Below are 57,671 nucleotides of genomic sequence, written 5' to 3'. Positions count from 1 at the left end.
TCGTAGGGGTTGGCGGCGCGCAGCTCGTCGATGGTGCCGACGTCGTGTTGCTGGAGCAGCCAGGTGCGGTGCATGGTCTGCGCTTCGACGTTCCGCAGGGCCTCGTCCAGGTCGGCGGTGACGGTCAGCTGCGGCGTACGGGGCAGGTTGGCTGTGCCGAGCAGCGTCGCCGCGGTCGCCGATGGCACGACCACCTCGGTGCGGGCGTCAGGATGTTCGGCGCCGCCGGCGGCGAGGGCGGCGGTGAGGAGTCCGCGGGCGGCGGCGTAGGCGCCGGGCCCGGTGAGGGCCAATCCGGCCGAACGCCGCGGCGGCGACAGCAGGGTGTGCAGTGTCGGCACGACCGGCCTCGGGCCTTTGTCTTCAGCCTGGTCAACGGCAGGGTGCGCGTCGTCGCGGTCCGATGTCCGGTCGTGCCGTTCACCGCTGGCGGTGTGTCGGTCCGGGTAAGGGTTGTCGGCGCGCTGGTGTGCCGGGTCGCCCAGCTCTGAGTAGCGGGCGGCGCGACGCAGCCCGCGACGGATCTGGGCGACCACCGGCGGCATGGGGGTAAGGGTGGGGTCGTCGAGGCGGGGCCGGGTCGAGGGTGTGCGGGGGACGTAGCGGCGTCGGCGGTGGGCCCAGACCAGCGCGGCGGCGGCGACGATGGCGCCGGCCAGGCCGAGGTCGACCCAGCTGCCGGTCGGAAGCGACACGCCTGGGGAAGCCTTCTCGGCCGGGCGACTGGTGTCTGCCCTTGGACTGATCGCGTTGCCTGTTGAGCTGGGTTGGGCGGCGTTTCCGTGGGGGTTCGTGGTGGCGGCGGGTTGCGGGGCGGCCGGGTGTTCGGTGTGCGCTGGCGCCGGACGTGACGGTCGCGGGTCGGAGTCCCGCGCCGCATGCTCGTCGGGATTGCCGCCCTTCGGTGGTGCTGTGTTAGCAGGCGGGCGTGCCGTGGGGGGTGGGTCGGCGTCGGCGGGCAGGTCGAGGGTCCAGCCGGGGTAGATGACGTTCGGGTCGCGCAGCGTGCCGCCGACGTGGGGGAAGTGGGTGCCGCGGTTGAGGGCGAAGATTTCCGGCCAGCGGTCGGCGTCGCCGAGGGTGCGTGCGGCGATGCGGCAGAGGCTGTCTCCGCGCCGCACGGTGTAGGTGGGTGTCTGCGCGGCTGGTCGCGGATCTGGGCTGGCGTGGTGGTGGGACGTGGACGTGGTGGTGGTCGGTTCGGCGGCGGGCGTTGCGCTGTTGCTCGTGTCGGTGGCGGGGTTGGCGTGTGCGGTGGCGCCTGTGGCGGTGGTGACGGCGGTGGCGCCGAGCAGCGCCGCGGTGAGGCCCTGGAGCGGGCCGGGAAGGCGGAGGGTCGTCGTCCAGCGCAGCCGGCGTGCCAGCGCGGTGTAGGCGTGGGTGAGGATGGCGGTGGCCAGGACCAGCCACAGCGCCACTGCTGCGGCTTCGGCGAGGACGATGACGAAGCCGGTGCTCATCGGTTGGGCGATCCACTGCCGAGCGGTGGCCGGTGAAGGTAGCTGCGGGGTCCATGTGCCGGTGACGGCAAGGATCACCGGCACGGCTGTTGTGGACAGGACGACGGTGGTGGTGGCTGCTGCGCGTGCTGTTCGGAACGTCACCTGGCCTCCCCTCGTGGCCCGCGCTGGCAGGTGGGGGTGCTGCCAGTGCGCGGGGTTGGACGGTGCCGTGACGCTATGGCCGCCGTGGCGGTGATGGGCGGTGATGACGGCTGACAGAACCTGACACGACCTCACACGACCTCACACCCGCAGGTCAGCGCCGCCCCGCAACAGCTCCTGACACCTGACTGCACGGGCAGATCAATGCTGCTGATGGGGTTAGCGGCTGGGTCAGCGCGAGGTGGGCGCGCGTTGGTCGCTGGCGGCAATGCCAGCGAGTTGCAGCCGCCTCTGGTAGCCGTCCAAGAGCCGGGCAGCGGCGTCGGCGTCGCCCAGCGCGTTCAGCTGGTCGGCGGCGAGTTGGTGCAGCGTCTGGTTGTAGGGGTCGACACGGATGGCGTCCTGCAGGAGCCGAAGCCGGTGGTGTGGATCGGTTTGGGCCGCTGCGGCGCTCGCGTAGGCGTCGAGGACGAGCCGGCGGATGGCCTCCCGCGGCGGGTCGATCCAGGCCCAGGTGTGACCGGCGGCGAGGTCACCGGTGTAGGTGTCGATCACCGTTTGCCAGGCGGGTGCGGGGTCGGTGAGGGCGGTGGCGGCGTGGTGGGCGGCGGCGTGCAGCCGCCACAGGTCGACGTCGACTCGGTCGGGGTTCAGGTGGTAGCGGTCGTCGGTGTGTCGGAGGACGGTGGCGGCGCGGATGGCGGCCCGGAGGTCGCTGAGAGTGGTGTAGAGACGGCCGCTGACCGTGTGGGCGGGCAACCCGGGCCAGATCGCCTGAACCAGGTCTGTGGTCGTGGCTCCCTCGGGATGCACGGCGAGGAACACCAGCACTTGCAGGGCGGCGCTGCGGCGGATCGTTACGGGCTCCCCGCCGGCGAGGAGAGCGGGCCGGCCGAGCACCCGCACCTGAAGACGGGGGCTCGTGACCGCTGGAATGTCCGGCACTGCCGCCCGACGGCCACTGCCTGCTTGGCGGGGAATCCGCGCGTGGCCGGTCTCGGCTGGCCGCCGCCGCGGCGGAGCCGGTTCGCCGACGGAGTCCTCCCGTTCGCGAGCGGGGTGGGCGATGACGGCGAGCAGGTCCGTCGCGGCGGTGCGGTTGAGGACGCAGAGCCGGGGTCCTGTCCGCCCGGTGTGCTCGTCGCGGCTGTGGCCGTCGCGGTCGATGCTCCAGGTGGTCACGGGCGGTCCGGCGCCGAGCATTACGACGGTCGCGCCCGCGTGTTGCAGGGTCGCGAGTTGGGCGGTCGTCGGATCGTTCGGCGGGTCGGTGAGCAGCAGCAGGTTCGGGGGGCCCGCTCCCCCACCGGGCGCGGGAGGTGCGTTGATGAGGGAGGCAAGCAGCGCGGCCGCCTGGTCGACGGTGCCGCCGAGGCGCAGGCCGGGGATCTCTGTGTCCGTGGAGATGTCGGGCAGGAGGGTGGTGAGGGCGGCATGTGTGATGAGCAGGCGGGTCGTGTCTTGTGGGTCTCGCATTGCGGCGAGCAGTCGGGTGAGCAGGATGCCGCGGGCGGCGTCAGCGGCGCCGTCTCCGGTGAGGGCGACGCAGGGCGTCGGCAGGGCTGGCAGTGCCGCGGTTGCGGGTGTGGCGGGCGGCTGCTGGGTGGCTGCGTCGGTGAGGGCTGTGCGGACGGCGGTGACGGTGGCCGGTAGCGGCACCAGGTCTGAGGCATCGGTTGAGGGTTGCCCGGGTTGGTAGGCGCGGCGGCGGCGCAGCCACACCAGGGCTGCCGCGGCGGCGACCTGTTGGGCGGTGGTGTCGGGTAGCCAGCCCCCGGGCACCGTGATGCCATCGCCGGTCTGCGTGTCCGCTGCGCCGTCGTTCGGGTGAAGGGTGCCGGTGGAGGCCGAAATCGGCGGGATCGGTGTGTCCACGGTGGGGATGTGGGCGGTGTTGAGGGCGGCGGCGCCAGCCACAGTTGTGGCCGCGGCCTGCCAGGGTGTGGGTAGCGGTAGGCGGCGCAGCCATCGGGCGCGGGCGCGTGCCCGGCGGGCGGCGGTGGCCGCGACGGTGCAGGCCAGGCCCAGCCACACCAGCCAGGCCAAGGCGGTGAGCCCCGCGGTGAGCGTGTGTTGGTTCAGCGGGGCGGCGATCCAACTCCGCAGCTGCGCCCCGGTGGGCCAGGCGGGCAGCGGCGGCCCGGCGAGTGTGGTCAACAGCCACGGTGGTACGACCAGCATGGTCAAGGCGAAGGCGGCTGACACGACCCGCCGAGGCCACCTCATCCCCCGCGCTCCCACCCGGTGGCCTGGTCGCCGGTTGCGGCTCGTCGGCTCATCGGACCGGCCGACGAGGTGGTGCGGCTTGGGGGCGCAGGAGGCGGGTCCACAGCTGGCGCAGCCACCACCCGGCCACGGCGATGGCGTAGATCACGCCGAGGATTCCCGAGGCGGGCCAGCTGACCAGCGCGGCGGTGATGACGGCCAGTGGCGCGCCCAGGATCAGCCGCAGGATGGGCTGGGATACGACCGCCATGACCGCGCCGATGCCGAGGAGCAGGCCGCCGACGCGTCCGGCAAGGTCGATCCACAAAACCATGTTCGGCCACCGGTCGGCGGTCAGCGAGTACTGGATCAGCGCCATGCCGAGCCCGGCGGTGATCACCGATCCGGTGGGGAACGCGAGCAGTTTCGACCAGCCGCCGGGTGGGGTGCGCCATTGTCGTGCGGCGACGAGAGCCATCACCGCCGCAGCGGCGACGATCGGGGCGATCGGCATCAACGTCCAGCGGAGGAACCCGCCGACGGGATCGCCGATGTAGAGGCTGCCGAGGACGGCGTACATGCCGGCGACGGCGACGCCGAGGGATGCCGACGCCAGGATTCCGGTACCCGTCTGCGAGCCAGGGTTCGCGGGTGCGCCGGGCGTAAGGCTCGTGCGGGCGGCGATTGCGGAGGCGAGGACCGTGCCAGCGCCGAGGCTGGCGATCACGGCGAAGACGGCTGCCACGGCGAGTTCACCCCAGTTGAGCAGCGCCCACTTGTACATGAGGCTGCCGTTCCACTCGGGGGTGAGCAGGAACTGGGAGATCAGCGCGAGCGAGGCGAAGCCGGGCACGGCGATCGCGACGGCCCGCCGCACCGGCGGTACCGGCTCCTCCCCCACCGGCTGCCCGGCGGTGGCGTCGGCGGCGCCGGCGTCCGCTGCCCCACGGGCCGCCGCCAGCTTAGGATCGGCGAGCACGACGGGGGTTATCCCGGCGGTTTCGGTGAGCGCCTTTTCCAGCAGCGGCATCCGGGCGACGCCGCCGACGCAGTAGACGCCTGCGAGGTCTTGGGCCTTGAGCTCCGCGGCTGCGATCGCCTCGGTGGTCAGTTGGGCGGCGCGGTGCAGGATCGGTTGGGCGGCTTGTTCCAGCAGGCTCGTGTTCAGCACGATGGCTGATCCCTGCGGCTGAGGGATCGTGACCGCGACATGGTCGGCCAAGGCGTGCTTGCCAGTTCGGACGCTGGCCATCAGCGCCCACCGTTCACCGTCACCTTGGGCAGGGCTGGTATCAGCGAGCAGTGCGGCGAGGGCATCGTCGATCGCTGTGCCGCCGGCGGCCGGGTCGGCCAGGGTGGCGAGGACCTCGAACCCGGCCGGCCCTCGTCGCAGGACGCTGACCTCCGCCCCTGCGCCGACGTCGCAGACCGCGATGAACGATCCGACCGGCAGCTGCACCCCTGCGGCAAGGAGGTGCCCGGCGACCGCCACCGGCGCCTCGATCAGCGTGGGTTGGGGCAGGCCTGCCCGGTGTGCGGCGTGGCGCATCCACGTCCGGCGCCGTGGACCCCACCCTGCTGGCACAACCAGCCGCACATCTCCGGTGTCGGGTCCGGCGACCTGCAGCGCCTCGTGCGCGACCCGGCGCATGGTCGCCGCGACCAGGTCGAGCGGATCGACGTCCGCGCCGGCGACGCTCAACCGCTGGCCGGGAGGCTGGCGCGGGGTCGGAATGAACCGGTCGGGAGTCGTGGCTGCGACCTGCCACGCCTGGTGGCCGGTCACCGTGGCCCCCTGCGGGGACAGCAGGACAGCGCTGGGCAGCTCGGGTTCCCCGTCGAACATCAGGGGCGCCCATGTGCCGTCCGGCCACGCCAGCACGGCGGTGGTGCTGGCGCTTCCGCAGTCGATCGCTAGTCGCGCCTGCCCCGCTCGCATAGATCCCAGTCAAACATGAGGATCACGTTCACGTCACCCTTGAACTACTCATAGCCACGAACCAGGGTGCGCAGATTCGGCGGCGACGGACCACCTCGATATTGACGGATCCCACGCTGTCACGACTTAACCCGACCCAGCCGCCGCACCCGGCTACAAGATCCTCGATGACTGAGGTGGACGGGAAACTCGCTGGTTGGTGTCCGAGGTTGTCCGGGGAATTGCCATAGCTGTTTTGAGCAGGGCGTACGAGACCGACGATGGACGGGGGCCTGCCGGCTTCCCGGCCGGCCGATCGTCCGGTCGCCGTTAAATCAGGAGCAGGTGACTCATGCCCAGACAACATCGCTCGTCCATCCGCACGTCCCATGAGCCCGTGAGACACCCGGGAACTCTCGCCCGAATGCGGCCCTCATCAACTTCATGATCGTCTCACTGCTCGCCGGTGCGATGTACTAAGTGGATGGCGAACTCGAGATTCCGGCCTCACCAGGGGCTTACGACCTGCGCTTCCCGCCGCAGGACGACTCTGGGCTGCCGGCCTATCTGGCCGCGGTCGTCGGTGCCGCCAGCACCGCGCCCCTACGCTTCATCCTCAAGCCGATCACCGTCATCCATTTCGAGGGTGTGGTACGGGTCGAACAACACCCCTGCGGCCGTACGTCGTTGACGTTCACCCCGACCGCCAGCGAGCCGCCACCTACACCACTGCCGCCGACATAGGCCACTACTCGGTCGACGCACTTGGAACCGTACTCCGGCACCCGATTAACTGTTGACTTGACAGCCTATCATTTCTCGATCAGATGGAACACTATTCTGATCCACCCTCGGGAGGTGTCATCTGGAATGGGCATCGACACTGCATCTACTGGCGGGAATCATCGCCAAGTTCGACAGCCCGGAAACGGCTTTGAATGGTGGTATCTACAGGCCACCTCCCGAGACTTTTACCTCACGCTGGTGTGCCATCTGACGAGCATCCCCGGCAATCGCGCCGACGAACCCTACGTATCAGGCACCCTGCTGACGCAGGCCAACGGAGTTGAACACGTTAGGGCACCGGCGTGGTTCAACAGTGATGGGAGAGGCTACCTCAAAGCCTCAGAATACGTTGAGGAGACGGCGGCCGGATGGTCGGTCCAGCTCAGCTTCCCGAAGACCTATGTAGAGATAGTCGTTGAACGGCTCAGCGATCCGTGGCGCACTGGCAACCGATCGCTCATTGTCAAATGCGGTGATGACGAAACGCACTGGAGCGTACCGATGCCCTATGCCCGTTTTCGCGGCCGGGCCCATCAGATGGGGAGGGCGAGTCGAGTCAGCGGCTGGGCGTACCAGGACCACAATTGGGGTACGGCACCCCTACTGAACTTCTTCGACTGCTGGGACTGGGCTGCTGCATCTGGCCCATCAGGCACATGGGTCTCGGCATCCGCCAGCATCGCTGGCCAACCGCAGGCGATGGGCGTACACGTCGGCGCAGATGGCCGCATGAAGGAGACCGGACCGGCGCCATGGAACGGACCGCGGCGAGGTGACGTGTCACGCATCGCCCAACTGCCGATGAAGCGGACGACGTACCGGGTTAACGCCGCGACTCGGATAAAGTACGACCGCGACGCGTTCGAGATACACAGTCGAACCGGCAAGTTCTTCGGGATACAGGAATCACTTCGACAGGTGTCTGAAGGCTTGGCCGATCTGAGGAGCACTGAGTGATTGCGGGTCCCGTAGAACGCACGCGGCGTACCAGATACGTTTTGATTTCGCTCTTCGCTGCGCTCGTCGGGTTGACCATATGGCTATCGTCGGTGTTCGGCATTTCAAGGATGCCGGCTGCAGTCACGGCGATCCTACTGGCTATCCCCACTCTCTACCTGTCCTGGCGCACGTTCTACGAGGCGCGAGTCGAGGCCCTCAACACACTGACGGTCACCAGAATCGCGCAACAACTGGCACAAGCAGTCGGAGGGAAGATATCCACCGAGATTCGGGACCGCCGCATCAATGACCCACATCCGCTTCCGGTCTCCTGGGTACCCGCCGACCCCGTCCTAGTGGAAGACTGGCAGTACTTGGTGACGACCGCCGTGAGCTGGGGCGCGAGTACACCGACACACCGGAAGGGGTGGGCTCGCGGAGTGAGCAGAATAGCCGGTACGGGAAATCAGCTTGCCGGCGTCCTGCGCCGGATTCCAACCCGACGGCTGGTGGTCTTGGGCGAGCCCGGGGCTGGCAAGAGCGTGTTGCTGCTGCGGCTGGTTGCTGACATCCTGGCCAACTACCAAGAGGGCGATGCAGTGCCAGTCCTGCTTCCCGTGACCTCCTGGGATCCACAAGCCGAAGACCTACACCGTTGGCTGGTGCGGCAGCTCGTCGAGCGCTATCCCGCGACGGCCGCTCGGCTGAGGACGGACGCCGGCTTCGTAACCGGGGCGCAAGCTCTGACGGACGCGGGACTAGTGCTTCCGGTCCTCGATGGCCTGGACGAGATGAAGCCCTACCGAAGGCTACGATCCCTCGACTGCATAAACGCCGCCCTCCGCCCCGCCGAAGGGATAGTCGTTTCCTGTCGCACTGACAATTACCGGGAGATAGTCGACGGCGGCGGCGACATCGTTGTGAAGCTGCGGGGAGCCACGGGCATCCAGCTGGCCAACCTTGAGGGGACAGATGTTGAGGCCTACCTCCGCAGAGCCTCGAACCTCGCCGATCCGAAGCGGTGGGCGTGCGTCTTCAAGAAGCTAGGGACAGACACGCCGGTAGGAAGAGTTTTGCGAAGCCCCTTGACAGTCTCGCTCGCCCGTTCAATCTACGTCCCGCGCCCCGGAGACACCGACTCCACCGTGCCGGACCCGTCGGAGATATGCGATGAAGACCGCTTTCGCGATGATGATCAGCTCAAGCTTCATCTATTTGAGAGGTACCTGCCGGCGGTCTACCGCACTGAGGTTGGCCGAGTACCTAGGTGGGGTGTGGAGCGGGCCACCCATACGCTACGGAGGATAGCTGCGACCGGTGCACGCCGTGAAGACGAGGCCGCATTCACTTGGTGGAGTCTGACGCTCTTCACACCCACTCTCTTCATGTCGTCGGTGCTGGCCATCGCCGATTTCTTTGCCGTTGGGCTTGGTCTCTGGCCGCTTTCTGGCCCCCGGTTCGGGCTTGCTGCGGCCGTGGTCAACAGCACCGGAGTCCTCCTGTACTCCGAGACCTCGCACCGAATCTTCCCGAGGTACGGCCGACGGGTGGTTGCCGTCAGTTTCTCCCTCGTGCTGGCGGTCGTCGTCACGGCCGTCGGTTGGGTCATCCACAACATGTACTTCGGGCTGGCCGTCGGTACTGTCAACGGGCTGCTTGCATACCTCGGCGCTCGCGTCCTCGAGAATCAACGCCTAACCCCGTCCAAGGATTTCCAACTGCACCGAGGCGATGTATTGGTCGGGTCCGCCTTCGGGCTTACGCTTGGCGTAGTCGTGTCCGTGGTCGCGGCTAGCGGCACCGGCAGTGTCTCCTTCGCCATGCTGACCGGCGCATTGGTGGCGGTAGTCGCCGGTCTCGCGGCGTCGGTTGGACTTGGGCTGAACACTTCCGGCGCGGACCTGGAGGAGATCGACGAGCCGTTCTCTGCGGTGGCTCGCGAACGACGCCTTTTCCTCATGTTCACCTTCGGCTCGGGCCTGCTGATGGGCTCAACGGTGTCACTACTCGGCATGCTCAACATGTCGGGATTCGCGGCGCATCTGATCGTGCCGACGCGACAGGGCGAGGTAACGGTGATGACCTGTGGCGCGCTCGGTGGCTTGGCCGCCGGGCTGCTGGGCGGCTTGATGAAGACTCCCTGGGGCAACTACTTCGCCAGCAAGTGCTACCTGGCCGCCCGACATGGTTTTCCGCTCAACCTGCTGACATTTCTCGACGACGCGTGCCGAGAGAGGGGAGTACTAAGGTACTCCGGTGGCGCCTACCAGTTTCGGCACGTGGAGCTACAGCGCCACCTAGCTGCGCAGTTCCGCAGTCTGAAGCGGAGGAGCTAGACGTGGCGAGAGTCGGCCGGGCGGTCGTGATCGGTGCCGGGTTCGTAGGTCTGCTGGCCGCACAGGTACTCGCTCGACACGTCGAGCGAGTACTCCTCGTCGACCAGGATCAGCTTCCGGCCGGCCCAACGCCTCGCCGTGGAACTCCCCAGGCTCGCCACTCCCACCTGCTGTGGTCCGGTGGCGCACGCGCAGTCGAACGAATCGTTCCCGGTGCGCTGACACGCCTCCAGACCAGAGGGGCCAACAGAATAGCCCTACCCGCCCAACTCCTGTCTATGTCCTCCGCAGGCTGGATGCGCCGATTCGCCGGGGAGCAATATCTGCTTGCCTGCAGCCGGGACCTGCTCGACTGGACCCTACGGGAAGAGATTCTGCTGGACGGCGCCATCGAGGTTTCGTGGGGCTGCCAAGCCACGAGTCTCGTCGGTGATCAGCACCAGGTGAGAGGTATACGCCTTTATGAAGCGCAGCACCGGCGCGAGATCGAGGTGAGCTGCGATCTACTCGTCATAGCCACTGGCCGCGCTTCAAGGGCAGAGGACTGGCTGGTAGGTCTCGGCCTGCCGGCGCCGCCAACGAAAATAATCCATCCGGGAGTGTTCTACGTAACCCACGCATTCCAAGCGCCACGGTCGATGCGGGACGGCTTCCCACTGGTCAGCATCCACCCCTCACCTAACCAGCCAACCCTCGTGCGGGCTGGGTCGCTGGTTCCGATCGAAGAGGGCCTCTGGCATGTGACCCTGTCCGTGATCCGGGGAACCAGACCGCCAGCCCGGAGCCAAGACTTTATCGCTCTGGCTCGACAGGCACGGACGCCCTTCCTCGCCGACTTAATATCACTGGCTCAACCAATCGGTTCCGTTCGAGTCACCCGAGCCACGAGCAACTACCGAAAGTATGTCGAACTCCTTCCTGCCTGGCCGCAAGGCTTGCTCCTCATCGGTGACGCCCTAACCGCGTACAACCCCTTCTACGGACATGGCATGTCAGCGGGTGCTCGTGGCGTGCTGGAGCTCGACGGGGCACTGAGCGACGGTGGCCACGAGTTTAACAGCCGGGCCGTGCAGCGGTCAGTCGTGGAGACCACGCGGGTGCCGTGGGCTATCGCGAGCCGACAAGATCGGGAGTTCGCCGAGCACAGTAGCCGACCGTCCCTTACACACCGGACTACCATGTCTTTCCTACGCCGGTTGTTGGCGACCGCGAACGAGGATCCTATGGTTGCAGAGGCAATGTTGGACGTCTACACGCTGTCGAAGTCGCACCTACGGCTACTTTCTCCGCAGATCATCGCCAGGATCCTTATCGGATCCCGAGTGCCGCCACTCGACCATCCCCCGCTTACGCAAGCGTTCTATTGCTAATTCCTCTCCGCCCACGACTAATCGCTTCAAGGACCACACGGGCGACCGGCGCTGCCACCGGGAGACGTTGGAGGCCCGGCCCGGACTACGGATGACGTCGAATTGCTTCAACTGCTGCTTTCCGACGCGGTCAGTTAGGAGCAGGGGTGGCGCCAGCCATGACGGATACCCCACGGCCTTGCAGCAGGGGGAAGTCCAGTACCACCCTGCGATGCAATGTCAGGCGAGCCTGACCGCCGCCTACTTGACGATCGCGATCTGCGTGCCCAACGCGCGGTGCTCTTTCGACAGGTGGGTAGCCTGGTCGGAACCCGACGGTGGGGCGTCCTCCTCCGCGGATCCCTCCTCGGAGGAGGCCCTGTCCCCGGCCAGAGTTCCGCGACGAGTGCCGGAGGCGTTGGGACAGGCATACGTGGCCGGTGATCCGCTTCGCCCGTATGCACCGCGCTGCTTTCTACGGCAGCGGTAGCCCTGCCACCCGCCGAATCAGGTAATCGGCTGCCCGGTCATTGACCGCGGCGGTGCATTGACCCGGGAACCACCAGCGCGCCCGTCTTTGCACGCACCAGGTTCGGTCGCTGCGTCAGACTACCCACGAGCCGGATGTAGCCGAGCTGCAGCTCGCGCTTTCCAACGTCGGCCCGGAGTGCTGGTCCTCGGCGGGCTGGTCGAGCCCCAGCCGGACGACTTGGCGGCCAGCGAGCAGAGCTGACTGTGCTGACCTGATCCGGCGGGGATCGGCAGTCCGGCCAGGCGACGCCACGCCGCCACCAGGTGCGCGCCCTTAATACTCCACGACGTCAGCGCGGAGCCAGCGCAGCGGCGCCGATCATGGGTTGTGCCGTCATGTCGACCGCGGTCACGGTACAGCCCGCGTTGGCCCGCGCCCGCCTCAGGGCTCCCGTTGCGGCCGCAGACCGCGAAGGCCAGCCGCGTATCACCGCGCCGCCTGCGCGGCCACCGGCCCGGCCGTCGCCCGGTCGAGGAGTCGGCCCGGCAGTTCCGCCAACCAGTCCCGCACCGGACCGGGCGGCAGCGCACCGGCGCTGCGCTCGGCCGTCATAGCGTACCGTCGCGCGTACCGGACGGCTTCGGCAAGGACGTCCGCGTGGATGGCCATCTCGCGAGCCGCGGCGAGCCCGGCCGGACCCCGGCCGAGCTGCTCGTTGAAGGCACGACCATGCCGGCGGGCGGCGAGCAACACCGGCAATGTATAGACGCCGTTGGCGAGATCCTGACCAACTGGCTTGCCGGCTTGCGCGGGGGTGGCGCACAGGTCGAGCAGGTCGTCCACGACCTGGTAAAGAAGACCGAGGGCGAGCCCGAACCGGCTGGCCCGGGCGACTCGGGCAGGATCCAGACCCGCCAGCCGCGCACCGATCGTGCACGCGACGCGAATTAGCGCTCCAGTCTTGCCGGCGATGACGCCGAGGTGTTCGTCCACCTCGAGGAGCCGGTACCGGCTCGCGGTCTCCAGCGCCTGACCGCGGCACATGTCGATATACGCCCGCAGCCCCGCCGTCGCGTGGCGTCCATCCACCGACGCCAGCGCTTCCACCCCAGCGGCGACTAGAAAGTCGCCCGCAACCACGGCCATCGCGGACCCGTGCACGGCGTGCACTGTGGGTGTTTCGCCGCGCAGCGATGCCCGATCCATCAGGTCGTCGTGGATGAGCGAGCTCTGGTGCAGCAGTTCCACCCCGGCGGCGCACTTGATCGCCGCTGGGCCCGCCCGGTCGCCGGCGAGCGCCAGCAGCAGCCCGGGCCGCATCCGCTTGCCGCGCCGCTGCAACACAGGGGTCAACACCGCTGTCAGCGCCGGCCCAGACTTCCGGGCGATCTCACCAAGGCAGCTCTCCAGCGCTTCGGAGAGCCGGGCATCAACAAAGTCCATGCCAGATTCCTCTCAGGACGGTATGAGAGTGCGGTAAAGCTCCATGTCCATAGAGAATCGGGTCAGGGGTTGCAGTCGCCAGAGGGATTCGGTTGCCCGTACAAGTTCGTACACTCGCCGACACGCTGGGTAATCACACGGACGGAGGCGGCATGCTGGTCGATCCCCTGCTTCCGCGGGCACTAGAAGCGATCAACACCAAGGAAGAGTTCGCCGCCGCGCTGACCGCGCTGCGCGAGCGCAGCGGGCGCACCGTCCGGGACGTCGCCAAGCTCAGCAAGCTGCCCGTCAGCACGGTCGGCGGCTATTTCGGCGGTCGGCATCTGCCGCCACTCAAGCCGGCGGACGTGATGCCCCGACTGCTCAGCGCGTGCGGAGTGACCGACCCCGACGAGGTGACGGCGTGGGTGGCAACGCTGAACCGGATCCGCCGGGCGCCGGGACCACGGCCCGCCACCACCCCCGTGCCCTACCAAGGGCTGGCGAGCTTTCAGCCGGAGGACGCCGACCGGTTCTTCGGCCGGGAAGATCTCACCGCGTCCGTGCTTCAGTGCCTGCGGCAGCCCGACGGTCCGTCGCCGCTGATCGTGGTCGGCGCGTCTGGAGCGGGAAAGAGCTCGCTGCTGCGGGCCGGCGTGGTGGCCGGCATGCAGAGAGACGGCGAGGCGGTCCGGTTGCTCGCGCCCGGCCCGCACCCGATGCAAGGACTCGTCCTACCGGAGGCCGGAGTCCTGATCGTTGACCAGTTCGAGGAGGTCTTCACGCTCTGCACCGACCCCCAGGAGCGGGCGGCGTTCATCGGCGCGCTCTGCAAAATCCGCGGCGTGCGGGTGGTGCTCGGGTTGCGCGCCGACTTCTACACTGCGGCGCTGCGCGTACCCATGCTCGCGGACGCGCTAGACAAGGCGCAGGTGATCGTCCCGCCGATGACGGCGAACGGCCTGCGCCGGGCAATCGTCGAGCCGGCGCGCGCCAGCCGGATCGACGTCGAGGACGGCCTCGTCGAGCTGCTGCTTCGCGACCTCGCGCCGGCCAGCGGCGAGGGCGTGCACGAGGTCGGCTCGCTGCCACTGCTATCCCACGTCCTGCTGGCCACCTACGAGCTGGGCCACGGCCGCCGGTTAACCGTAGCGGATTATCGGGCCGCCGGCGGCCTCCACGGCGCAGTCTCGCGTACCGCTGACAACCTCTACGACGAACTCGACCCGGACGAGCAGGAGGTCGCCCGGCGCCTCTTCCTCAGCCTGGTACAGGTATCCGACAATGGGCCGGACACCCGCCGCCGGGCGCCCACCGGCGAGCTGGAAAGGGTCGGCACACCGCAGGCAGCGGTGCTGGACAAATTCATCGAACGCCGGCTGATCACCGTTGAGCACGACACGATCGGCCTCAGCCACGAGGCGCTGCTGCACGCCTGGCCTCGCCTGCGCGAATGGATCGAGGCAGACCGGGCCAGCCTCGTGATGGCCCGCCGGCTCGCGGAAGCCGCCGAAATCTGGAAACGCGAACAACGCGATCCGGCTGCGCTCTACCAGGGCACCCGCCTGGCTGCCGCACGGGACTGGTTGGCCTCCGGAAATACGGCCGGCCCGTTGGTCACCGAGTTCGTGCAGGCCGGGGCCCGCCGGGAACGCAAGCGAACGGTCCGCCTCTACCAGGTGCTCGTCACGCTGGTCGCTCTGCTGGTCGTTGCAGTGGCGGCCGGCATCGTGGCGGTGCAGCAGCGGCACACGGCAGAGACCCAGCGCAATCTTGCAATCTCCCGCCTGGTGGCGACCCGGGCCGATCGGGTACGCGAGACCGACGTGGCGCTGGCCGCGCAGCTAAGCCTGGTCGCGAAACGGATCGGCGACACCCCCGAGGCGCGAGCGAGCCTGATCGACGCATCCGCTACTGTCGCTGCCACCCGAATGCTCGGCGGTCGCGGCGTGATGCAGTCGGTGAGCTACAACCCGGGCCGCAAGCTGGTGGCAGCCGGAAACGCCGACACAACCGTCCGGTTGTGGGATTTGTCCGACCAGGGCAAACCCCGGCCGATCGGCGCTCCCCTGGCCGGACCCACCGACGTCGTCTACAGTACGGCGTTTAGCCCCGACGGCAAGCTGCTCGCGGCCGGAAGCGGCGACAAGCTGATCCGGGTGTGGGACATCACCGATCCGGCCACTCCGCACCCCGTGGCCACCCTGGATGGCCCGTCCGCCCTGGTCTATTCGGTGGCATTCAGCCCGGACGGCCGGCTGCTCGCGGCTGGCGACGGCGGCAACAGCCTGCACCTCTACGACGTAGGCAGCTTCCGCACGGTCGCCACGGTGACCGGCCTCGGCGGCTTCGTCCAAGCGGTCGCGTTTCGCCCGGGCGGCGGTGAGATCGCGGCAGGGCTGGCGGACGGGTCGGTACGACTTTGGGACATCAGCAATCCGGCCCGGCCCACCCCCCGACGTGCCACGCTAACCGGGCCGACCGGCAAGGTGTTCGCCGTGGCGTACAGCCCGGACGGCAACACCCTCGCCGCCGGAAGCGCCGACAAGCGGGTCTACCTTTGGCGGCGCACCGGAGCCGGTCCGCTGTTCCCCGCTGGCGCTCCTTTGACCAGCGTGGACAGTTGGATCAACGGGGTGGCCTTCTCCACCGACTCCCGCCAGCTCGCGGTGGCCAGCTCAGACGGCACCGCCCAGGTCTGGGACCTGAGCCGGCGGGTGGTGGTCGCCCGGCTCACCCACCCCGGGCCGGTGACCGCCGTCACGTTTACCGGAGAGCGGGTCCTTACGAGCGCGGCCGACGGCGTGGTGCGGCTGTGGCGGCTCCCCGGCCGGGTTCTTCGGGGCCTGCCCGACGTCATCAACGGCGTGGCTTTCAGGCCGGACGGCGCGGTCCTCGCGGTGGCCGGCGGCGACGTGACCTTCTTCGACCCGCGTACTTACGAGCGGCTGGGTGCTCCGCTGCCGGCGCGCGGTGCCGCTGGGGCCCTGGGGTACAGCCCCGATGGCCGCGTGCTGGCGGTCGGCCACCGAGACGGGACCGTCCAGTTGTATGACGTCGGCGACCCGCGACGGCCGAGACCGTACGGCACGCCCATACCGGCACACGGCCTGCTCATCGAGTCGCTGGCGTTCAGCCCGGACGGCCGGACTCTGGCCACCGGCAGCGACGACAACCTGGTCAAGCTGTGGAACGTGGCGGACCCGGCCCGGCCCGCCCTGCGGAACACGGCGGCGACCTTCAAGTCATACGTCTACGCCGTGCGGTTCAGTCCCGACGGGTCGGTCCTGGCCGCCGGCAGCGTCGACAAGACCGCCCAGTTGATCGACGTCCGCGACCCCGACCGCCCGGTGCCGCTCGGCTCGCCGCTGCGCGGCCCCGACCACTACGTGCTGGCGCTGGCGTTCAGCCCGGACGGCCACCTGCTGGCAATGGGCAGCGGCGACCACACCGCCCGCCTTTACGACGTGACGGACCCGGTCCATCCCCGTCGCGTCGGCCCGGTTCTCGAAGGACCGGCCAACTACGTGTACGCGCTGTCGTTCGCCCCCGACGGCCGTACCCTGGCCGGCGCCGTCACCGACGGCACGGTATGGCTCTGGAACACCAGCGACCCCTTCGATCCATCGGTGACCGCAACCCTGGTCGTTGCGGAGAAGGCGCTCTACACAATCGCCTTCGCCCGGGACGGCCACACTCTGGCCGCCGCGGGTCGGACAGCGACCGTATGGCTGTGGAACACCGACATGGCGGCCGGCTCGGACGAGGTGTGCAAGGTGACCGGTGATCGTCTCACTCCAAGCGAATGGGCTCGGTATGTGCCCTCGCTGCCGTACCAACCCCCGTGCTGAAAGGGTGCGCGGCGTCCTCACGACGCAATGGAGAACACCGAGGATTACCGATCTACAACACAACAAGCGCCACGCCTTGACCGTGACCATGACCGTGACCGACGAGTAAGTCGATGACTTCACCATCCACCGGCCACACAAAGGACGGCTCGCCAGGCCGCGATAAGGCGTCGAGGTGCTCGAGGCCGCAGGCCGGAGCGCGACATGCCCTCGTCATCACCTGAATCGATTGCTCGATTACGACACACTCGGTGACGCCATAGGCCTCAAGAATCCTGGGTAACAGGTCGCCAGACTTTGACCGGAGACACGTCGGACCCCGCGAAGTAACCACCCGCGCGTGGTGTTGAGGCACCCCAACGGCTGGCCACATCTCGAACCGTCCTGCCCGCACGTTCCCGGCACAAGTCTGAGTTCGCGTCGGAAGTCGGACCGGTTTTGAATGCTGCCGAGGCACTGTCACCACGGTGGTGGAAAGTTCACCATCCACGCCGTCAGCGTTGCAACTCCATCATCGGCCGCTCTATCGGTTCGCCGACTGACTGGTCTACCGGTCTGCGCAGCAAAGCTCGCGGGCACTGTCACTGGCCGTCGAGGAGGACCGCGCCCGCCGCGACCTGTCCGGCGTGCGGCCGATCCGAGGCCTTACGGTGGCGCAGCAGATCGAGCGCTCCGCCTTCGGGGTGGAGCTTGTCTATCAGCCATCCGACATCGCGCCCTCGTTGCTTCAGGTGTCGGCGAGGCGGAGTCTGACTATTCCGGTCGCTAGAAGGGATGGCAGCTTGGGCCAACGGGGAGCGGCAGGACCAGAGCCCCGAGACGCGGCAGGGGCATCCATTGGTCGAGCGGTAGCCCGTGACGCCTGGCGCCGTGGGCATCTGTTGATCGAGCAGCTGACCCTGCTCGGCTCAGCTCGCACGGCTGCCGAGCATCAGTCGACGGAGCTGTATCGCCGAGCGCATCGTGCCGCCGTGCTTGAGCGGCTGCGGAATATGCCCGTCCAAGAGTTGCGGTCGGTGCGCCAAGGCGTGCGCAGTATTCCAACTCTGGAGAGAGCGGGCTATCGCACAGTCCTGGATGTGCTGGGAGCATCGCACAACGATCTTGTACGGCTGCAAGGAGTGGGGAGTCACAGCGCGGCGGCGGTGGCGGAGGCGGCGCACACGATGCAGCGTCTTGTCGAGCAGGACGTGACTGTCCGCTTGACCGTCGACCGCAAAAATCCAGCTTTGGACCCCCTGCTACGCAGTCTTTGGTTGCTTCGCGAAATCGCACGGCTCCACGCCGACAGTGCCGCCCGCGTCGGCTCTCTCGCGGACGATCTCGCCGGTGCGCTGCATAAAGCGAAGCCAGCAACCCGCTGGGGGCGGCTGGCGTTCGCTCGGGCGACCAACAAGGCGGCGGCGTGGTCCGCAGTCGCGGATGTCCAGCGCCTACTGGGCAGTCGGCAGGCGAACGCCGCAGCGCTGCTTCTCGCCGAGTGGGAGCGCTGGACCGCACAGATACGTGCGAGCGGCCACGAGGAGTTATGGGCGGACTTCACCCGACACGCAGCGGTCTACACCACACTGCTGGAACGGGTCAGCGGAAGGACGGCAGACGGCGCGGCGGCCCACGGACACCTGCCACAGGCTTTACAGAACCGAGCCGGGCAGATCGGCCTGGACCTGGGAAAGCTGCGTGTGACGCTGCGCGGCTATCAGGCCTTCGGCGCGCGGTACGCGCTCCTGCAACGGCGGTGCATCCTCGGGGACGAGATGGGACTGGGCAAGACCATCGAGGCCATCGCCGTCTGTGCCCATCTCACCGCCGCCGGAGAACGCCACTTTCTCGTCGTCTGCCCGGCCAGCGTCGTCGTCAACTGGCTCGGGGAGGTAGCCCTCCGCAGCACGCTGACCGCTCACCGCCTCCATGGTCCGGAGCGCGACGAAGCGGTTCGGCAGTGGCACGCCAACGGAGGTGTGGCGGTCACGACCTTCGAGACACTGAGTCGGCTTTCCCTACCCGGTGACCTCCGGCCAGGACTCGTCATCGTCGACGAGGCTCAGCAGATCAAGAACCCGAAGGCTCAGCGGTCTCAGGCCGTCGCCGCTTATCTCGCTCAAGCTCCGCGAGCGGTCCTCCTGACCGGTACGCCAATGCTGAATCGGGTCGAGGAGTTCCGGAACTTGATCCGATATCTCAATCCAGCGGTGGCGGCCACGATCAGCGTCACCGATGGATTGGCCGGCGCCGACAACTTCCGCCGCAAGGTCGCCGATGTTTACCTCCGCCGCAACCAGAAGGACGTCCTCACCGAGCTTCCGGACCTGATCGAGGTCGAAGACTGGGTCGAGATGGGGCGAGCAGAAACGCGTGCCTACCGGCAGGCGGTCCAAGACCGAAAGTTCGCCAGCATGCGTCGTGCCGCCGTGGTGACGAACGAGTCAGCGGTGCCGGCGAAGGTGGAGCGGCTACGCGAAGTGGTGCAAGAGGCCGCGGACAACCGGTGGAAGGTCGTGGTCTTCTCCTACTTCCTGGAGGTACTGGACCGCGTACGCGCGAGTCTGCAGGATGCGCCGACTTTCTTGCTCACCGGTGCCGTTGCTCCCGCTGCCAGGCAACAGGTCGTTGACGAGTTCAGTGCGCTCGACGGCCATGCCGTTTTGATCAGCCAGATCACCGTTGGAGGGGTGGGCTTGAACCTCCCGGCGGCGTCGGTGGTCGTGCTCACCGAGCCGCAGCTCACTCCGGCGGCCGAAGAGCAGGCCATCCGACGGTGCTACCGGATGGGGCAGACCCGCGGGGTGCGGGTGCACCGCCTGCTCGCCAGGAACACCGTCGATCAGCGGCTGTTGGAGATTCTCGGACGTAAGACGGCGCTGATCCGCGCATACGCCCATGACAGCGTCGCGAAGAGAGCGGACCCGTCGGCGATTGACGGCCGCTACGTCGACCACGGCCTGCTCACCGATGAGGCGATACCGCTTGAGCAACGGATCATGATGGTCGAGCGGCAGCGGCTCGGGCTCGACAAGCGGCCAGTTAGCTGACGGCGCGATGGCGGCGTAGCACATGCTCCCAGAGCTGACGGTGGATCCCCTCAGCTGGCCTGGCGAGCAATTGGAGGTGATCGTGTCGGGGTGGCGCGAGGACGTCTGCTCGGTGGTCGACGTGTGGAGGTCGGTCGCGGGTGGTACGAGCAGGCCGACGTGGGGGCGAGTGGGACGCGCGCATCCCACGGCGGAGGCGGGTTGGTACCGCGTTGACCTTCGCGGGTCACGTGCCGACATGGACCAGCTTGATGCGCTGCGGGTGGCCGGCCCGACCCCGCCGAGGGGAGTTCAGGGAGGGTATCGGCCGATTGAGGTGATGCAGGAGGGGCAGCAGCTCCGGGTCAGGGTGGCCGAGTTCGTGGACCTCGCTGACGCCAATCTGTGGCAGCTGCGTCAGTCTCCCGCGTACCTGCTAGATCGGCTCCGCGAGGTCTTGGCCACCGTAGAGCCGGAGGGTCTGGCCGGAGACCTCGCCGCCGGCCGTCTCTCGGCCGCGCCTCAGCCGCTGGAGCGTGTCGCCGGCTTCACCGTGGCGCAGTGCGAGGCGTACACATCCTGTCTGCGTCCGGGTGTGCGCCTGGTGTGGGGGCCTCCGGGCACAGGTAAGACGAGGGTGCTCAGCGAGGCGATCAGCTCCCTGATCGCTAGCGGGAAACGTGTCTTACTGGTGTCGGCTACCAACATCGCCGTCGACAACGCCCTCGCCGGAGTGATTAGGCATCGCCGGCACCGTCCCGGACAACTGATCCGCGTCGGGCCGCCTCATCTGCGCGAGATCGCCACCGACCCCGACGTGTCGCTCGCCCATCTCGTCAAGGCCGCGCTGGCCGAGGCCGAGCAACGGCGGCTGGAGGTGCAGAACCAACTGCTGGCGCTCAAGCAGACGGTCAACGAGCTACGCGTTGTTGAAAAGCTCGTCGCCGACTACAACCCGGATGAGCATGCAAGCGCCCAGGCGGCGATTGACGGGGACCGAAACGTCCCTCGATTGGCGCAACAGCTGGCGGATGTCGGGAAGAACGTCGTCGCATGTCGCCACGCGCTGGCGCGCGCCGAGACCGCAGTACGCGAGGCGCAAGCCGCGGTCGCGGAGGCCTCGGACTCACGAGCTGCTCTGGATGCTGTGGACGACATTCGGCGACAGGCCGCACTGGCTCAGCAGGAGGCTGACCAAGTTGCGATGCGGCTGCTCGTCGCTAGAGGCGAGCGCAAGCGCACCGAGGCGGAGCTGGCTGCTGTTCAGGGTGGCGGACTACTGGCGCGGACCCGAGGCAGGCGCCAGCTGCAGCGCCTCCGTGGGCTCCTTCACCAGCAGCAGGAGATGCTGACCGCGCTTGAGGAACAGGTGCAACACAACGAGTCTCTCCTCAACCGGTTCCACCGATCCAGCCAGCCTCAGGTGGCTGCGCTGCAGGTCAGAGCTCGGTATACCCGCGAGCAGATCGCCGCCCGTGACCACGCTCTGGCCGAGGCGCAAAGAGCTCGCGAAGCGTCGAGCGCTCACCTGTCTGCGGCGATCGCCGATCAGGAGACGGCTCAGCAGCGGTTGCTGGCGGCCGAGGCGGCACCGCGCGCTACACCAGCACAGGTGGCCCTTGTCGAGCAGGCCGATCGTCACCACCTGCCAGCCCAGTACGAGCGTCTGCAGTCGCTGCGCCGTCGCGTCGCTGCCGAAGCGTCCGCCCGGTCCCGCCTTGAGAAGGAGCACGCTAAGGCCCACGACGAATACGACCGTCTCCGCCGGAATGCGGAAGCCACCCTGATACGCCAGGCGCGTCTGATTGCTACCACCCTCGCGCGACTGCGTACCGCTGACGTCCTCCTCGACGGGCCCTACGATGTCGTACTCATCGACGAAGTCGGTGCCGCCACCATCCCGGAAACGCTGCTGGCGGTGTCCCGCGCCACAACCACCGCGGTGCTCCTCGGTGACTTCATGCAACTCGGCCCCGTCCTGCCGAAGCCCATCACCGACAGCAAACGTCCCGACGTGCAGCGGTGGCTGTGCGACGACGTGTTCGGCATGTGCGGCATCACCGTTGCCGCCGACGCCACCGCACACGCCGGCTGCACCGTGCTCGACGAGCAACACCGCTTCGGACACGACGTCATGCACGTGGCCAATGCCATCGCGTACGACGGCCTGCTGCGCGCCGCACCCGCCATCCCGAAACGGGACAGCGACGACCCGGAGATCGTCTTGATCGACACCGACAGGCTCGGAGACCTCGCCACCGTTCGCGCAACCGGCCCTACGAAAGGCTGGTGGCCGGCGGGCGCCCTCATCAGCAGGGCCCTGGCCGACTACCACCGCTCCCGCGGGGAGACCGTCGGCGTCATCACCCCATACAACCCACAAGCCGAGGCCACTCTTGAAGCGCTACGCGACTGGGAAGAGGCCAGCACCGAGCCCACCGAGGTCGGCACCGCTCACCGCTTCCAAGGACGAGAGTTCGACATCGTGGTGCTCGACCTAGTCGAGGACGACGGTAGGCCCCGATGGATTGCTCAAGCCAGTATTTCCCGCGGCGGCTTCGCCCGCGAAGGCCTCAAGTTGTTCAACGTCGCGGTCACCCGTACAAAGAACCGGCTCTACCTCATCGGCAGTCGCCACCGCATCGAGGAAGCACCACCAGACACCGCGCTCGCCCATCTCGCACTGCTGCTGGGTAACCAAATTCGCACAGTACCCGCAGAGCGGCTGATCACCGCACCATCGGTGGCAGAGCCCGACCGCCCGGCTCTCGGAGAGTTCGGGAGCGACCTGGCAGACATCCTGGCCCAACACGTCCGCGTTGCCGACATTCAGGACGAGAAGCAGTTCTACGAGAACCTCATCGAGCATCTCAACTCGGCACGCCACTCCATCTGGATGTGGGCCACCTGGACCACAAATCGCACCAAGTCCGTCGCACCAGTTCTCGCAGACGCCATCGCACGGGGCGTCCAGGTCATCATCTTCGTCCGAGACGCGCGAGACCACCTGCAGGGCACCGCCAACGCGCAGCAGAACCTTGCGACACTCCGCGCAGCCGGACCGATCATCGTCGAGATGTACAAGATGCACCAGAAGATCGTCGTCATCGACGAGCGAGTTGTGCTCCTCGGAAGCCTCAACGTACTCTCACAGCGCCAAAGTCGTGAGGTCATGCTCGTGATGGAAGGCACCCACTTCGCACGCAAGATGCTCGAGCACGAACATGCGGCTCAGTTCCGTCAGCCACCACCCGTTTGCGAGCGTTGCGGCAGTACCACCACGATCGCGTTGCACCGCCCAAAAGAAGGTTGGCGTTGGCGGTGCTACGCCCGTATCGCCAACCCCACCACCACACGGGCTGCTACCTGCGGCTGGAGTACAAGTCCGAGCGAGCCGATACGCGGCGGCACGGCGATCAGCCGGAGCTTGCGCTGACGGGAGACGAGTCCTGTAGACGGCCTCTTTCAGGGCCTGCATGCCGTCGCAGCGGCCCGCACCGCCACCACGCTCACCTCTGTGGCGACCTCCGCTGGCACATCGATGCCGATCCGTTGTCCTGCCCAGCTGACAAGGCTCAGTCTGCTCGCCCTGGTCGTCGACTTGGCCGGCCTCGCCGCCGGTATGGCGGTCAACCTGACCGCACTACCTCGCAGATCGGCGCGCTGGCGCAGATCGAACAGGTTGCGATCGCCCGCGCCGAGCAGGCTGATCAGGCCCAACTACCCGCCGATCGCGCCACCCGCGAGGCCGAGCAGCGCACCGCCCGCACCATGGCGTTGCGCGAGCAGGCTCTCGTCGACCGCGCGATCGAGAGCGCGAAGGCAGCCGTCGCCGACCGCAAGGGGGCCCGCCGCGAGGCCGACGCCGCCGTCACCCGGGCGCTCGCGGCCGAAAACGCCCGCAGCCACGCGCAGGCCGTCGCCGAGGAACGCGCTCGGGCCCTTGTCACCGAGGAGCAGCGCCGCGCGCCACTGCCGAGCTCGAGACCGCCCAATTGGGCGACCAGGTCACCGTCCTCACCGCGGAGCCGGCCGAGGCCGGCCGCGTCCAAGCCCGCCAGCACGCCGAGCACCACGAACACATGAGCACGGCGGCCGTCGACCTCGCCGACGCCCGGGCGGAGATCGGTCGCACCCAGACCGAGCTGCGCGCCGCCATCGCGGACCGCACCGCGCTGCAGACCCGGGCCGAGGTACTCGCCGGCGGCGTCGAGCAAGCCCAACGACGCGCCAACGCCCTCCAGGCCGACCTCGCCGCCGCACACGTAGAGGCCGAGCGCCAGCACGCCGACCTCACCCGCCGGGCCGAACTCGCCCAGCAGCGCTACCGCGACCTGGCTGCCACCGCCAGGCAGCAGCGGACTGCAGGGGACAACCGCTACCAGGAGTTGCTCGCCGCGCTGGCCGCCGGCGGGTTCGCCGTGCCGCCCGACGGCGCCGTAAGACGACGCGGCGGCACGCCATGATGGATTCCGGAGCCCTGCATCCGCGACGCACGGGACACACGACCGTCGACGCACGGACCGTGGCGCCGACCGCGACCAGGGCCCCCTGGGCTTCTAGTTCGGGAATCGCTGGAGCTGGAGCTTGATTCCAGTGTCCTTGGCCAGCTGGAAGGGCTCGCCGCTAAAGGCCTGAACGGCGTCGAACAGCTCGCGCTCGTTCCGGCCGGTGAGCTTGTGCCCGATGATCTGAAGGAGCTGGGCCCACTTCTGCTGGGAGAGCGGACGGTGCAGCTTGGCGACGACGTCGGGGTCCGTGAACGACCTCAGCGCCAGTGACGCCTGCTCGGGGGTGAACTTCTCGATCAGCTCCTGATAGATCGGGTCGGCGCTGACCGCAACGCCGTAGCCGTTGGTCAGGAAGACCTCGACGAGGTCGAGGACGTATTTCCGGTTCAGACTGGCCGGGATGGCGCTGTTCTGGCCGACGACCTCACGGAGCCGACGGGCGACCGGCGGCTCGTTGTAGAAGTTGTGCCAGGCGTAGTGCGTGTCGCGAAGCTCGTCGAGGGTGCTGTCGATCTCCCAGGACCGTTCCTCAACCGTCAGGTAGGCGGCGCCATCGGCGAGGTCGATCAGCTGCCGGGCGAGGGTCGCCTCGGCCTGGTCACCGTTGGCGCGGAACCGGCCGAGCCGGAACCCGAAGTTGTAGCGGATCTCGTCGGAGGTCCGGTTCCAGAGCGCAGGCCAGAGCCGCAGGATGTTGTCCAAAGTGTCCTGTGTGGTGGTCAGATCGGTGTAACGGCCGAAGAGACCGGAGGCGAGCGGGTCGGCCTGGGCGGCCGGGAGGTTCACGAAGAAGGCGGTGATCTCCCTGATCGTGCTGTCGTCCAGCCGCTGCTCCTTGACCTTGACCAGAAGCTTTTTCACCTGGGCGGTGACGTGGTCGTAGGGCAGCGTGATGACGTGCCGGATGCAGCCGCTCAGCCAGCTGGCCAACTGGAGGCCGTTCAACTCGGCCTGATTGGGGTGGGCCGCGCTGGCCCAGTTCCGCATGTAGCGGATGAGCTCCAACTCCTGGAAGCCGATCTCGCTGATCAGACCGATCTCACGGCAACCAGTGAGAAGCTTCTGGTCGTCGAGCTTGGGCAGGTCGTCCTCGGTCTTGAGCTCTTGGCGCCTCTTGTCGGACTTCTCGGCGACCTCGTAGAAGTACTGCAAGTCGAAGTTCACGACGCGCTTGCGAAGCTCCAGGACAGTTTCGTCCCAGAGGTAGTTCAGAGCCGCGTCGAACAGGCCGACGGACCCAGCAATGATCATCTTAGAGATGTAGCTGGACTGGCTCAGCTTCTCGGGAGTCAGGTCGGTGAGCGCGAAAGGGGCTGTCCGCATCAACACGTCCCGCTGGCCGAGATCGACCAGGATGCCTTCGGTCGGAAGGCCGGCCGCAGCGAGACGGTCGAGGATCATGGCCTCGAAGGACTGCAGCCCTGCAAGGGCAGTCTCGGGCGATCCGGTCGCGACAGTGCCGACCGGGCGGGGCTCCAGTGATCTGCTCATGACGGCGAGGCTAGTCCCCTCGACCGGGCCCGGGCGAAGCTGGCCATCGGAGGTCGTGGTGGGTCCGGTCCTGGCCCCGGTCACCGCCGATCGGGGGGCGGGACCGTTATCTGCGCCGGTTCAGGCTGGACATCAGCTCGCGGGTAATTTCGCGTGGATGTCGGCCGTGCCGGCCGAGCGGGCCCCAGCGCTGGTGCAGGCGTCGACGGCGGCGCTGGTTGTGGAGCAGCCCGGCGGCGTCTGACCGCCGGGCCGATAACGGGATGATCTCACCCATCGCGGGCATCGTCAGTGGTCTCGCCGAGGGCGGCGCCGAGGCCCGCCGCTGGGCAAGCCCGCGACCGGGTCGCTGACCACTTGGTCTGGGCCATGCTGAATGCATGGCTGTCACGTCCAGGGAACTGCGGCGACCCGCCAACCGCCTACCCTCGCTGGTGCGGGCGTCGGTGCCGGGGAGTGTCCATTATCATCTGAACCGCCACTGGGCTTCTTCGAGGAAGTCCGCGTGCTGGGCTTCCTCCCACTCCCGCATGCTCGGGTACCGGTCTCTGCAGTATCGCCGCTGCAGGTGATCGACGAACTCGGTCCGCTCGTCGTCGTTCGCCAGCCGCAGTCCACGGTCGTCGTTGCCCGCTTGCAACACGACACTACCGTCGGGCTCAACGGTCAGGGTGATCTCGTCGTCACGCGGATCAGGAGCTCGAGCGGCCAAGTAGGCGAAGTAGATGTAGCGGTAGTCGAACTCGTCATGACGGTCGTGCACCCAGTTAAGCCATTGATCTACCTGCGCCAAGGTCCACGGTTCCATACGTCCCTCCCCTAGATCCTCGCCGGGGCCCCGTCACTCCCCTGCATAGATCCAAGGCTATTGAACGGCCGCCACCCACCCCTGCGGACGGCGCCGCCACGTGGCCGCTATCGTCGTCGTAGCCGGCGGTGGCGACGGAAGAGGCGGTAAGCCTGTGGTTGAGCTTGCCGCCCGTTGACCACGTCACTGACATCCGGCCATATGCCTCCTCGCCTCGGAAGCCCGCCCTTGCTTTCCAGTCGCAGCTCACCCGAAGGCAACCTCGGGGACTCCACAACGTCAAGCCGTCCGCTGGCGAACTGTGGCGGCGCCGGCGAACCTCAACACGTCGGCGAGGTCACCCCTGAGGATGCTGGCCACGGCCCCGTGCAGGCGGAGCAGCCCCGGCAGCAGGCCGCCGACATCCGGGCCCCGCAGCGTGAAGGCTCACGCTGCGGGGACCCTCTGTTTCTTGAGCCGTCAGAGGGGGCGAGGGTGATCGGTCGAGCTCGGGCCCGGCCCCCTCGCCCATCACCTACGGTCGGAGGGATGGTGGTGCTGCTGCGCGGCGGGCCGGGCGACGGCCACGTGGTGTCCGGCGGCGGGGAGACCGTCGTGTGGCAGGCCTGCCTGTACGAGATCACGCCGGAGCTCGCCCGCCGGGGCGGGCGTGATCTTCGGGTGTATCGGCACCGCCCGGACTGCTGCGAGCACTACGGCCGGGGCGTGGAGGACCGCTGCGAGTAATCCTTCGCTCCCGGCGCGCGAGACACGCTCGCCATCCGAGCCGCCCACCGCATCGAACGTATGTACGATCACAGGGTGCAGGAAGTGGTACGGCGCTGGTGGAACGGTGGCTGGGGGCGCCTGACCCGGCGCGATGTGTGGCTGGTCCGCCAGACGCGCTGGACGGTGATGGCCCGGGCCGGGGACACGGAGTCCGGAAAGGTGCTGCGCTGGGAGTTCGACTCGGAGCCACAGGCCCTGGAGATGGTTGATCGCCTGCTGCGCGCCGACACCGCCGGCCAGTGGCGCGAGCAGGACCGCGGCACTCCCCCGCCGGGTACTGGCGCTGGCGTGGCGCGGCGGGTCACATAGTGACGATTATGGGTCCGACCGGGCGCCCCAGACGGGGTTCGAACCTGCGAGACCGGTTTTAGGAACTGTAGAAGGGTCGATCGTCGCGCGGTGGTGACCTGCCTTTCCCGCGCTGCTACGCAAGCGGTCACGTCCAGGAGCTGACGGTCGCTGACTCTTGGTCCTCAGAGCAACGGGCACGCACCGGGCACGGCGAAGAGGTGAAGAAGGAGGGTTTCGGTGGCTAGCGGCATCGATGTAGCTTCCCTGAGTGACTGATGCGCGTCTAGAAGCCGCACGGCAGGCCTTCGCGGACCCCTTCGTCGGCTACGTGTTGAACACCGACCCGTCTGGTTTGGATGACTCGGACCTCACACAGCCTCAATCGGCCGCCCTAGACCTCCTCGCCCAATTCGCCCAGTCAGTCCTAGCCACCCCGGAGGGCTTCGAGCGCGACTATAGGCGGGCGATGATCCTTGGACCGCTCCCCCAATTAGGGAAAACCGGTGTCGCCACTACTCTGCGAGAGTGGTGCGGCGGGACGTTTCCATCGACCGATTCAGCGGATGCGGTAGAAGCTCTCTTACTCGAATGCGTCCGCAATTCTTACCCGGCGCTCCTTTTGCCGGAGCCCGACGAGAAGTTTAGGCACTTTCGATACCTGAATCTATCGTCAGTGATTCTGCATCTGGACGCTGGCAAGCAGCTAGTGCAGGCCATCCGGCGCGACGACGGGCTCGGCAAACTCTTTCCTGACAGCCCAGCCGCCGACGGTTCGCCTTACGCAGCCGGCAATTCGATGTTAACGTGGGAATCAGGAAGCGGCTTTAGCTTTCAGCTCGCGCTGATGCCGGAGACGATGGTGAGATACACGCTATTACTCGCCGGCATTAACGGAGAGATTTCTCTCGAAGCATGCATGCGCTATGCAAAAGATACCTTGTCCGTTTCGAGAGCGCTCGCTCGACAGGAACGAGTAGACCTTCCGCTACTTGTAGGCCTTTCGAATATCGAGTTGTCCGAAGACATCGGAAGTATTGACACTCCATTCGGAGAGCTGCGGCCGATGACACCCACTGCAAGAAGCTATCTCGGCAGCGGCATGAGCGGCAGGGAGTCAGGCGCCCTACTTATAGGCAAGGCAAGCCAGCGGATCTTATCGATTGACAAGTGGAATCCCGACCAGGAAGCCACGCCCGAGGAGCGGGAGGCTGACTGGGAGAAACGGCGACCAGCGGCAGAAGCCGTACAGAAAAAGGTAAAAAGCCTGATTGACCGGATTCGTTATTCGATCATGCTTGCGTCAGAAGACGAGTCGATCCTGGCCCCAATTGACGAAGTTACAACACAAATCACCCCCCTGGACCAATCGACATCATCCGCCATAGCGCATGGGGGAATGGCCCCTTTCCCGCCAGTTGCAATCACTCACGAATTAGCAGCAGGGATCCGATTGTGGGCTCGGCGGGTATCGGAGAACCACCCAGCGTCACTCGACATAGGCATGCGGCGATTGATCTCCGCGGCGACGCTCCGCATCGACCCCATGGACGGCTTCATCGATGCCGTCATGTGCTGGGAAAACCTCTTCGGCGAGGCTCAGGAAACAGCCTTCAAGGTTTGCGCATCGTTGGCCACATTGCTAGAACCCGCAGACCATGACAAGCGCAAGGACATGTTCGCGCAACTGAAGAGGCTCTATGACATCCGCAGTCGGCTAGTTCATGGAAGCAGCGAACCCGACCTGAGGACCGCTTACGCGCACAGAGACTTGGCTCTGAGGGTAGCCCTTGGAGCCATGCGAGCGGCGTACGCCATGCCCGGACTGCTAAATGCCCGAGATGCAACAGCCCGCTACAAACTGGTTCTTCTTGGTTTCCCGTCATAACCAGATCCTGATGGCGGATCTCCTCTTCGGGCAGTCGACAGGCCGTCCAGCCTCCCCGGACGGGGAGAAGGTGGAGTGCCCTACCGGACGTGCGACCTTGGCCCCGTCCGGGGATGCTGGTAGCCATTGTGGTGCCCGACGAGGTGAGCCGGGGCGGTATCTGTGAGGGGGCCGGGTTTCGGGGCGAAGCCCCGAGGTCCTTCGAGGTATTGGTCGTCCCTCAACGTGGCCGGCTGGCCCGGCCGACACCGGCCCGAGGTCGCCAGCAGGCCGGGGCCGAGCCTTACACCTCGTCGCCGGCCCGTTCCACGAGGACCGCGTGACGGAGGCGCACAAGCGCCGAAGGGCCCGGAAGGGTGATCTCGGGTGGCTGGTCCGCACCCCTGCGGACTGCGCGGTCCCACCTTCCGGGCCCTCGTGGTGTCCCGGCCGTTGGACGCAGGGCGAGCCGGGTTTCACCGGAGGAACGTTCAGCCGGAGCTGCTGCTTCAGATCGGGCGGCCGATGCGGCGCAGTGGCCAGAGCCTCGGGCCGCTGGGCAGGTGCAGCGGAAGATCCGGCCGGTAGCCATGCTGGCAGAGCAGGTCTCGGGCACCCTCGGTGGTGACGACGGCGTACACCGGGCGGCCGGTCCGGTCGACCACCTGGTGGTGCTGGTGCAGCAGTTCGTCGGCGACCGGCCAGCCGTAGCCGGGTTGCACGGCCAGCCAGGACAGCCAGTGGTGCGGCGCGGCGGACCGATAGCTGCGTATGGCGGCGTTCAGCTCACCGAAGCGGGAAGCCGCCCGGCCCGCGAACGTGGTCAGGTGGTAGTCGCCGAGCGCCCATTGTTGTGCGTCCAGGTCGTGGCGCCGCCACACTGCGACCGCGGACCAGTCCCCCGCCACGTCGACGTAGCCGGTCTCGATGGCGTGATCGACGTCGACGGCGAGGAGCCGGTGCAGGACGTCGGCCCGGTTGTCGGCGTCCGGTACCAGCCACTCGGCGACCGGGTCCCGGGATAGCGCGTCGACCAGCAGCGCGGTGACGGCGGGAACGTCGGCCGGGCGCGCCCGGCGTACAGATGCGGTCATGGCGGCGTTCACCGTGACCGCCGGTAGTACGGATCAGGCGGCGGGAACGACGAGCGCACGCCGCCGTTGACTTGGCCGCGCCACATCGGCCAGAAGGGTGGCCCGGCCGATGTCGGCTGCATCGGCGGCCCGGCTTCGTAGCCGTGGCGGGCGTACAGGTCGCGGTTGCGGGGGTTGCTGGCCTCCAGGTACGCGGGCAGGTTCTCGGCGTCCAGTGCCTGGTGCGCGTGGGCGAGCAGCGCCGACCCGACGCCCCGGCTCTGGAGGGCCGGGTCGACGGCGATGTAGGCGAGGTAGGCGTGCGGTAGGCGCGGGTGGCGGGCTTCGAACATTGCGTCGAGCAGCAGGAACTTCGGCGCGTACGGGCCGGTGACTTCCTCCAGCCCGTATAGGTGGTCGGGGTGCGGTGGAGGTGTCTCGTCGCGCCGGTACCAGATCGCCGCTCCGGACAGGTCGTCGGTGGTGTCGACTCTGCCGTGGCGCAGACTGAGGGCGAGCATGTACCGGAAGTAGCCGGTGAACACCTCTAGGCGGTGGGCGGGCTCCGGGACTGCCCACTCGGCGACCGTTCCGGTGGAGAACGCCTCCGCGAGCACGGGCAGCAGCGCCGGTACGTCGTCGGCCGTGGCCTGCCGGACGGTGAGGTCGGTGCGGGTCGTGACCATTGGAGGCTCCTTAGGCGGGCTGGCGGACGGGATCGGGGGCGCGGAGGGGTGCTGTCGCGCTGTCGGCGCCGAGGCCGATCGTTTGGTAGACGTCGGGCCGGGCGGCGCGCAGCATGAACGCCCATGCCAGCCCGGTCGCCGCGGCGATCGCGTAGCTGGCGGGGAACATCCATCGCAGCGGGGAGGTCCGGTCGACCCCGAGGAGGGCGTCGAACTGTTCGACGGTGACGACGAGGATCGCGCCGAGGGCCAGGGCGGACAGGGACGGCGCGACCGTGGTGCGCCACACGCCGTCGCGATGGGCGTTCCGGGTGAAGTAGCTGACCACGGCGACCGAGGTGGCCGTCATCAAGATGAGCACGCCGAGCGCGCCGAGGGAGGTGAGCCAGAAGAACAGGTGCACGATCGGGTCGGCGTCGGCCAGCACGTACCCGGTGAACACGGCCACGGCGAGGGCGGTCTGGAGGATCGAGCCGGCCTTCGGCGCGCCCGTGCGCCGGCTGGTCCGGCCGAGCACGCTCGGGAGCACCCGTTCGCGGCCGAGCGCGAACGCGTACCGGGCGACCGTGTGGTGGAAGGACAGCAGGGCGGCGAACAGGCTGGTGATGAACAGCCACCGGCCGAGGGTCACCAGCGATGAGGTGAGGTGCGGGGACACGAGGTTGAAGATGAGGTCGGTGCCCTCGGTCTGGGCGGCTGCGACGATCTGGTCGGGGCCGGTGGCGACCGACATCGCCCACGCCGACAGCCCGTAGAGCAGGCCGGTGACCGCCACGGCGATGTAGGTGGCGCGGGGCACCGTCCGTTTGGGGTCCTTGGTCTCCTCGGCGAACACCGTGGTTCCTTCGAAGCCGACGAACCCGGCGATGCCCGTGACGAGGGCGGCGCCGAGGCCAGGCCCGATCAGGTTGCCCGGGGCGAGGGTGTCGAAGCTGACGCCGAGATCGTTGACGGGTCGGGCGACCATCACCGCGTCATAGACCAGCGCGATGACGCACTCGGCGACCAGTAGGACGGCGAGGACCTTGCCGTTGAGGTCGATGCGCAGCAGGCCGAGCACGGCGATCACCGCGCAGGCGATGACAGCGCACAGCCACCAGGTGGTGTCCATCCCGAACCGGTCGTTGAGGAACCCGGACAGGACCGCGCCGAAGACGCCGTACAGGCCGATCTGCATGCTGTTGTAGGCGAGCAGGGCAACCATGGCGGCGGCGACGCCGGCCGGTCTGCCGAGGCCTCGGGTGACGTAGGTGTAGAACGCGCCGGCGTTGACGATCCGGCGGGACATGGCCACGTAGCCGACGGCGAACAGAGCGAGCACCGCGGCGACCACCAGATACGCCAGGGGGATGCCGAGTACGCCGGTGACGGCGTAGCCGGTGGTCGCGCCGCCGGCGACGGCTGTCAGCGGCGCGGCGGCCGCCACGACGAAGAACACCACGGCGGGGATGCCGAGCCGGCCGCGTGCCAGCACCGCGGACACGGTGTCAGGGTGATGTCTGGGCATGAAGAAGCCGCCCCTTTCAGGGTTGAAGGGTGAACGGTGGGGTGGTGCGCCGCAGCTGCGCTCAGGTGCGGTGGCTCAGAACGGTGTGACCGATCGCCGTGTCCAGGTCGGCGAGGAGTTCCCGCATCGGCTGCGGGGCGGCTGCCAGCAGGCGCCGCAGGTGCGCGCCGACCGCGTAAGGTGCGCCGTCGAGGATGAACTGGTCCAGGCGGCAGGACACGCAGATGCCGGCCAGGGCGAGGTCGAACGCGTCCAGTTCCTCGTACTGGCGCAGCTTCGTTGACAGGCGGGCCCACGACCAGGCGGCGACGTTCATGTCCGTAGGAACGTGCACCGTGACCGTGCGGAGGAACTTCCGCTGCTGCTGCGGTTCGACCTTGCCGGCCTGCCACAAACGTCGCGCGACCTCCTCGTGGGCAGTCGCGGCGAGGTACGACAGCCACGTGCGGATGACGGTGTGCTGAGGTTCGCCGACGAGCCGGTCCAGGATGAGGTGTTGCAGCGCGTCGGCGGGCGGCCGATGGTCGAGCACGTAGATGTGCCCCCGGTCGAAGGAGATCCGACCGGCGGCGGCCAGCTCGCCGAGCAGCGCCGCCGCCAGCCCGTGAGTGATCGCGCTCTGATGCAGACGCGGCCGGCCGGTCTGGTCGTCGTGGGCGATCAGGAAGAACTCGTCAGCCAGCAGCGCGGGCCGGTCCGGGCCACTCCCCCGCGCCTGCCGGTGTCTCGCGGGTGTGGGCTCCAGGTGCAGGTGCACTGCCGGTCGGTGATCTTCTGCGCCAGGACGTGTTGGGATCACCGCTGCTGGCCTTCCTCGCTCGGGGCTTCTAGGGGAACGGGGACCTTGAGCTTCTTGAGGACGTCCAGCCCTCCGGGGTGCCGGGCCAGTTCGTCAAGGGCCCATGCGTATTGGGCGCACGTCTTGCTGTCGGTGCAGTTGAAACAGGTGTCGCCGTCAGCGTGATGGACAGCTGTCCGGCGGGCCGAGTCGAAGGCATCGGCGGGGTGGTAGCTGTCGTCGATCGGGCTCATCGCGGCCTCGCAGTACGGTGTAGGGCGGAGAGGCGCTGCCATGTATCTCGATGCAGGGCGGGTGCTGGATCCATGGCGATGTACTCGCGCTCGGGGCGTTGCCGGAGCCCCCGTTACCACCAGTCGCTGGGCTTGGCGATGTCGGTTCGCATCCGGTGCGCGACCACGTCGACGGGGTTGCCGGGCGTGACGTCGAGGCCGAGGGGTCGCTGATTGCCGTCAAGCCGGAACGCGGCGCCCTGCGCCGGTTGGGCAGCGTCTGTGGTGTCGCGTGGTCAGCAGATTCAGGCATTGGAACCTCCGCCGGCCCTCTGCGCGCTTACGAGCAGGCAGCAGACCTCACCGGTCGGGCTGTCGATGGCTTCTACGGCTAGGCATCTCAGCCCGGATGCGGTGACAGCGGCTTTCCAGCCCTGCGGCCCTGACGTCCAGCGGGCGACGGGTACCCGGCTCCCGTCCGTCAGCCGCATGGTGGTCTGACGTGGGCCGAGCCAGCGCGGGTGCGGCACGGAGAACAGCAGCCGGCCGCCGGGACGCAGGTGTCGTGAGATCAGCGGCAGGAGCTGGTCAGGCGGGCACAATCCGACCGCCCCGAAGATCGAGAAGCAGATATCCAGTGGGTGCGTGCGGGCGAGGAAGATTCGCGCGTCGGCGCTGTGGAAGCGGATCGGCATGTGTCCCCAGCGGGTGCGCGCCCGGGTGATCTGCAGCGGCGCGACATCCACCCCGATGCAGTCAGCGCCGCGTAGTGCCAGCGGGGCCAGGTTGTCACCGTTGCCGCAGCCGAGTTCGGCCACGGTCAGCCCGCTCACCTCGCCAAACAACTCGATCCCTGGGCCGTGGCCCGGATACTGCGTCCACTCGACTCGGCCGGGAGTCATCGGTCGGTCGTCGGGCAGCGCGAGGAGGGCTTGGCGGTCCCACGCGTGCCGGTTGATCGCCGTCGAAGTGCTGGTATTCATGGGGCGCTACGCCTGGGTGACGTCGAGGCAGGACTGCACGTTACGCATCTTCTTGCCCAGGTTGATAAGGCTTCGGGCAGCTGCCTTAAGGTCCTTGGAGGCGGCGCGCATCGCGGCCAGGTTCGCCGCGTCGGCGTTGGGGTTGGCCTTGACCCAGCGGTCGATGGTGCGGGCGACGTGTTCGGCGAGTTCGGCCTCTTTGGTGACCACGCTGCGGAAGTGGCCGGCGGATTCGGTCCAGTTCCATGGGTGGGGCTCATGGCCGACGCCGGCGGTGTCGAGCTGGTAGTTGGTGTACTTGAGCGAGGTGCTGATGCCGTCGAGCATGTCCCGGACCGTCACGACCCGGCCGCTGGTGTCCCTGGCAATCGCCACGACCACTCCTCAAATGTTCCTGGGTGGCCGCGCACGGCGCGGGAGACGCCGCGCGCGGCCACCGTTTCGGATAGAGGTGGCCTGCGCGGGCAGGATGAAGCGGCTTCAGGCGCCGCGCGGCCACCGGTTCTTCTCAGGTCAGCGGGGCTAGGGTCCGCTCGATCCAGGGCACGCGCATGCCGGCCAGCTCGCGGCGCATCGTTTCGACGTCGGTGCCGAAGGGCACGACGCAGCCGCCGGACATGTTGGGAGCGCCCTGGCAGGCGTGGACCAGCCTGCCGCCGAGAGCCGCGTGCGCGAGGATGCTCTCGCGTCGCCGCGACTCGTTGAACCAGGTGCCGTGATATAGCTCGTCGAGCACTTCAGCGGTCGCCTTGTCCAGATCGTAGACCACTCGGGCGGCGGCGCACAGCATCCAGGCCGGGGAGACGTTGCTGATGTGTCCGTCCAGCTCGACCCGGTTGAGCGCCATCAGGGTGCCGCACTCGCGCAGCATCCGCAGCGTCCCGTCAGGCACGAAGTCCAGGCCAGGATCCTGCAAGTGCTCCTCACGGAACATGTAGGCGTAGACGTCGTGTGCGGTGCGCAGCACCTCGGCTGGGTCGGCGGTGGAGTGGCCGTGCTCCTTGACGAAGTCGAGCACGAGCTGCTCGACGGTTAGGTCTTCGCTCTCTACCGCCAGGAGCAGCTCGTCGCGGACCCGCTGCCAGTCGCACAGCAGCCAGCTCGGGTTCTCGTAGCGGAAGAAGAACTCCTCCGGCTTGATCGTCAGCGTCGGTCCGTCGATCGTGATGCCGGGGATGCGCTCCCAGGTCTTGGTGAACGGCACGGGCAGGTCGGCCTTGATAGCGTTGGCAGTGGCTACCGTCATCGCGGCAATTCCTCTCCAAGTGGGATGTGACCGTTTGCGGTGGTCGGGCGGCCCTGCGGAGCTAGCCGGCTAGCGGGGCCGCCACTACGAGCGGTGTTGTCCGTCCGGCGCTTCTCACCTCCTTGACTCGGCACCTGCTACGGGCAGCCATGCCGCCGTCAGCACCCGGATCAACGTGGGCGCCCGTTTGTCGTCGAGGTGGCCAGGGTGGAAGGTCAGGCCCACAGACAGACCGGGCTTCGGGTCACCCAGCCATGCTTGCGGCGCGGCCACCACAGCACGCGGCAGCGAGGAGCGCAGTCGCGCAGTACCGAACACGCGCCGCAGGGCCACCGCTGCCCGCAGCGGCGGCAGCCCAGCCGGAGCGGGCGTATCGGCAGATGTTCGACCTTGGCTGGCGCGGGCCGGTTCGCCGGCGAGACGGCGCTGCAGTCCGGTCACCGGGACCGCCCTAGCAGGCCTGCTGCTCGAACAGCCGACGCCACAGAAGGCGAGTAGCGGCGGATCAGCGGGCCATGGGAGGACGTCGACCTAGGCTCGAATGCCGGTACTGGCCGGCCACGGCGTTACGCGAGACGTACATCGTCACGCCGCCACCCCAACAGGAACGATGAGCGGCGGGCTCGCCGGGCAAGGGCGAGCCCGCCGCCGCATCACGGCGGCTGGGAGCAGACCGCCGATCACCCACCCACGCAGCCCTGATGGCGGTACGCAGGCGGGGCATCAGCCGCACGCGTAAGGGGGCGTCACACGATGGGGCCGCGAGAAGCGCTCGCCCATACCCTTGCCGTTCGGTGGTCCCGTCGTCCATCTTGAATCCCCTGGCGTGAGGCGGTGAATCGGTGCCGGCCGCGCACTTATCAACGTGGCGCACCGGCACGATCAGCTTCGCTGGGTGAACGCGGCGGTGGGGATGTCCTGGTGGTGCACTTACGGTGCACTGGCAAGCACGCCGGGTGCCGCTAAAATCGTCCGGCCGACAACTGTCGCCAAGGGAAGGACGTGCGATGGCCGCGGTGACGACCTGGACCGGCTGGGAAGCAAACGCGCTACGCCGGGCATTGCGGATGAGCGTCACCAGCTTCGCCGAACACCTCGGCGCTGCCCGGCGGACGGTGGCCAAGTGGAGCAGCCAGGGTGACAAAATCTACCTGCGTGCAGATATGCAGGCTGCCCTAGATACGGTGCTGGCGCGAGCCACCCCGGACGTCCGTGAACGCTTTGACGCACTGGTAAGAGCAGGTACCAGCGGTGCACTTGCGGATCCCGCGAAGCCGTCCGTCGCCATTACGCCGATCCATACTGGGGAAGGCAGCATTCACGACATCGACTCGGACGGCGACGTGCGGCGCAGAGACCTCTTAACGGGAATGACGATCAGCGGCATCGCCCTGCCGACCGTCGCACCGCTACTGAACGCGCTGGTCACGCCACCCTCACGAACCACCACGCGAGTTGCCCTAACGCTCCGGCAGTTCGCTCAGAACGTCAGCGCAGCTAAGACCGACTACCAGGCCTGCCGGTACGAGCAGGTTCTAGCCAGACTCTCGGCCCTGCTGCCCGCGCTGGAACCGACTCGTGCGGACACCGACGGCGAGCAGCGAGCGCAGCTAGAAGCCCTCGCCAGCGACCTCTACCACGTCGTCGGCAGCATGCTGCTCAAGGTCGGTGACAAAGGCATGGCCCTGGTCGCCGCCGAACGCAGCACACGTGCCGCTGCGACCAGTCAGGACCCGGTGGCGATAGCCACGAGCGCCCGGATCATGACCCACGCCCTGATGAGCAACGGCCACAGCAAGCAGGCACAGCAGCTCGCTGAAGACACGGCCAAGAACCTCCGACTCGGCACCCGACTCGCCTCGACCGACGCAGTCGCCGTGTACGGCGCCCTGCTGCTCCGCGGCGCTATCGCCGCCGCCCGCGACGACAACCGTGATAACGCACAGGCCATGCTCGACGAGGCCTCTCAAGCCGCCATACAACTCGGCTACGACGGCAACGACCGATGGACCGGCTTCGGCGCCACCAACGTTCTGCTGCACCGCGTCAACATCGCGCTGACCCTCGGCGACGCCGGCACCGCCATAGCCATCGCCCGCCAGGTACCTCAGGACAAGATCAGCCTCGCCGAACGGAAGGCATCCCTATTCGTCGACGTGGCCCGCGCCTACACCCAGTGGGGTCGCTACGAGCACGGCCTTAACGCACTACGCAACGCCTACCAGGTGGCACCAGAAGAGATCCGGTGTCGGCCGACGGTGCAGCGCATCGTCAACGACCTGGCAGTCCTCACCCGCGGGCACGTCCGTACCGCCGTCCTCGACTTCGCCCAGGCAGCAGGGATGCACGTATGACTAACGGCCACCTGCAAATCGTCGTATGCGCTGCCGGGCCCGCCGCAGACGTGACTCGACTGATCACCAACGCGACGCAACTCTCGTGGACAACGGCTGTCACCGCCACCCCCAGCGCCCTCGACTTCATCGACGCGGAAGCGATCGAGCGGCTGACCGGCCGCCCGGTCCGGTCCACCTACCGCTCGTCCGATCGGACCCACCGTTCGCTCCCGGTCGCGGACGCGCTCATCATCGCCCCCGCTACCTACAACTCCGTCAACAAGATCGCCCTCGGCATCGCCGATAACTACGCGTTGACGACAGTCGCCGAGCTGATCGGCCGGCAGGTTCCGACAGTGGTCGTCCCGTTCGTCAACGTCGCCCTAGCAGCCCGCGCGCCGTTTCAGCGCGCGGTGGCGGACCTCCGCGACGAGCGTGTGCAGGTCTTCCTCGGAACCGATCACGGATGGCAGCCTCACCCAGCCGGCAGCGGCAGCAGCCGCCAGAGGGCGTTTCCCTGGGCGGCGGCTCTAGAAGCGGCGACCCGGATGGCAAGCGACGCGCCCGCCAACAGCACCAATCAGGGCTGAACTCGCCTCACCGTAGGCGCTGAGGCAGGAACCGCGTTGGTCGTTTCGTGGCTGATCGGCGGCGGCCACGAAGCCCAACAGGCAAGAGCGTGACTGGCTCAGTTTCCGGCATGTTCGCGACCATCGCTGATCGGGCGTACGAGTTGCGTCTCGACGGCCGGAAGGGGTAGCAGCACCATGACACTGCCGCCGATTCGGTCTGTCAGCAGCCCCTTAAGCCTCTCCGTCGTCGCCGTTATTGGACTGAGCTGCCGCCCACACTTCTCGTAGTTTGTCGGACATACGAGTCGTGCTGTCCACGATGGCGCCCTCCAGCCGCGCGCCACACAGGTCCGCCTGGTCCAGCTCTGCGCCGCGTAGGTCCGCCCGGTCCAGCTTCGCCCCGCGCAGGTTTGCCCCGGTTAGATCCGCGCGCTGCAGGTTCGCGACGGTCAGGTTCGCGCGCTCTAGGTTGGCCCCGGTCAAGTCGGCGCGCTGCAGGTTCGTCCATCTCAAGTCCCCGCGCTCGAGATTCGCTCTGACCAGGCGCGCTGCCTGCAGATTGGCCGTGAACAGCTTCGCATCCTGAAGGTTCGCCTTGCCCAGTCCCGCGCGCTGCAGGTCGGCCGAAAAGAGCTGCACGCCCTGCATGTGCGCCCCAGCCAGGTGTGCGTCCTTCAGGCGTGCCTGGCCGAGGTACCCGCCCTGCAGGTCCGCGTGCTCCAGGTCCGCCCTCTGCAGGTTCGCCGCGGTCAGGTCTGCCCCCTGTAGGTTTGCCTCGACCAGGTCTGCCCTCTGCAGGTTCGCCTCGACCAGGTCTGCGCCCTGCAGGTTCGCCGCGCTCAGGACCGCGCCCTGCAGGTTCGCTGCGGTCAGTTCCGCGCGCTGCAGGTTCGCCGCGGCCAGGTCAGCGCCGCGCAGGTCTGTCCGAGCGAGGTCGACGGAGTTGGATTCGGGGCGGTGAGGGCGGCGACCCAAAACCGTCAGTGCGGCTTGGACATCGGTCGGCTGCACCAGTAAGCCGGCGGTGTGGACAGACATGGCGTGTTCCGCACCAATCGGTCCAGTCGTCGCCGACGGGGCCGACGCTGGTCGGGTCCGTTCGCGGACGAACGCGGCGAGGACCTCGACGACGGTGTTGTGGTCGCGGTCGGACTCGGCCATCAGGTGCTCGAGCGCGTAGATGCCGCCAAGCCGTTCAGTGAGCTTGTCTGAGGCCAATTGCCCGATCGCCTTCATGTAGCGGTCGGTGAACTGGCCCCGGCGGCTCAGGTAGAAGGTGCGCGCCGTAAAGGCCGCACCGGTGAGCACGACCAGGCCGCCCACCGCGGCCAGCAGGGTCTGCCGGGTGGCGTTGCGGACGTCGGCCTTGTCCTTGCCCTGAAGGTGTTTAGCCGGGGTCGCCCACCACGCGACCGGTCCGAGAATCAATATCAGCAGACCGGTCAGCAGCAGCACCGTTAGCGGCATCCAAACAGCCGGCCGCTGGAGGACGCGCAGCATGGACGTGGCCAACACTCGTCGTTGCACATGCCGAGTACAGCGGATGCGCGCCACATCGGTTGTGCGGCCCGCATGATCAGCTGCCGACCACGACGATCGTGTACGTGACCCCCGGGCACCATGAGCCGGTGCGGCAGATCGTCGGGGGCTCCTCGGCGTCGACGTCCTAACCCCAGTGGCACCCGTACCGTAGCGAGGCTCATCCGACACGAAGCGGGTGGCGGGTCGGTTGGGCCCGCCACGCGCTCGGGCCCGGTCGCCCCGAACAGGCACCGCCCGAATCCGTCGGCTGAGCGCGTTCATCGGTGCCGTAGGCGTGGCAGGGTGGCGAAGTCGCCGACCGCTTCGGGAATCGGGAACGGCTTAGCGAAACACCGCTGTGGCTACGTCGGGGGCGCCTGCCAGCCCAGTACGCCAACCGAGCGCTCCCTTCTGCATCTCCGCGTGCGCTGCGGAGATCCCCCGACCGTAAAGGAGGCCGTGAATAGCGACAGACAACGCCCTTGCCGCCGGTTGCCAGCCGAAGGGCGCCATCATCGAGCCTGTCTGCGAGGACGTAGACGTGCTCCACCGCGGGTGCGGCAACATCGCTAGCCCCAACGTAGAAGGCAGTCTGAGGCAGCTTGACCACCGCCGGCGGGCTCCCGTGGCGGCGACCTCCACCGGCATGAGTCGCCCGTCGACTGGCCCACCCCAGAAGGCCGGGCGGCGTCCACTCCACCTACTCAAGGCCTCCGACCGGATCGACAAGATCGCCGCCGACGCGGCCCGGCACGTCGCCCCGAACGGGTTCAAGGCGCAGGTCGTCGTGTACGACAAGGAAGCCTCCGTGCTGTTCAAGGCTGCCCTCGATCGGTACCTTCCCGCCGAGGCGTCCGCGGTCGTCATGTCGCTGGAGACCCGAGATCCGCAGGCGTGGAAGGACAACTTCGGCTTAGCGCCCGTCCTGCCGATCTTGTAGTGGTTGATCGCTGACGATGTGCCGGTGGTGCGTCGTGGTGAACTGACCGATGAGGCGTGGGCGGTGATCGCGCCGCTGCTACCGGAGCCGGGCCGCGGTCGGGGGCGGTGGCGGGATCACCGGCAGGTCATCAAAATGATCTTGTGGAAGCTGCGCACGGGTGCGCCGTGGCGGGACCTGCCGGAACGGTATGGCCCGTGGAAGACCTGCCACGAGCGTCTGCGTCGCTGGACCGCAGACGGGACCTGGGATCGAATCCTCGCCGCGGCGCAGGTTCATGACGACGGCGCACCGGTGCAGTGGACGATCAGCGTCGACTCGTCGATCGTGCGGGCGCACCAGCATGCCGCTGGCGCCCGCAAGAAGGGGGCTCCCCGGCAAGTCCGGCGACGCCTGATGCGCAAGACGGTGAAGCCATCGGCCGACCCCGCGGCGGACTGAGTACGAAGATTCACCTCGCGGTCGAGGGTCGTGGACGGCCCTCCACGGCAGCCTCAAACCCGCACCGCCTACGACGAGCCCACCGCCTGGCAACACCGCGAAGAGCATGATCAAACGACAGCAGCTTGACGCCCAAGGCTCATGGGATGCCTGTCAGCGCTTCTGTCGCACATGGTTGAGGAAGTGGCCAGCGCTTGAGCGTGCTCCGGCCGGTTTACCAGGCCAGATAGAACCCCTCGGACCCGCAAGCCCTCGATCATTCCGCGCGTGTTCCGGATCTTGGCTGACCTGTCGTTGCGAGGCTTGGGAGCCCCGCAACCGCGGGGCCTCCCCGGACTCGTTGGGTTGCCGTCACTGCTGGCTGGTTGGGACGTTTTCCTACGCCTACTCGTCGGACGCGAGCCCGCTCGGCTCGTCGCCGTCCAGCAGTCCCGACAGCCATTTATCTTCGCCGGTCAATCGTTGAGCCGGAGGCCGAACATCCTTGATTGCTCGAACATCGTCCCGCAGGTGAGCTCCTGCGCCCCTTCGGATGAGTACCACCACCTCTCTGGCATCACACTTGGGGCTGTCGCAGTAGAGCTCCAGACGACCCGGATCACGGGCACTATCGGAGTACGATCGCTTTAGCCGCCGCTCGCCGCAGAAGTAGCAGGGGAAAGGCAGGTAGTCGCGATCAGCACGGGCTCTGCGAGCCGCTGGCTGATCACCTTCGGCGAAACCAGTTCGGTCAAGCACCGGTTGCTGATCGCTGGGCGTCCGCCCCTTCGCCTTCCGGATGGTGTTGACAACATCGCGGGCAGCGCGCTCAGCGTTGCCGGCCTTCTCCTCAACGTAACCGGCCCACTGCCAGCCTTGCCCACTCCGGGCATCACTCCGTCCAGTCCACACACCTGCAGCCAATCGCGCTGCATACTCCATCTCGGCAGTAGCCCCAGTGAGGTGCCTAGCGTCCTCCTCGTCAAACTCTCGGGCAACGAGTGAGTCGGGAACGGGCGCGTTCGCTCGAGCCCGGACCTGCTGCAACTCGATCTCCCATTTGTCTGGGCTCTCTAGATCATCACTCAAGGGATTCTCCTCTGCGAGGATCGGCGGTGATCACATGACGAGACGGAGCGTCACCGACCCATCCTTCCACAAGGGATCATGAAAGGGGCGCCCGAAGCCTCCGCCCATGACTGGCAACGGGGTCGAGCGACCTGAGCCGCTGCGATACGTGCAGCTGGAGCTCAGGACCGGCCGATACTTCGTTGAAGTTCCTCACCGCGGAGGTAGCTGCAGATGGACCTCACCCAGCTGAAAACCGCGCTGGACCGGAGAGGTGTGTCGGCGCGGCGGTACAGCCTGAGCGGGGGGTTACCGAACGGCGGGTTTGGCGTGGATCACGACGTCAATGGGTGGACTGTGTATTACAGCGAGCGTGGCCAGCGGTGCTACATCATAGAGAGCTACCGCTCCGAGAACGATGCTTGCCACCGGCTGTGGGAGTTGATCACAGACGGGCAGCCACTCCCCGAAGATCCGCGGCAAGCGCCCTAACGACCGCCCCGGCTTGAACCTGCGGCAAGTCGATGCCTGCTGACGCCTGGCTAACAAGCTCTGTGCGGGTCGTCCAACGTTGCGACTGTTCGCATGCCGGCCGGTCGCTGTTTCCGCCCCCGCTCGTTGGTGGCAGCGGTGGTGTCTGGTATGGCGGCTCTTAGTCCTAGTGTCTCGCCGAGTCAGGGTTCCCATATGACCATCCTGACCGTGGCAGCTACTCGTTGTGACGGTTCGTCGGTCGAAGGGCAAGCGCCTGCCTGACTGCCCGCAGCGGGTTGGGCAATGACAGGTTGCATCGAGAACAGTTTCCCTGCGCGAGGTCTTGACCCCCTATGCCGCAGTATCTGCAGGTCGCCTGGGGCTGGGCACTCAGTGCCTGCTGTAATGCCTCGACAATGCCGCTGTGCGCCATGTCCGCTTCCCTGATGTTCTCCACGGCATTGTTTCGGACTAGGGCATCGTCATGCCGCAGTCCTTCTGCAAGAAGGATCTGACGTTCAGGAGCGTCGTCGCGGACCCCGGCCATGACGGCACTGAGTAGTATTGGGTCCTCTTCATGCCGCCACCGCCTGACCAGCGCTTCTTGGTCAAGATAGAGCGCGAGGTGTGCTGCCAAGAACCGATTGCGGGTGGGCACGGTCGTATCGGCTGCCGTCGTTTCGACGCGGCCGCAGGCTAGCGATCTATGCTCGGGCGGCACTTGAGCCAGAGCAAGCTGCCCCTGCCGGGCGAGCAGGTAGCTTCCCGTGAACAACGTGCCTAACCATTCGATCGTGGCGGACACGTCGATCGTGTCCCAGTGCACCAGCCGGCACGGAGGTGAGTCGTAGTCGAGCCCGACGTGGAGGTCCTGCGTGGCGGAGGATTCCTCCAGCCGAACGGCGGCCTCGGAGGCGAGCGAATCTTTGTCGATGCCAGCGCGCTCGACGATGAAGGCGATCATGGCCGCGAGGTTCAACTCGTCAACCGCGATAGCCTCTTCTAAAGCTCCAGCCTCAAGGGTCATGAAGGCGAGCCCTCTGACGAGCATTCCAATGCTGTGCAGTCGGCGGCGCTCCACCGGTTTCAGCTCGCGCGGGTTCCCCAACTCCTGCATGCGTTCGAGAAGCCATTTATGAGATGCCCGACTACGCATAGTCCAGCCCGCAAAGTCAATCACGGCGCTAGCGCGGCGTTGTTTAGGAGCGTAATCCAGCCTGGCCAGCAGATCAGAGATTTTGTTGTAGGTGGCATAGGAGCAGCGTTGGTAGGCAACTTCTTCAATTCGTTCGGCGACGTCCGGTTGCCCGGCGGGAAGGCGGGCCGCTGCTCCTAGCACGACTTCGGAAAAGGCGACCTTGTGTGGGCTCGTAGTGCCGAGGTCGAGAACCCCTTCGTCGTTGACGTACGGTCGGTCGGATTCATCTACGGCAGGTACGGACATCATCACGGAGAGACAATCGGTGAAGGCGTGCGCTTCGTTCCATCGGTGCGCTAGCAGTGCCTCCCATGTCGGCAGGTGTTCCAGCGGCACCACTCGCTGGACAAGTTCCCGAACTTGTTTGCTACTCGCAGGAGGTGAGGGGATCTGGGCGACCACCTCAATGATGTCCATTGCCCGTTCGTCGTGTGCAACCGCCTTCTCTGCCAACGTCTCTACGAGCCTTGCGGTGCCTTGCTCCGATGCGTCCTCTCGGTCAGCTATGCCCCGCGCAGCGGCTAGCAGTAGGTCGAGATCCTTGCTTCTGGCACCCACCTCGGTCAGCGGTGTGAGCAAGTCCGGTTCCAGCGAGACTGCCAGGGACAGTAGCGGTGCCATCGTGCGATCGGCTGCAGCCTGGACAAGCAAATCGTTACGTGTGAGCTCAGGTGCTTCGGCGAGATGACGGGCGGCTGATGTCTCGATGACGTTGCGCGCCCGCGGATCGATTCCACCGGTTTCGTCCCGGACGAGCACGCCCGCTTCGTCCCAGAAATCAAGACAGGCGCGCGAGAGGGCGCGAGCGACGCCGGGCACCAGGCCGTGTTCCTTTTGGAACTGCTCGGTGAGCAGCCGACCGACGCGGCTCTCTGACGGGGGACGCGCGCTCGTGACGCTTTCCCAGCCGACGATTGCCAGGGCGCCGATGAGCGCCTCCTCGATCTGGGCGGCGGGGAGCGCCGGCATGCTAATCCCCCGTCGCCCGCTCCGCCGCTCCCAGTCGTGCGCCACCCGCCTGATGACCGAGTCCATCAGCGAGGCCACTCCGGTGCGCCTCGACGATGTGCGGTTTTCGGACGTCTCGAGCGCGAGAGCCGTAACAAGCAGCGGCGTCTCGGCAAGATAGCGCGACGTCATCAGCCGCTCGCCGATCTCCTGCAGGCGGTCGCCTATCCACGCGTCGTCGCGGCCATCGCGACGCGCGACCGCCCGAACGATCGGTTCGGCGATCGACTGTGGCGAGAGTGGGGGCAGGACGCGCGCTTTCCGCCAGCCGAGAACCGCTGCGGAGGCGTAGGCACTGGTCCGGGTGGCCAGCAGCACGTCGCAGTCGGGGTGCAGATGCGTTAGTAGGCGACGAATCCACCGGACGACCTCGCGCCGGTGTTCGCGTGTCTCGTCGAGCGAGTCAAGACATACCAGTAAGCGTCCCTCCGCGGCTGCCCGGTGGACCGCCTCCATCAACGCATCGCGATCCGCAGGTTCAGCAACCTCGCTGGCGATCACGGCAAGTTGCTCCAACGGGTGCCGTTCGGCCGAGAGGGTCGGCAGATAGAAGTTGTCCGCGTTGCCGGAGGCGAGCAGGGACCGCAGATCCATCAGGACGGGCAGGACCCACCGTCGTTCCGCCTCTCGCCGCACGATGTCACGCAAGGCAGTGGACTTGCCTGATCCGGGCGCACCGAGCAACAGGACCCGACCGTAACGCCGGAAATAGATGTCGAGGTCAACTCGCGCGTCTCCCTCACCCGTGGGCGCGACGTAGCAGTCGATGGGGGCTTCAATCAACGGCAGGTCCGCTCCGAACGCGAGAAGATCGATACCACGGGGGCCCATAGCTCGCTGGTAGTACCGGTCGACTGCTGCGCGCTCCGCCATCCTGCGCGCTGACACGCTCCCGGCTGAACTCCTAACGAGGTCGAACGGTGGACGGGCGAGGCGTTGGATCCACTGCCCCAGATCGAGGCCGGTGCGGAGAGCGGCGGAGCGACGATGAGCCGTCGCCAGCGCCGAGACCGCGGCGTGGCCCTGGCCGACGGCCACCACGGCACCGTCCAGAAGAGCGACGGCGACGGGTTGGCCGCCCCGCCTCGCATGCCAGGGAAAGACCGCGATCGACGCCCGATCGAGCACCGCGTCTCGAACCCCGGACGACAGATGCGACAAGGCAGCGATGAGCTTCGTGAGTGCCTTCTGTTCGCTCGGCGATGGTAGGGAGGCGTGACGATCCCGCCTTCGGTCCAGGGCATCAGCCAAGTGCTCGATCTCACCCGCAGCAGCCGCCGCAATCGCCACCATCGGCGTACAACCCTCGGGATCCGCGGTAATCTGCTCCACCCACTGGTCGATCACCTTGCGAAACGGGCTACCGTCCGCTGTTGTCAGCTTCAACGACTTCTTCAGCTGAAGCAGGACCCGCCGTCCATCGGTGAACGTGACTTCAAGATCGTCGACCGCCTCGTCGACCTCTGCCCTGATCAGAGACGGGGTGCCGTGCGTACGCTCGTCGCCGCTGATCTCGATCCCTATCCCCCGAAGACCGTGTGCGGCGATGTAGGCCGCGTAATCCGCGCGAAAGTCTCCACCCAGCTCGTTCTCGGCGCCCCCACGCGGACCCCGGCCTGCGACTCCGGTCGGCATGGCGCCAATGATGCAGGAGGATGCTGACTTCGCGCACTACGCCGCCCCGGTCACCATGTTGAACGCGCGGCAGGAAGACGGGCAAGGCTGTCGAACGACGCCCGCCGTTGGACGGTCCTACACGAAGACCGCCAGCTTGGTAATCGCATGGATCTCGAGCCTCGGCGGTTGCACGCTGCGGTCGCACATGTCAGCGTCCGCGTGGGAACCGTCTCCGCACCCCTCTGCGTGCCCTGATTGACCCCTACATCGGGCACGGACCGACCCGCCCCCTGCCCGACATCTGTCTGACCGCGCTCAAGCTCAGAAAGCAACAACGTGGCGAGGCCGGCGCAGTCGCGGCAAGGCGTGGCACGAAACCGACCTCGTATTCACCATTCGCCACGGCACAGCCATCGAGCCGCGCAACTTCCAGCGTTTCTGGCAGACGCGGTGCGAGAAGGCGGGAGTCAAGCCGATCACCGTCCACGACGCCAGGCGCACCTGCGCCACGCTTTGGCCGACCTCGACGTCCGCCCCAGCGCCGCCAGGCAGTTGCTGAGGCACGCCCGCTTATCCGTGACGATGGAGATCTACGCCTAGGCATCGACGAAGGCGAACAGATGCCCTTAAACGCCTCGGCGACTCACTCGGGCGCTGACGAAACCGCTGTACAAAGCTGCTGTACGACAGCAGAAAGGCCACCTCCCGAGCCGGGAAGTGCCCTTTGACCTGCCTGGGCGATACTGGGATCGAACCAGTGACCTCGTCGGTGTGAAGCGGGATGCCGCACCGCCGCCGACCTGCGGAAGCGCAGAACTGCAGGTGGGCCCGAGTGCTGTTCATTGCTGTTCGGTGCCGTTGGGTGAGCTGGCTGTCGTTGCGTGCGCCCGTCTGTTCCCATCCGCTCCCCCGAGATCCCGGTCTCCATGGTCAGGCGGTCCCCGTCAGCCGCATCGAAGTTGTTCCGGCAGGTGGTGCTGTCGGCCGCTCCCTTCATGGGCGGGGCCATAGGTCCACCTTGCCTGCAGCCGGCTTCTCGCCTGTGCATGCTCGGCCTGAAGCAGCCGCGGCGTAGCGCGTCACAGCTGTTCGACTACCTGCCGTAGTTCCGGGTTGAGGGTCCAGCCGTGCGTGTCGAGCAGCCCGCGCAGCTCGGCCAGCGCGGCGCGCGCCGGTGTGCCGGTGGTCAAGGTTGTGTAGCGGGCGGCGACCGCCGGCGTGCGGCTCTGGCCTGCGGCGCAGTGCAGCAGCACGACATGGCCCTCCTTGCGCAGCTCGAGCAGCATGCGGGCGGCCTGATCGACTACGAAGTGCGGGTGTGCGTTGGCGCCGGGCTGGTCGACTAGCCACGCCCCGACCCTGTTGGCGACGGGCACGTCGTCGAAATCGTCGCAGCCAACGCGACAGAGGGAGATCACCGCGGTGGCGCGCGCTGCGGCTGCGTCGGTGTGGAGGTTGCCCAGGATCACCCCGGGGTCGTGCGGGTGTGCCCGCATCAACGGTGCGACTGCTTGCCGTGGCGCGCGGGCGCAGCCCGGCCAACCGCCCTGGCCGGCCTGGCCGCGTTGGGCGCTCAGCACGCTCAGGCGGATCAGGTCCGCCGCACGCCGCCGCGGCCAGCCGTGAACGGCGCGCTGCCAGGCCAAGGGCACCGCGGACGAGCCCCACCGGGCGCCGAGCAGTGCCCCGGCGATCGCCGCGACGGTGTCGGTGTCGTCGCCGACACGGACCGCCGCGGTGAGGGCGTGTTCGAGATGTTGGCAGGGGAAACTGCCCTGACGTGGGTTGTGGTCCGGAACGTCGGTGTGTGTGATCGCCGACCAGGCGGCCTGCAACGCGGGGACAACAAACCCGTTGGGCCGGAACTGCTCCGGCGGCTTGGACTCCGCCTCGGCCAACCAGCCCGACCATCGGTCACGGCGTTGCGCGGGCAGCAGGTCCAGACCCTCGCGTACCCCGTCGAAGGTCCCGTCGAGAACCGCCCGGCGGATCCCGGCGCACCACAGCACACACGCGTCCGCGGCCAAGGGGTCGTAATGGGTCAGCTCACTGACTGCGCGGGCGGCTTCCGCGAGTGCCTCCGGATCGCCGAGATAGGCCAGCGCAACCGGCGCGGTGCGCATCAGCGACCCGTTACCGGCGCTGCGGCCAGTCCGCCGGTGCAGATCGGTGGCTGCGTCTCGCATCGCCGCGGCGATGCCCGGTCCGTTCGCGTGCGAGACCGCGTCCAGGACCTTGCGGGTCTGTGCCCCGATGTCACTGGCGCCCTCCCGTCTCCACCGGAGAAAGTTGCCAGCGATGCGGTCGAGAAAGTCGCTGCGGCGCAGGTCCGCCCCGGTGGCGGACACCTCCGCGATACACATCGCCATCTGGGTGTCATCGCTGTACTCACCCGGCGCGTACGGGCCGAGTCCCCCACCACGCATCTCAGGCTGCTCGTTCGCCGGAAGCGGCGCACCGAACTCGTACGGCACGCCCAACGCGTCACCGCACGCCGCCCCGAGGAGAACACCGGCAGCCCGGTCGCTCTGAATCGCATCCAGCCGCACAATCGCTGTCATCAACTCCCCCACCCCCGCAACTCCCACATCCTCATGGCCGTCGCCACCGTCACAAGGCCGCTGGCCACTATGTCAGCCGGGTACGACGTTCGGTACGCCGCTCGGGCCTACATCAACGCGCTGAACCAGGAGACCTATGGGCGCCTGTCCGCCTTCGGGTCGAACAGGGGAACGAACCGCCGTGCCTGCGGCAAGGTCAGCGGGAGCAGCAAATGGACGAGATGCCCCACTAGCCACGAGTCGTGCACGCCCGTGCCACGCAGCCGGCCCACCGCTACCGGCGTACAGGTCCGGGTGTCCCTCTGCTCCCCGGCTATCGCCAGCTCGCAACTTGCTTGGTAGATGAGGACGCCGGCTGCAGCTAGGTGGTCAAATCTTGTCGGAGCCTGGGCCTAACATGTACGGCGTAACCCAAAAGGTTGTAACGGGTGTTCCCCCAGCTGAGCTGGGAGCCGGGCACGCCCCCCACCACTCGCATACCAGGCGTCCGCCCCACCCCTTGGAGGTGATCGACATGCCACCCAGGCGTTAAGTCCCGCGCACCGAGCGCGGGCGGCCGGAAGGCGGTCGTCACATGGCCCGCACCGACGTTCACCGACCCGAGCGAGTGCAGCAGCTGGATCCGCACTTGCGTTACTGGTTTACCGACATCCACCGACACGGCTCCGGCCCGTGCGACCTCGACAAGTTCCTCGCCTCGCCCGCCTGGAACCGCACTCGCTGCTACCGGCAGCCCTCGGCTCAGGCCCCGAACCTTTGCGGCTGTCAGCTCTGCACCTTCCAGTCGCACCGTAAACTCGCCCACCGGCAGGAGCGCGTCGCTTGGCGTTCGATCCGTCGGCAGCTCCTCGCCGAGCACCGCGGCGACGAGCGCGACCTCGACGTGCCCCCGATCCGCGGAAAGGCCTGGTAGCAGTCAGCCGCGGCAAGTACCTGGCCTTCAACAACCGCTCGCCATCTGACCGACATGGTCGACGAGTGGAGCCTCGTCGCCGACTCGACCGAGACGGCGCCAGGAAGGCGCTGGGGGTTTGAGGTTCCGGTGGTGGAGGTCGGGCTTCAGTTCACCCTCGCCGATGCACCACCACCGGAACCTCGCCAACGATCGCTCAAGCTGGCGCGGCTGAGCGCGCCGAACCTGAGGCAAGGCTCAGCAGTCGTCCTGCTTCCACTTGCCGTCTTCCCGCACCCACGGCTCCTTGTTCTGGTTCAGGGCAGGCACGTCATAGGTGTAGGTCACTCGGGCCATCTCACCTGAGATCTGCGCCTCGAAGCTCTTGAGTGGCATCGCCTTGCCGTACATCTGCTTGGCGGCCGTCAGCATCCCGGTGAACTCGCTGAGGGTCACGCGCTCCTTGCACCTGGCCGAGAAAAGGTCATACCCGACCGTGGGCTTCACGTCGAGGAAGGCGTCCGAGTACGCCACCACCGCCTGGCGAAGTTCCGCCTCCTCGCTGGCGGCCTGAGCGGTCGGGCTGGCCGCCGTCTCCGACGCCGTGCTGGCGGCGGGAACTGGCGATGTCGAGGACGGAGCGGCTTCCGGCTTATCGGCGTTGCTGCCGCAAGCAGTGAGGGAGAGCAGGCAAAGGGGCATTACGATCATGGCGTTGCGGATCATGGCGCGCACAGTACTGCCGCGATAGCCCTCGATACTCGATGGGATTAGGCGGTCAGCTCGGCTGACTCTCCAGTCGGTCGGCGCGCGCTGGCACCCCTCCTGCGTGGGCATGAGGCGGACGACACAACGGCCGTAACGCCTCGATGCCGCGCAGATCGTGCCGCCCGCTGTCGCCACAGCGTTCGGATGGCCTCCGTGGCTGCAGCGCGTCGACGAAGTTGATGACCATAAGTTCGATAAATGGCTGTACATGCCTCGTACGCCGGCGAGGCGCTGTCCGAGCCGGGAGCCCGGGCGATCTCGGGAACGCCGTCTTCGATGAGCCAGGTCCTGCTGCTGCCCCGCCGCTGCGCCGCCGCCGGGCAGATGACCCAGCGGATCTTCGAGGCCGTCCTCGCCGGCTCCGCGCCGCTCCTCCCCGCCGATGTCCGAGGCGGCGCCGCGTTCGTCCCGCCATCCCTGATCGTCCGGAACGCCACCGACGTCCGGCACCGCGTCGGCTGGCCGGCCGAGATCGCCGGCACCGGCGAGCACACCCGAATGATCCCCGAATGCCTACGGCACCTCGACCCGTTCCGGCTCTCCACCCAGCTTGACGTGGTCAATCGCCTCCTGCGTAACCCGAAACCGGTGGCGTCATTACTCACCGTGTCCTCTCGCGCGACGTCACCGGCCCCCTACCCTGGAGAGCCATGGACAGGATCGCCATCATCGGCTGCGGTGGCAGCGGCAAATCCACCATCGCCCGGCAGTTCGCCCAGATCCTCGACGCACCGCTGACCCACCTCGACGCCGTCTACTACGACGAGCAGTGGCGGCCGTTGCCGCAGGACGAGTTCGCCGCCCAGCAGGAGAAACTCGTCGCCGGGGAACGGTGGATCATCGAGGGCAACTATGCCAGGACCCTGCCCATCCGGCTGGCTGCCGCGGACACTGTCATCTTCCTCGACCTACCCGCCGCCACCTGCCTGTGGGGCATCACGCAGCGGCGCTGGCGCTACCGAGGCGGGCAGCACCACCAGGATGGCGTCTACGACCGGATCACCTGGAACTTCGTCCGCTACATCCTCGGTTACCGGCGCAGAATGCGACCCCGGTTACAGAACCTTGTCCGGGAACACGGACCTCACGTCCGGCTTCTCACCCTCAGCAGCCGCCGGCAGGCCAACCAGTTGATCAACCGTTTACGGAACGAACACCAGCCCTTGCCCTAACGGCAACGGGACGGGAGGCAACCGATGCCAGCCAACCGTTCCTTGACCGCGCAGTGGTCCGTGGCGACCTCTACCGCAGCGCCGCCCGGCTCGCGCACCGCACCCGAGCACTGCACCACGTCGTGATCAGCGGACGGGATTCGCCATCACGATCGCCGACCTGCTCGCCGCGCGGATCACACCCGGTGCGGTGGTACTCGACATCGCCGTGGATGCGACACCACAGCCCTACAGTTGGCCACCCGGCTCCGTCCCCATCGCCTCGTCGCTGTCGACGCCTCAGCCGCGCTACTGACCGCCACCCCGCGACCGCCTCGACGAGGCCAACGCTGCCGCCTACGTGGTCTGCCCCGACTTCCACCACCTACCCCCTGCCAAATCGGTTAGCTGACGCGGCGGTCGCCGCCTTCTGGCTCTACCACTCACCGACGCCGGACACCGCCATCGGAGATCGCCCGCTGCCTACGCCCCGGCGGCACCGCTGTGCTGGTCACCAAATCGCTGGACAGCTAGACAGAACTCGACCATCTCGTCAATGCCGCCGGCCTCGACCCGCACGCCAGGCGACGACCGGGCCTCTACGAGAGCTTCCAGAGCGGCAACCTACGCGAGATCACCGCCACCAGCTTGACCGCGCTCGACGTCCGGCATGAGGAACATGCCTTCCGCTTCATCACACGACGGACTGACGCGAAGATCCACCTCGCCGTCGACGGACGCGGCCGGCCGCTGTCAAGCCTGCTCACGCCCTGCCAAGCCGGCGACAACCCTCAGCTGCTCGCCCTGCTCGACGCGATCCGAGTCAACGAGCCCGGATCTAACCGGCCACGCAAGCGCCCGCACGTGTTGATCGCCGACAAGGGTTATGCCCACGACTTCACCAGACGTGCCCTGCGGCAACGGGGAATCCGGCACGTCGTCCCGGAACGCTCGGACCAGGTCGCCCGCCGGGCCGCCAAGGGCGTCCGAGGCTGAGGCCTTCTTAGCTGATCATGTCGATGGCGGCGCCGATTGGTTCGTGGAGTCGGGTCATCCACATCTGCAGCCGGATTTCGCCGTGGACGCGGTCGATGACGGGCCAGCCGGCCATAGGCGGGGCTCCTTGCCAGGAACTGCCGGGGACGGCCGCCAGCATGGCAAACCACCCCATAGCGTAGGAAGATTCCGCTTCCCGAGCCCGCAATCTCATCGAGGCGGCCACCGTGGACCGACCGCGCCTGTCAAGGGTCTGTCGCATATACGCAGACCCACTCACCCTCGACCGCACCCAGCCGATACTTCCCGGCGTGGCGGACTACGACATCGGTAAAACGGCCGTCGATGCGATCGTCGGCATGTTCGGTAACTACGCGGGCGCGGAACTCCTGGCGCTGCGGCAGGCTGTCCAACGCAGGCTGGGCCGCAGCGACGAGTGGGTGGCGTGGGACGCCGACGAAGGCGACGAAGATGCCCAGGAAGCGCTGGCCCGCGCCATCACCCGCCGCGCACGGGAAGACACCGGCTTCACCGTGGAACTCACCGACCTGCTCAACCACAACGCCGGGATCATTCGGGGCGGCGACCGGGACCGTGTGGCCGGGCGGTCGGTGAAGACGGGCGACATTCACGGCCACGGCACTATCGTGGCCGGGGCCGGGTCGCGGATCCGTATCGGCAACAACACGTATCCGGTCGGCGGTGTCCTCGGCGCCCTTGTCATTGCCGCCGCGTTGATCTTCTACGGCGGTGTGAAGACCGGGGAGCACACCGGCGATGAGGCGCCCACGTTGACGAGCACCTCGACGTGCGCGGAGTACATGTCTCAGCCGGATGAGGTGCGGGATGAGGCGATGCGCCGGATCGCCCCGCAGGTAGGCCGGCAGGTGTCGACGTTTTCGCTGCTCAACCTGGATTCGACGTGCGGCGGTTCGGGGTCGCGGCCACTGGGCGATGCGATGAGAAATTCGCTGCCTGAGGCGAAGTAGCCTGCGCTCTGATCGACCCGGTGTTGTAGGAGGTGAGGCATCGGTGGAACGTTGGGAGTACGGAACCCTGTACACGATCTACCCAGGCCCGGACGGCAACGCGAGAGGACTGTTCCCCCGCTGCATGTTCGCCACCGACGGCAACAGGCGCATGTTTCCCAACTCCGGCCATAAGGTGTGGAACGAACTCGGCGCCGAAGGCTGGATCATCGACGCGGAACCCGACGCGAAGCGGTTCGTGCCTGAGTGGCTGGAGGCGGCGGCGTACGGAGAGGAGAAGCTCCCGAACCCGTATGGGACGCCTGCCGAGCCGGTGTGGTCGAAGCAGCACGCCCGGCGGCGAGTCGGCTAACTGCGGCGACAGCGGCTAGGTGTTCTGTCCATGGACGCCAGATGACAGGGGCCATGAGGACCAGGCTGGACCTGTATAGGGATGCGCGTTTGGCGTAGCGGGTGGCCAGGTCGCGCCACTGCTTGAGGCGGTCGAAGCAACGTTCCACGACGTTGCGCTTGCGGTAGGTCGCCTTTTGTCGAAGGCTGGTGGTCGCCCGCCGTGACTGCCCTTGGCGGCCCGGCGGGCGACCTGGTCCGAGCGTTCCGGGACGACGTGCCGGATTCCCCGTTGCCGCAGGGCACGTCTGGTGAAGTCGTGGGCATAACCCTTGTCGGCGATCAACACGTGCGGGCGCTTGCGTGGCCGGTTAGATCCGGGCTCGTTGACTCGGATCGCGTCGAGCAGGGCGAGCAGCTGAGGGTTGTCGCCGGCTTGGCAGGGCGTGAGCAGGCTTGACAGCGGCCGGCCGCGTCCGTCGACGGCGAGGTGGATCTTCGCGCTCAGTCCGTCGCGTGATCGGCCGATGGCCTCGCTGTCTTGCGTACCAGGCGTCGCCGCGCTTGCCGGGAACCCCCCTTTTTGCGGGCGTCAGCGGCATGCTGGTGCGCTCGCACGATCGACGAGTCGATGCTGATCGTCCACTGCACCGGTGTGCCGTCGTCGTGCACCTGCGCCGCCGCGAGGATCCGATCCCAGGTGCCATCGGCGGTCCACCGGCGCAGCCGTTCGTGGCAGGTCTTCCACGGACCGAAGCGATCCGGCAGATCACGCCACGGCGCACCGGTGCGCAGCTTCCACAGAATTCCGTTGATGACCTGGCGGTGATCCCGCCACCGTCCCCGAGCCCCCCGCCTCCGGCAGCAGCGGCGCGATCACAGCCAACGCCTCATCGGTCAGCTCGCCACGACGCACCACCGGCACATCGTCAACGATCAACCACTACAAGATCGGCAGAACACCTAGTCAGCGCGCTGTGCCACCTGCACGGCGAGGCCGCTCAGCCTCGCACAAGCTTTCGTCGCCTGCCCAACCGCCTCCACTGCGCGAGCTGAGCGCGTCCTACGGCCCGGAACGTCCACGGGTGGCCCTTCCCTGCCCGCCGCTGGCCGACCTCCAACACTCAGCACGCTCGGGATTCGGGCCTGTTTCTCCTCGCCGAGCTTGATTCGGACACAGTCGGCAGCCGGTTGGGATGCCCACATCTCCTCTGCGACTTGACCTTCAGCGATAGGTGAGCCTGGATCACTAGACCCCTCGCTGATACGGCGCGGGATGCCAGATGAAGCTCGGCCGCGTCGGTGCAGAACATCCGCCCGTGGCCCCAACGGACGTAGGAGGTCCGAGCCCAATGAGTCTCGCCGTTAAGGACGCTCTTCTCGCGACGAAAGACCTAGGAAAGAACGAGCGAGCCGTAGCCATCGCCATCGCCGCACACGCCAACCACGAAGGCAAGGCTTGGCCTTCCGTCGCCACCATCGCCAACTACGCCGGCTGCTCGGAGCGGACGGTGCAGCGATGCCTCAGCAAGCTGGTGCAACTCGGCCGACTGGCCGTGTCCAAGGTCGCCGGGATCGCCACCCGTGTCTACCGCCTCGTCATCGGAGATCGGAGGACGGGAACCGCCTCTGGGGTGACAAATCAGCAGGGCAGGGCGACAGATTCGGCCAGCGGGGGTGACAGCCAGGGTGTCGCCCGAAGCCTTGAAGACCAATCAATGGAAGACGGGCGGGCACGGGTTTCCGACCGGTTTGCTCCGCAGAAGAAGCAGACCCGCGCTCCGGGTTGCGCCGAGCGTGGCGGCGCGGCGCCGCCGATGACCGGCGGTGGCCGCCGCTGCTCGCGTCCGGGGCACATTGGCCAACCTGCTGGCAGGTGCATCCCCTGCCGCTCAGAGGCGATCGAGCGCCGGGCATGATCGCGACCATCACTTATGTGCTGGCATGCTGATCGGTCTTCGGCTGGACGAGCGCAGTGCACCATGAGACAAGCGAAAGTCGGCCGGCGTAGTCGGCCAGGGTTTCGCCCAGGCACGGTCACGTCGATGACTCATGTCGACCCAGGGTCAGACGTCCCTCTTGGTCGAACCGGACTCGGCCGCTAGTCACGGCGACGTGCAGGCCGTATCGGAGTAGCTTGTCGATCTTGTCGGTGCGCCGTCGGTAGCCGAGGCGCTCCAGCCCCGCGCGCAGCAGGCGCTCCTCGTCCATGCTCGGCACGCTCTCCAGAACGTCAACGAACGCGTTGGCGACCTCCTCGGGCGGCACCTCCTCGAACGCCCGGTCGTTGCTCACCTGGGTGACCCGGTACGCGCGGTACGTCTGCGGGTCCGTCCCCTCGGGCCAGGCGTACCGCCCCACGGTGGGATGGCCGTACAGCCGGCGGGCGTCGACGAGCGCGAGCACCGAGAGGCGCCGGTCCTCCCGGGTCCGCAGGAAGCCGAACCGGGCCAGGGCCAAGCGGGCGAGCCGGTGCTGTTCGACGGGTCCCTCGGCCGCGATGATCTCCCGCAGCGCCTCCCGGACGAGCCCGCGTACCCGCTGGTCGGTGGCGAGCAGGTCGAGGTCGCTCTGGTCGCCGAGCGGCGTCGGGGTGTACGGGACGAAGGGCCTGACTTCGATGGCGCCGGTCGTCGCCGGCGGCGCGCTCGCGACGGGGACCGGCGCGGATGCGGTGGCGAGGTCCGTGACGGGTGTC

The 57,671-nt window shown here is 67.5% G+C and carries 39 protein-coding genes and 3 pseudogenes (2 of these 42 cut by a window edge); 22 read left to right on the top strand and 20 right to left on the bottom strand.

Features of this window, described 5'->3' with window-relative positions; all coding sequences use genetic code 11:
• The 3 genes from ACQP12_RS14985 to ACQP12_RS14975 all read right to left on the bottom strand — a co-directional run.
• Positions 1 to 1,604, bottom strand: the 5' portion of a protein-coding gene (locus tag ACQP12_RS14985) for a BTAD domain-containing putative transcriptional regulator (protein WP_433288442.1). 1,348 nt of this gene lie to the left of the window's left edge; 1,604 of the gene's 2,952 nt are visible here — the first part of the coding sequence; the start codon lies at positions 1,602 to 1,604; its stop codon lies beyond the left edge, outside the window.
• A 231-nt stretch (positions 1,605 to 1,835) separates the two neighbouring features.
• Positions 1,836 to 3,761, bottom strand: a complete 1,926-nt coding sequence (locus ACQP12_RS14980; protein ID WP_433288440.1) for an AfsR/SARP family transcriptional regulator — start codon at positions 3,759 to 3,761, stop codon at positions 1,836 to 1,838.
• 118 nt (positions 3,762 to 3,879) lie between these two features.
• The gene (locus ACQP12_RS14975; protein WP_433288438.1) at positions 3,880 to 5,595 is read right to left on the bottom strand and encodes an Hsp70 family protein; all 1,716 of its coding nucleotides are present in this window, start codon (positions 5,593 to 5,595) and stop codon (positions 3,880 to 3,882) included.
• A gap of 612 nt (positions 5,596 to 6,207) precedes the next feature.
• Here ACQP12_RS14975 and ACQP12_RS14970 point away from each other — a divergent pair.
• From ACQP12_RS14970 to ACQP12_RS14955, 4 genes are all read left to right on the top strand, one after another.
• Positions 6,208 to 6,471, top strand: a complete 264-nt coding sequence (locus tag ACQP12_RS14970; RefSeq protein ID WP_433288436.1) for a hypothetical protein — start codon at positions 6,208 to 6,210, stop codon at positions 6,469 to 6,471.
• A gap of 126 nt (positions 6,472 to 6,597) precedes the next feature.
• Positions 6,598 to 7,470 (top strand): hypothetical protein, encoded by an 873-nt coding sequence (locus tag ACQP12_RS14965; protein ID WP_433288434.1) that lies wholly within the window; start codon positions 6,598 to 6,600, stop codon positions 7,468 to 7,470.
• A complete protein-coding gene (locus ACQP12_RS14960; protein WP_433288432.1) occupies positions 7,467 to 9,788 on the top strand; it encodes an NACHT domain-containing protein in 2,322 nt (773 codons plus the stop codon). The genes ACQP12_RS14965 and ACQP12_RS14960 overlap by 4 nt, the downstream gene beginning before the upstream one ends.
• Positions 9,677 to 11,158 (top strand): FAD-dependent oxidoreductase, encoded by a 1,482-nt coding sequence (locus ACQP12_RS14955; RefSeq protein ID WP_433288430.1) that lies wholly within the window; start codon positions 9,677 to 9,679, stop codon positions 11,156 to 11,158. Before ACQP12_RS14960 ends, ACQP12_RS14955 begins: the two co-directional genes overlap by 112 nt.
• A 937-nt stretch (positions 11,159 to 12,095) precedes the next feature.
• Here ACQP12_RS14955 and ACQP12_RS14950 read toward each other — a convergent pair.
• The gene (locus ACQP12_RS14950; protein ID WP_433288428.1) at positions 12,096 to 13,052 is read right to left on the bottom strand and encodes a polyprenyl synthetase family protein; all 957 of its coding nucleotides are present in this window, start codon (positions 13,050 to 13,052) and stop codon (positions 12,096 to 12,098) included.
• 152 nt (positions 13,053 to 13,204) lie between these two features.
• On the opposite strand from ACQP12_RS14950, the gene ACQP12_RS14945 reads away from it, so the two are divergent.
• The 5 genes from ACQP12_RS14945 to ACQP12_RS14925 all read left to right on the top strand — a co-directional run bounded on the left by ACQP12_RS14945 (position 13,205) and on the right by ACQP12_RS14925 (position 24,359).
• Positions 13,205 to 16,882 carry a helix-turn-helix domain-containing protein gene (locus ACQP12_RS14945; RefSeq protein WP_433288426.1) on the top strand — a complete coding sequence of 1,226 codons (3,678 nt, stop codon included), beginning with the start codon at positions 13,205 to 13,207 and terminating at the stop codon, positions 16,880 to 16,882.
• An 881-nt stretch (positions 16,883 to 17,763) separates the two neighbouring features.
• Positions 17,764 to 19,914: a DEAD/DEAH box helicase gene (locus ACQP12_RS14940; protein WP_433288424.1), complete on the top strand. Its 2,151-nt coding sequence runs from the start codon at positions 17,764 to 17,766 to the stop codon at positions 19,912 to 19,914.
• A 238-nt stretch (positions 19,915 to 20,152) separates the two neighbouring features.
• The gene (locus ACQP12_RS14935) at positions 20,153 to 23,329 is read left to right on the top strand and encodes an AAA domain-containing protein (RefSeq protein ID WP_433288422.1); all 3,177 of its coding nucleotides are present in this window, start codon (positions 20,153 to 20,155) and stop codon (positions 23,327 to 23,329) included.
• 116 nt (positions 23,330 to 23,445) lie between these two features.
• Positions 23,446 to 23,979 carry a hypothetical protein gene (locus ACQP12_RS14930; protein ID WP_433288420.1) on the top strand — a complete coding sequence of 178 codons (534 nt, stop codon included), beginning with the start codon at positions 23,446 to 23,448 and terminating at the stop codon, positions 23,977 to 23,979.
• Positions 23,976 to 24,359: a hypothetical protein gene (locus ACQP12_RS14925; RefSeq protein WP_433288418.1), complete on the top strand. Its 384-nt coding sequence runs from the start codon at positions 23,976 to 23,978 to the stop codon at positions 24,357 to 24,359. The genes ACQP12_RS14930 and ACQP12_RS14925 overlap by 4 nt, the downstream gene beginning before the upstream one ends.
• 93 nt (positions 24,360 to 24,452) lie before the next feature.
• On the opposite strand, the gene ACQP12_RS14920 is transcribed toward ACQP12_RS14925, so the two are convergent.
• Complete coding sequence (locus tag ACQP12_RS14920; RefSeq protein WP_433288416.1) at positions 24,453 to 25,895, bottom strand: hypothetical protein; 1,443 nt, start codon at positions 25,893 to 25,895, stop codon at positions 24,453 to 24,455.
• 466 nt (positions 25,896 to 26,361) lie between these two features.
• On the bottom strand, positions 26,362 to 26,703 hold the full coding sequence (locus ACQP12_RS14915; protein WP_433288414.1) for a hypothetical protein: 342 nt from the start codon (positions 26,701 to 26,703) through the stop codon (positions 26,362 to 26,364).
• A gap of 528 nt (positions 26,704 to 27,231) precedes the next feature.
• Between ACQP12_RS14915 and ACQP12_RS14910 the strand changes: the two genes are divergently transcribed.
• The 3 genes from ACQP12_RS14910 to ACQP12_RS14900 all read left to right on the top strand — a co-directional run bounded on the left by ACQP12_RS14910 (position 27,232) and on the right by ACQP12_RS14900 (position 29,647).
• Entirely contained in the window at positions 27,232 to 27,429 is a 198-nt protein-coding gene (locus ACQP12_RS14910) for a hypothetical protein (protein ID WP_433288412.1), read from the top strand.
• A 75-nt stretch (positions 27,430 to 27,504) separates the two neighbouring features.
• Positions 27,505 to 27,780 carry a hypothetical protein gene (locus ACQP12_RS14905; protein ID WP_433288411.1) on the top strand — a complete coding sequence of 92 codons (276 nt, stop codon included), beginning with the start codon at positions 27,505 to 27,507 and terminating at the stop codon, positions 27,778 to 27,780.
• A 250-nt stretch (positions 27,781 to 28,030) separates the two neighbouring features.
• Positions 28,031 to 29,647 (top strand): hypothetical protein, encoded by a 1,617-nt coding sequence (locus ACQP12_RS14900; RefSeq protein WP_433288409.1) that lies wholly within the window; start codon positions 28,031 to 28,033, stop codon positions 29,645 to 29,647.
• Between the two features lie 488 nt (positions 29,648 to 30,135).
• Here the strand turns inward: ACQP12_RS14900 and ACQP12_RS14895 are convergent, their stop codons facing one another.
• The 8 genes from ACQP12_RS14895 to ACQP12_RS14860 form a co-directional block, all read right to left on the bottom strand.
• Positions 30,136 to 30,720, bottom strand: coding sequence for a hypothetical protein (locus ACQP12_RS14895; protein ID WP_433288407.1), 585 nt, complete (start codon positions 30,718 to 30,720; stop codon positions 30,136 to 30,138).
• Positions 30,721 to 30,728: 8 nt separating this feature from the next.
• Entirely contained in the window at positions 30,729 to 31,385 is a 657-nt protein-coding gene (locus tag ACQP12_RS14890; RefSeq protein ID WP_433288405.1) for a GNAT family N-acetyltransferase, read from the bottom strand.
• Positions 31,386 to 31,395: 10 nt separating this feature from the next.
• Positions 31,396 to 32,892 carry an APC family permease gene (locus ACQP12_RS14885; RefSeq protein ID WP_433288403.1) on the bottom strand — a complete coding sequence of 499 codons (1,497 nt, stop codon included), beginning with the start codon at positions 32,890 to 32,892 and terminating at the stop codon, positions 31,396 to 31,398.
• Between the two features lie 61 nt (positions 32,893 to 32,953).
• Positions 32,954 to 33,649 carry a GOLPH3/VPS74 family protein gene (locus tag ACQP12_RS14880; protein ID WP_433288401.1) on the bottom strand — a complete coding sequence of 232 codons (696 nt, stop codon included), beginning with the start codon at positions 33,647 to 33,649 and terminating at the stop codon, positions 32,954 to 32,956.
• Between the two features lie 38 nt (positions 33,650 to 33,687).
• A complete protein-coding gene (locus ACQP12_RS14875; RefSeq protein ID WP_433288399.1) occupies positions 33,688 to 33,924 on the bottom strand; it encodes a hypothetical protein in 237 nt (78 codons plus the stop codon).
• 284 nt (positions 33,925 to 34,208) lie between these two features.
• The gene (locus tag ACQP12_RS14870) at positions 34,209 to 34,886 is read right to left on the bottom strand and encodes a class I SAM-dependent methyltransferase (RefSeq protein ID WP_433288397.1); all 678 of its coding nucleotides are present in this window, start codon (positions 34,884 to 34,886) and stop codon (positions 34,209 to 34,211) included.
• A gap of 6 nt (positions 34,887 to 34,892) precedes the next feature.
• Positions 34,893 to 35,261 carry a hypothetical protein gene (locus ACQP12_RS14865; RefSeq protein ID WP_433288395.1) on the bottom strand — a complete coding sequence of 123 codons (369 nt, stop codon included), beginning with the start codon at positions 35,259 to 35,261 and terminating at the stop codon, positions 34,893 to 34,895.
• A gap of 133 nt (positions 35,262 to 35,394) precedes the next feature.
• Positions 35,395 to 36,132 carry a hypothetical protein gene (locus tag ACQP12_RS14860; protein WP_433288393.1) on the bottom strand — a complete coding sequence of 246 codons (738 nt, stop codon included), beginning with the start codon at positions 36,130 to 36,132 and terminating at the stop codon, positions 35,395 to 35,397.
• Between the two features lie 1,007 nt (positions 36,133 to 37,139).
• On the opposite strand from ACQP12_RS14860, the gene ACQP12_RS14855 reads away from it, so the two are divergent.
• Together ACQP12_RS14855 and ACQP12_RS14850 are read left to right on the top strand one after the other, a co-directional pair.
• A complete protein-coding gene (locus tag ACQP12_RS14855; RefSeq protein WP_433288391.1) occupies positions 37,140 to 38,486 on the top strand; it encodes a hypothetical protein in 1,347 nt (448 codons plus the stop codon).
• Positions 38,483 to 39,058 (top strand): flavoprotein, encoded by a 576-nt coding sequence (locus ACQP12_RS14850; protein ID WP_433288389.1) that lies wholly within the window; start codon positions 38,483 to 38,485, stop codon positions 39,056 to 39,058. Before ACQP12_RS14855 ends, ACQP12_RS14850 begins: the two co-directional genes overlap by 4 nt.
• 213 nt (positions 39,059 to 39,271) lie before the next feature.
• On the opposite strand, the gene ACQP12_RS14845 is transcribed toward ACQP12_RS14850, so the two are convergent.
• A complete protein-coding gene (locus ACQP12_RS14845; RefSeq protein ID WP_433288387.1) occupies positions 39,272 to 40,495 on the bottom strand; it encodes a pentapeptide repeat-containing protein in 1,224 nt (407 codons plus the stop codon).
• 691 nt (positions 40,496 to 41,186) lie between these two features.
• On the opposite strand from ACQP12_RS14845, the gene ACQP12_RS14840 reads away from it, so the two are divergent.
• Both ACQP12_RS14840 and ACQP12_RS14835 read left to right on the top strand, forming a co-directional pair.
• A complete protein-coding gene (locus tag ACQP12_RS14840) occupies positions 41,187 to 41,501 on the top strand; it encodes a hypothetical protein (protein WP_433288385.1) in 315 nt (104 codons plus the stop codon).
• Positions 41,502 to 41,528: 27 nt separating this feature from the next.
• A pseudogene (locus tag ACQP12_RS14835) lies at positions 41,529 to 42,004 on the top strand (IS5 family transposase); the annotation flags it as partial.
• A gap of 1,694 nt (positions 42,005 to 43,698) precedes the next feature.
• Here ACQP12_RS14835 and ACQP12_RS14830 read toward each other — a convergent pair.
• On the bottom strand, positions 43,699 to 47,304 hold the full coding sequence (locus tag ACQP12_RS14830; protein WP_433288383.1) for an NACHT domain-containing protein: 3,606 nt from the start codon (positions 47,302 to 47,304) through the stop codon (positions 43,699 to 43,701).
• A gap of 1,061 nt (positions 47,305 to 48,365) precedes the next feature.
• Positions 48,366 to 49,847, bottom strand: a complete 1,482-nt coding sequence (locus ACQP12_RS14825) for an ADP-ribosylglycohydrolase family protein (protein WP_433288381.1) — start codon at positions 49,845 to 49,847, stop codon at positions 48,366 to 48,368.
• Between the two features lie 574 nt (positions 49,848 to 50,421).
• Here ACQP12_RS14825 and ACQP12_RS14820 point away from each other — a divergent pair.
• The gene (locus tag ACQP12_RS14820) at positions 50,422 to 50,760 is read left to right on the top strand and encodes a hypothetical protein (RefSeq protein ID WP_254336675.1); all 339 of its coding nucleotides are present in this window, start codon (positions 50,422 to 50,424) and stop codon (positions 50,758 to 50,760) included.
• Positions 50,761 to 50,997: 237 nt separating this feature from the next.
• On the opposite strand, the gene ACQP12_RS14815 is transcribed toward ACQP12_RS14820, so the two are convergent.
• Positions 50,998 to 51,465 carry a hypothetical protein gene (locus ACQP12_RS14815; RefSeq protein ID WP_433288379.1) on the bottom strand — a complete coding sequence of 156 codons (468 nt, stop codon included), beginning with the start codon at positions 51,463 to 51,465 and terminating at the stop codon, positions 50,998 to 51,000.
• Between the two features lie 692 nt (positions 51,466 to 52,157).
• On the opposite strand from ACQP12_RS14815, the gene ACQP12_RS14810 reads away from it, so the two are divergent.
• The 4 genes and pseudogenes from ACQP12_RS14810 to ACQP12_RS14795 all read left to right on the top strand — a co-directional run bounded on the left by ACQP12_RS14810 (position 52,158) and on the right by ACQP12_RS14795 (position 54,995).
• Complete coding sequence (locus ACQP12_RS14810; protein ID WP_433288378.1) at positions 52,158 to 52,679, top strand: topology modulation protein; 522 nt, start codon at positions 52,158 to 52,160, stop codon at positions 52,677 to 52,679.
• 693 nt (positions 52,680 to 53,372) lie between these two features.
• A pseudogene (locus ACQP12_RS14805) lies at positions 53,373 to 53,651 on the top strand (transposase); the annotation flags it as partial.
• Between the two features lie 314 nt (positions 53,652 to 53,965).
• Positions 53,966 to 54,643, top strand: a complete 678-nt coding sequence (locus ACQP12_RS14800; RefSeq protein WP_433288376.1) for a hypothetical protein — start codon at positions 53,966 to 53,968, stop codon at positions 54,641 to 54,643.
• Positions 54,644 to 54,686: 43 nt separating this feature from the next.
• Positions 54,687 to 54,995, top strand: a complete 309-nt coding sequence (locus tag ACQP12_RS14795) for a hypothetical protein (protein ID WP_433289595.1) — start codon at positions 54,687 to 54,689, stop codon at positions 54,993 to 54,995.
• Positions 54,996 to 55,026: 31 nt separating this feature from the next.
• Here ACQP12_RS14795 and ACQP12_RS14790 read toward each other — a convergent pair.
• Positions 55,027 to 55,889 (bottom strand): annotated as a pseudogene (locus tag ACQP12_RS14790) (IS5 family transposase); the annotation flags it as partial.
• Between the two features lie 436 nt (positions 55,890 to 56,325).
• On the opposite strand from ACQP12_RS14790, the gene ACQP12_RS14785 reads away from it, so the two are divergent.
• Positions 56,326 to 56,892 (top strand): helix-turn-helix domain-containing protein, encoded by a 567-nt coding sequence (locus ACQP12_RS14785; RefSeq protein ID WP_433288374.1) that lies wholly within the window; start codon positions 56,326 to 56,328, stop codon positions 56,890 to 56,892.
• Positions 56,893 to 57,010: 118 nt separating this feature from the next.
• On the opposite strand, the gene ACQP12_RS14780 is transcribed toward ACQP12_RS14785, so the two are convergent.
• On the bottom strand, positions 57,011 to 57,671 hold the end of the coding sequence (locus ACQP12_RS14780; protein WP_433288372.1) for a DUF4011 domain-containing protein. Its footprint extends 5,375 nt past the window's final position; the window shows 661 of its 6,036 coding nt (coding positions 5,376-6,036); its start codon lies off the right edge, out of view; it ends in the stop codon at positions 57,011 to 57,013.

The organism is Micromonospora sp. CA-244673 (assembly GCF_050948395.1).
GTDB lineage: Bacteria > Actinomycetota > Actinomycetes > Mycobacteriales > Micromonosporaceae > Micromonospora.
Note: the sequence above shows the minus strand (reverse complement) of the source record. Positions and strands in the feature narration are given on the sequence as shown.

Excerpts from the sequence above, each read along its gene's own strand:
- ACQP12_RS14965 (WP_433288434.1), top strand. The coding sequence starts at position 6,598 with ATGGGCATCGACACTGCATCTACTGGCGGGAATCATCGCCAAGTTCGA.
- ACQP12_RS14950 (WP_433288428.1), bottom strand. The coding sequence starts at position 13,052 with ATGGACTTTGTTGATGCCCGGCTCTCCGAAGCGCTGGAGAGCTGCCTT.
- ACQP12_RS14945 (WP_433288426.1), top strand. The coding sequence starts at position 13,205 with ATGCTGGTCGATCCCCTGCTTCCGCGGGCACTAGAAGCGATCAACACC.
- ACQP12_RS14935 (WP_433288422.1), top strand. The coding sequence starts at position 20,153 with ATGGACCAGCTTGATGCGCTGCGGGTGGCCGGCCCGACCCCGCCGAGG.
- ACQP12_RS14925 (WP_433288418.1), top strand. The coding sequence starts at position 23,976 with ATGAGCACGGCGGCCGTCGACCTCGCCGACGCCCGGGCGGAGATCGGT.
- ACQP12_RS14920 (WP_433288416.1), bottom strand. The coding sequence starts at position 25,895 with ATGAGCAGATCACTGGAGCCCCGCCCGGTCGGCACTGTCGCGACCGGA.
- ACQP12_RS14915 (WP_433288414.1), bottom strand. The coding sequence starts at position 26,703 with ATGGAACCGTGGACCTTGGCGCAGGTAGATCAATGGCTTAACTGGGTG.
- ACQP12_RS14910 (WP_433288412.1), top strand. The coding sequence starts at position 27,232 with ATGGTGGTGCTGCTGCGCGGCGGGCCGGGCGACGGCCACGTGGTGTCC.
- ACQP12_RS14895 (WP_433288407.1), bottom strand. The coding sequence starts at position 30,720 with ATGACCGCATCTGTACGCCGGGCGCGCCCGGCCGACGTTCCCGCCGTC.
- ACQP12_RS14890 (WP_433288405.1), bottom strand. The coding sequence starts at position 31,385 with ATGGTCACGACCCGCACCGACCTCACCGTCCGGCAGGCCACGGCCGAC.
- ACQP12_RS14885 (WP_433288403.1), bottom strand. The coding sequence starts at position 32,892 with ATGCCCAGACATCACCCTGACACCGTGTCCGCGGTGCTGGCACGCGGC.
- ACQP12_RS14875 (WP_433288399.1), bottom strand. The coding sequence starts at position 33,924 with ATGAGCCCGATCGACGACAGCTACCACCCCGCCGATGCCTTCGACTCG.
- ACQP12_RS14870 (WP_433288397.1), bottom strand. The coding sequence starts at position 34,886 with ATGAATACCAGCACTTCGACGGCGATCAACCGGCACGCGTGGGACCGC.
- ACQP12_RS14860 (WP_433288393.1), bottom strand. The coding sequence starts at position 36,132 with ATGACGGTAGCCACTGCCAACGCTATCAAGGCCGACCTGCCCGTGCCG.
- ACQP12_RS14855 (WP_433288391.1), top strand. The coding sequence starts at position 37,140 with ATGGCCGCGGTGACGACCTGGACCGGCTGGGAAGCAAACGCGCTACGC.
- ACQP12_RS14850 (WP_433288389.1), top strand. The coding sequence starts at position 38,483 with ATGACTAACGGCCACCTGCAAATCGTCGTATGCGCTGCCGGGCCCGCC.
- ACQP12_RS14830 (WP_433288383.1), bottom strand. The coding sequence starts at position 47,304 with ATGCCGACCGGAGTCGCAGGCCGGGGTCCGCGTGGGGGCGCCGAGAAC.
- ACQP12_RS14825 (WP_433288381.1), bottom strand. The coding sequence starts at position 49,847 with ATGACAGCGATTGTGCGGCTGGATGCGATTCAGAGCGACCGGGCTGCC.
- ACQP12_RS14820 (WP_254336675.1), top strand. The coding sequence starts at position 50,422 with ATGGCCCGCACCGACGTTCACCGACCCGAGCGAGTGCAGCAGCTGGAT.
- ACQP12_RS14815 (WP_433288379.1), bottom strand. The coding sequence starts at position 51,465 with ATGATCCGCAACGCCATGATCGTAATGCCCCTTTGCCTGCTCTCCCTC.
- ACQP12_RS14810 (WP_433288378.1), top strand. The coding sequence starts at position 52,158 with ATGGACAGGATCGCCATCATCGGCTGCGGTGGCAGCGGCAAATCCACC.
- ACQP12_RS14785 (WP_433288374.1), top strand. The coding sequence starts at position 56,326 with ATGAGTCTCGCCGTTAAGGACGCTCTTCTCGCGACGAAAGACCTAGGA.